The 57,671-nt window shown below is 41.6% G+C and carries 44 protein-coding genes and 1 pseudogene (2 of these 45 cut by a window edge); 29 read left to right on the top strand and 16 right to left on the bottom strand.

The annotated features are described in order from the left end of the window. On the bottom strand, window positions 1-144 hold the start of the coding sequence (locus HWQ40_RS21325) for a calcium-binding protein (RefSeq protein WP_292781460.1). It extends 405 nt beyond the left edge of the window; 144 of the gene's 549 nt are visible here — the first part of the coding sequence; its start codon is at window positions 142-144; its stop codon lies off the left edge, out of view. A 101-nt stretch (window positions 145-245) separates the two neighbouring features. Here HWQ40_RS21325 and HWQ40_RS21320 point away from each other — a divergent pair, with 101 nt between their 5' ends. The 3 genes from HWQ40_RS21320 to HWQ40_RS21310 all read left to right on the top strand — a co-directional run bounded on the left by HWQ40_RS21320 (window position 246) and on the right by HWQ40_RS21310 (window position 2,450). Continuing rightward, window positions 246-473: a hypothetical protein gene (locus HWQ40_RS21320; RefSeq protein ID WP_292781457.1), complete on the top strand. Its 228-nt coding sequence runs from the start codon at window positions 246-248 to the stop codon at window positions 471-473. Window positions 474-587: 114 nt separating this feature from the next. Further along, window positions 588-1,685, top strand: a complete 1,098-nt coding sequence (locus HWQ40_RS21315; RefSeq protein ID WP_292781657.1) for a HAMP domain-containing sensor histidine kinase — start codon at window positions 588-590, stop codon at window positions 1,683-1,685. A 90-nt stretch (window positions 1,686-1,775) separates the two neighbouring features. Next, a complete protein-coding gene (locus HWQ40_RS21310; protein ID WP_292781454.1) occupies window positions 1,776-2,450 on the top strand; it encodes a response regulator transcription factor in 675 nt (224 codons plus the stop codon). Between the two features lie 22 nt (window positions 2,451-2,472). Here HWQ40_RS21310 and HWQ40_RS21305 read toward each other — a convergent pair whose 3' ends face one another. The 5 genes from HWQ40_RS21305 to lepB all read right to left on the bottom strand — a co-directional run bounded on the left by HWQ40_RS21305 (window position 2,473) and on the right by lepB (window position 11,742). After that, window positions 2,473-3,825 (bottom strand): response regulator, encoded by a 1,353-nt coding sequence (locus HWQ40_RS21305; protein ID WP_292781451.1) that lies wholly within the window; start codon window positions 3,823-3,825, stop codon window positions 2,473-2,475. Between the two features lie 272 nt (window positions 3,826-4,097). Next, a complete protein-coding gene (locus HWQ40_RS21300) occupies window positions 4,098-5,933 on the bottom strand; it encodes an EAL domain-containing protein (protein ID WP_292781448.1) in 1,836 nt (611 codons plus the stop codon). Beyond that, entirely contained in the window at window positions 5,930-9,514 is a 3,585-nt protein-coding gene (locus tag HWQ40_RS21295) for an ATP-binding protein (protein WP_292781445.1), read from the bottom strand. Before HWQ40_RS21295 ends, HWQ40_RS21300 begins: the two co-directional genes overlap by 4 nt. Window positions 9,515-10,038: 524 nt before the next feature. Next, window positions 10,039-10,833: an MOSC N-terminal beta barrel domain-containing protein gene (locus HWQ40_RS21290; protein WP_292781442.1), complete on the bottom strand. Its 795-nt coding sequence runs from the start codon at window positions 10,831-10,833 to the stop codon at window positions 10,039-10,041. Window positions 10,834-11,100: 267 nt separating this feature from the next. After that, window positions 11,101-11,742, bottom strand: a complete 642-nt coding sequence (gene lepB / locus HWQ40_RS21285) for a signal peptidase I (protein ID WP_292781439.1) — start codon at window positions 11,740-11,742, stop codon at window positions 11,101-11,103. Between the two features lie 396 nt (window positions 11,743-12,138). Here lepB and HWQ40_RS21280 point away from each other — a divergent pair, with 396 nt between their 5' ends. From HWQ40_RS21280 to HWQ40_RS21270, 3 genes are all read left to right on the top strand, one after another. Further along, complete coding sequence (locus HWQ40_RS21280) at window positions 12,139-13,458, top strand: dihydroorotase (RefSeq protein ID WP_292781437.1); 1,320 nt, start codon at window positions 12,139-12,141, stop codon at window positions 13,456-13,458. A 365-nt stretch (window positions 13,459-13,823) separates the two neighbouring features. Next, complete coding sequence (locus HWQ40_RS21275; protein WP_292781434.1) at window positions 13,824-14,999, top strand: patatin-like phospholipase family protein; 1,176 nt, start codon at window positions 13,824-13,826, stop codon at window positions 14,997-14,999. 461 nt (window positions 15,000-15,460) lie between these two features. After that, window positions 15,461-16,021 (top strand): nitrate transporter, encoded by a 561-nt coding sequence (locus tag HWQ40_RS21270; RefSeq protein WP_292781431.1) that lies wholly within the window; start codon window positions 15,461-15,463, stop codon window positions 16,019-16,021. Between the two features lie 3 nt (window positions 16,022-16,024). Here the strand turns inward: HWQ40_RS21270 and HWQ40_RS21265 are convergent, their stop codons facing one another. Then, window positions 16,025-17,437 (bottom strand): collagen-like protein, encoded by a 1,413-nt coding sequence (locus tag HWQ40_RS21265; RefSeq protein ID WP_292781428.1) that lies wholly within the window; start codon window positions 17,435-17,437, stop codon window positions 16,025-16,027. A gap of 97 nt (window positions 17,438-17,534) precedes the next feature. Then, window positions 17,535-18,422, bottom strand: a complete 888-nt coding sequence (locus HWQ40_RS21260) for a pirin family protein (RefSeq protein ID WP_292781425.1) — start codon at window positions 18,420-18,422, stop codon at window positions 17,535-17,537. 199 nt (window positions 18,423-18,621) lie between these two features. Here HWQ40_RS21260 and HWQ40_RS21255 point away from each other — a divergent pair, with 199 nt between their 5' ends. Continuing rightward, window positions 18,622-19,083 carry a rhodanese-like domain-containing protein gene (locus HWQ40_RS21255; protein ID WP_292781423.1) on the top strand — a complete coding sequence of 154 codons (462 nt, stop codon included), beginning with the start codon at window positions 18,622-18,624 and terminating at the stop codon, window positions 19,081-19,083. A 69-nt stretch (window positions 19,084-19,152) separates the two neighbouring features. Next, window positions 19,153-19,908, top strand: a complete 756-nt coding sequence (locus HWQ40_RS21250; protein WP_292781419.1) for a TIGR04283 family arsenosugar biosynthesis glycosyltransferase — start codon at window positions 19,153-19,155, stop codon at window positions 19,906-19,908. Here the strand turns inward: HWQ40_RS21250 and HWQ40_RS21245 are convergent. Beyond that, window positions 19,893-20,594: a DUF547 domain-containing protein gene (locus tag HWQ40_RS21245; protein ID WP_292781416.1), complete on the bottom strand. Its 702-nt coding sequence runs from the start codon at window positions 20,592-20,594 to the stop codon at window positions 19,893-19,895. The two genes, HWQ40_RS21250 and HWQ40_RS21245, sit on opposite strands and share 16 nt — an antisense overlap. 228 nt (window positions 20,595-20,822) lie before the next feature. Between HWQ40_RS21245 and HWQ40_RS21240 the strand changes: the two genes are divergently transcribed. The 8 genes and pseudogenes from HWQ40_RS21240 to HWQ40_RS21205 all read left to right on the top strand — a co-directional run bounded on the left by HWQ40_RS21240 (window position 20,823) and on the right by HWQ40_RS21205 (window position 31,779). Further along, complete coding sequence (locus HWQ40_RS21240) at window positions 20,823-21,212, top strand: hypothetical protein (protein WP_292781413.1); 390 nt, start codon at window positions 20,823-20,825, stop codon at window positions 21,210-21,212. Between the two features lie 319 nt (window positions 21,213-21,531). Beyond that, a pseudogene (locus HWQ40_RS21235) lies at window positions 21,532-21,849 on the top strand (site-specific DNA-methyltransferase); the annotation flags it as partial. Window positions 21,850-21,988: 139 nt separating this feature from the next. Then, on the top strand, window positions 21,989-23,731 hold the full coding sequence (gene cobJ / locus HWQ40_RS21230; protein WP_292781410.1) for a precorrin-3B C(17)-methyltransferase: 1,743 nt from the start codon (window positions 21,989-21,991) through the stop codon (window positions 23,729-23,731). Between the two features lie 459 nt (window positions 23,732-24,190). Then, window positions 24,191-25,513 (top strand): ABC transporter ATP-binding protein, encoded by a 1,323-nt coding sequence (locus HWQ40_RS21225; RefSeq protein ID WP_292781407.1) that lies wholly within the window; start codon window positions 24,191-24,193, stop codon window positions 25,511-25,513. 102 nt (window positions 25,514-25,615) lie between these two features. Continuing rightward, entirely contained in the window at window positions 25,616-25,894 is a 279-nt protein-coding gene (locus HWQ40_RS21220) for a DUF2442 domain-containing protein (RefSeq protein WP_292781405.1), read from the top strand. Between the two features lie 125 nt (window positions 25,895-26,019). Further along, entirely contained in the window at window positions 26,020-26,391 is a 372-nt protein-coding gene (locus HWQ40_RS21215) for a hypothetical protein (protein ID WP_292781403.1), read from the top strand. Between the two features lie 409 nt (window positions 26,392-26,800). Continuing rightward, entirely contained in the window at window positions 26,801-29,815 is a 3,015-nt protein-coding gene (locus tag HWQ40_RS21210) for an AAA-like domain-containing protein (RefSeq protein ID WP_366934018.1), read from the top strand. Window positions 29,816-29,904: 89 nt separating this feature from the next. Next, window positions 29,905-31,779 carry an AAA-like domain-containing protein gene (locus HWQ40_RS21205; protein ID WP_292781399.1) on the top strand — a complete coding sequence of 625 codons (1,875 nt, stop codon included), beginning with the start codon at window positions 29,905-29,907 and terminating at the stop codon, window positions 31,777-31,779. Between the two features lie 153 nt (window positions 31,780-31,932). Here HWQ40_RS21205 and HWQ40_RS21200 read toward each other — a convergent pair whose 3' ends face one another. Next, window positions 31,933-32,685 carry an alpha/beta fold hydrolase gene (locus tag HWQ40_RS21200; protein WP_292781397.1) on the bottom strand — a complete coding sequence of 251 codons (753 nt, stop codon included), beginning with the start codon at window positions 32,683-32,685 and terminating at the stop codon, window positions 31,933-31,935. Window positions 32,686-32,752: 67 nt separating this feature from the next. Then, window positions 32,753-33,265 carry a flavodoxin FldA gene (gene fldA / locus HWQ40_RS21195; RefSeq protein ID WP_292781394.1) on the bottom strand — a complete coding sequence of 171 codons (513 nt, stop codon included), beginning with the start codon at window positions 33,263-33,265 and terminating at the stop codon, window positions 32,753-32,755. A gap of 561 nt (window positions 33,266-33,826) precedes the next feature. Between fldA and HWQ40_RS21190 the strand changes: the two genes are divergently transcribed. Together HWQ40_RS21190 and HWQ40_RS21185 are read left to right on the top strand one after the other, a co-directional pair. Further along, window positions 33,827-34,510: a class I SAM-dependent methyltransferase family protein gene (locus tag HWQ40_RS21190; protein ID WP_292781391.1), complete on the top strand. Its 684-nt coding sequence runs from the start codon at window positions 33,827-33,829 to the stop codon at window positions 34,508-34,510. Window positions 34,511-34,747: 237 nt separating this feature from the next. Continuing rightward, a complete protein-coding gene (locus tag HWQ40_RS21185) occupies window positions 34,748-35,050 on the top strand; it encodes a hypothetical protein (protein WP_292781389.1) in 303 nt (100 codons plus the stop codon). 72 nt (window positions 35,051-35,122) lie between these two features. Here the strand turns inward: HWQ40_RS21185 and HWQ40_RS21180 are convergent, their stop codons facing one another. The 3 genes from HWQ40_RS21180 to HWQ40_RS21170 all read right to left on the bottom strand — a co-directional run bounded on the left by HWQ40_RS21180 (window position 35,123) and on the right by HWQ40_RS21170 (window position 41,082). Continuing rightward, a complete protein-coding gene (locus HWQ40_RS21180; RefSeq protein ID WP_292781386.1) occupies window positions 35,123-37,651 on the bottom strand; it encodes a mannose-1-phosphate guanyltransferase in 2,529 nt (842 codons plus the stop codon). Window positions 37,652-37,875: 224 nt separating this feature from the next. Continuing rightward, complete coding sequence (locus tag HWQ40_RS21175) at window positions 37,876-39,744, bottom strand: glycosyltransferase (protein WP_292781383.1); 1,869 nt, start codon at window positions 39,742-39,744, stop codon at window positions 37,876-37,878. A gap of 102 nt (window positions 39,745-39,846) precedes the next feature. Beyond that, window positions 39,847-41,082 carry a glycosyltransferase gene (locus HWQ40_RS21170; protein WP_292781380.1) on the bottom strand — a complete coding sequence of 412 codons (1,236 nt, stop codon included), beginning with the start codon at window positions 41,080-41,082 and terminating at the stop codon, window positions 39,847-39,849. A gap of 925 nt (window positions 41,083-42,007) precedes the next feature. Between HWQ40_RS21170 and HWQ40_RS21165 the strand changes: the two genes are divergently transcribed. The 10 genes from HWQ40_RS21165 (at window position 42,008) to HWQ40_RS21120 (ending at window position 52,917) form a co-directional block, all read left to right on the top strand. Further along, window positions 42,008-42,931 carry an energy-coupling factor ABC transporter permease gene (locus HWQ40_RS21165; RefSeq protein WP_292781377.1) on the top strand — a complete coding sequence of 308 codons (924 nt, stop codon included), beginning with the start codon at window positions 42,008-42,010 and terminating at the stop codon, window positions 42,929-42,931. Then, on the top strand, window positions 42,924-43,577 hold the full coding sequence (locus HWQ40_RS21160; RefSeq protein WP_292781374.1) for an energy-coupling factor transporter transmembrane protein EcfT: 654 nt from the start codon (window positions 42,924-42,926) through the stop codon (window positions 43,575-43,577). The genes HWQ40_RS21165 and HWQ40_RS21160 overlap by 8 nt, the downstream gene beginning before the upstream one ends. Window positions 43,578-43,642: 65 nt before the next feature. Continuing rightward, window positions 43,643-44,407: an ABC transporter ATP-binding protein gene (locus HWQ40_RS21155; RefSeq protein WP_292781371.1), complete on the top strand. Its 765-nt coding sequence runs from the start codon at window positions 43,643-43,645 to the stop codon at window positions 44,405-44,407. A gap of 139 nt (window positions 44,408-44,546) precedes the next feature. Beyond that, the gene (locus HWQ40_RS21150; protein ID WP_292781368.1) at window positions 44,547-45,023 is read left to right on the top strand and encodes a hypothetical protein; all 477 of its coding nucleotides are present in this window, start codon (window positions 44,547-44,549) and stop codon (window positions 45,021-45,023) included. 271 nt (window positions 45,024-45,294) lie between these two features. Further along, on the top strand, window positions 45,295-47,157 hold the full coding sequence (locus HWQ40_RS21145; RefSeq protein ID WP_292781365.1) for an iron uptake porin: 1,863 nt from the start codon (window positions 45,295-45,297) through the stop codon (window positions 47,155-47,157). Window positions 47,158-47,296: 139 nt separating this feature from the next. Then, on the top strand, window positions 47,297-48,445 hold the full coding sequence (locus HWQ40_RS21140; protein WP_292781363.1) for a hypothetical protein: 1,149 nt from the start codon (window positions 47,297-47,299) through the stop codon (window positions 48,443-48,445). Window positions 48,446-48,929: 484 nt separating this feature from the next. Further along, window positions 48,930-49,586: a DUF1361 domain-containing protein gene (locus tag HWQ40_RS21135; RefSeq protein WP_292781361.1), complete on the top strand. Its 657-nt coding sequence runs from the start codon at window positions 48,930-48,932 to the stop codon at window positions 49,584-49,586. A gap of 229 nt (window positions 49,587-49,815) precedes the next feature. Then, window positions 49,816-50,988 carry a hypothetical protein gene (locus HWQ40_RS21130; RefSeq protein ID WP_292781359.1) on the top strand — a complete coding sequence of 391 codons (1,173 nt, stop codon included), beginning with the start codon at window positions 49,816-49,818 and terminating at the stop codon, window positions 50,986-50,988. Between the two features lie 142 nt (window positions 50,989-51,130). After that, window positions 51,131-52,231 carry an AAA family ATPase gene (locus HWQ40_RS21125; RefSeq protein WP_292781356.1) on the top strand — a complete coding sequence of 367 codons (1,101 nt, stop codon included), beginning with the start codon at window positions 51,131-51,133 and terminating at the stop codon, window positions 52,229-52,231. Next, entirely contained in the window at window positions 52,231-52,917 is a 687-nt protein-coding gene (locus HWQ40_RS21120; RefSeq protein ID WP_292781353.1) for a DUF4276 family protein, read from the top strand. Before HWQ40_RS21125 ends, HWQ40_RS21120 begins: the two co-directional genes overlap by 1 nt. Here HWQ40_RS21120 and HWQ40_RS21115 read toward each other — a convergent pair whose 3' ends face one another. Beyond that, the gene (locus HWQ40_RS21115) at window positions 52,918-55,269 is read right to left on the bottom strand and encodes a putative PEP-binding protein (RefSeq protein WP_292781350.1); all 2,352 of its coding nucleotides are present in this window, start codon (window positions 55,267-55,269) and stop codon (window positions 52,918-52,920) included. Between the two features lie 857 nt (window positions 55,270-56,126). Between HWQ40_RS21115 and HWQ40_RS21110 the strand changes: the two genes are divergently transcribed. Further along, a complete protein-coding gene (locus HWQ40_RS21110; protein WP_292781348.1) occupies window positions 56,127-56,600 on the top strand; it encodes an MgtC/SapB family protein in 474 nt (157 codons plus the stop codon). A 170-nt stretch (window positions 56,601-56,770) separates the two neighbouring features. Here the strand turns inward: HWQ40_RS21110 and recF are convergent, their stop codons facing one another. Then, a protein-coding gene (gene recF / locus HWQ40_RS21105) for a DNA replication/repair protein RecF (RefSeq protein WP_292781346.1) crosses the window boundary here: on the bottom strand, window positions 56,771-57,671 show its 3' portion. It continues 224 nt past the right edge of the window; the window shows 901 of its 1,125 coding nt (coding positions 225-1,125); its start codon lies off the right edge, out of view; the stop codon is at window positions 56,771-56,773.

Genomic DNA, 57,671 nt, shown 5'->3' with positions numbered 1-57,671 from the left:
ACCATTGAGGGTATTATTACCCTTTGATTTCTTGTCATCTCTAAAAGAGGTGCCCATGCCCTCCACGTAGCCAGAAGCAGAGAGATAATCATTGCCATTGCCCCCAGAGAGCAGATTATTACCTGATGAAGAGTCAACATTCAAGTTATCGTTACCAGCACCACCATTGAGGGTATTTTTGCCAGATGAGCTAAAGGAGCGAAGAAAATCATTGCCATTGCCCCCAGAGAGCAGATTATTACCTGATGATTAATCCCTATTTATTGAGCGGTAGGCGCGATCGCGCTGACAGCAGTATGCCCCAAAGATATTTCATGACTAGCCCTTTCAAGGTGGTGAAATTTGGAACGAAGGTTGGTTATTTCAACTTTCAAAAAGCCCAAAATCTGAGCGGAGGATTCAAGATAGTTGCGCTGAAACAACGTATATTCATTCGTCACCTTGAAAGGGCTAGTACAGGACGGTGCAAGTAAACCACCCATTCCCAATCAATAAAACGCTTATACTGTATTAATTTTGAATTTTGAATTCCGCTTTGCGGTACTAATCCTATAGTTATACAGATTTTTAGTAAATCATAAATGACGATGTTAAGTCGATTATTGACTATGAAAGAAGCAATAAATGAACGTGGAACGACTTATGGGCTGATAGCGATCGCCTTTGCAATCGTGATAATACTAGAATATTTGACACCCCCTGAGTACGTTTTTGGCTACCTCTACACAGGGACGATTTTATTAGCAGATTCTCGATTGAATCGGGGAGCAGTTTTGGGGATCACTCTTGCAGCAACAGGATTAACATTATTGAATTTGTTTGTTCCCGGAGGAGAAATGATTAATTCTCCAACGTTGGCAAATAGATTGATTGCAGTATTGGCGTTGCTGGTGACAGGTTGGTTAAGCGATCGCAACCACCGCAACGAAGAAGCGATCGCTTTTACGCAAGCACAATTACGCTCCCAAGAACAACTAGCTACCATGCGTGAAGATTTTGTTTCTACCCTAACGCATGATTTGAAAACACCCCTATTAGGAGCAATTGAAACGCTGAAATATTTTCAAAATGAGCAATTTGGTGAAATCACGCCCATGCAAGCAAAAGTCCTACAAACAATGGCTCGTAGTCATCAGAGTACATTGCAATTAGTCCAAACACTTTTAGATGTGTACCGCAATGATGCCGAAGGGCTGAAACTACAGATATCACCAGTTAACTTGGTGACAGTAGCGGAGGAGATCGTCGCTACACTGACTGAACTAGCGAAAACACGTCAGGTTTATATTTCTCTGCATTATGGCGAATCAGATTTTCGGAGCTTTCTCTGGGTAAACGGAGATTCTTTACAACTTGGGCGAGTTTTCAGCAATCTCCTGAGTAATGGCATTAACCATACGCCTCGTGGCGGTAAAGTGGAAGTAGTATTTGAAGGTTATTCTAGCGATCAAGTGGTAAAAATACTCGATACTGGTTCCGGCATTACCGAAAAAGAGTTACCTCACTTATTTGAGAGATTTTATCAAGGAAATAGCGATCGCCACGTCTCTGGATCTGGGCTAGGACTTTATTTAACCAGGCAAATTATTACTGCTCATGGGGGTACAATTTGGGCAGAGAATCGCTCACCACGCGGTGCACTGTTTGGTTTCCGACTCCCAGCTTGCCCACCACCGGGGAGATGAGGAGTGGGGGAGTAGGGGAGCAGGGGAGCAGGGGAGCAGGGGAGAATAATAATTTCTGACCAATGACAAATGACAAATGACAAATGACAAATGACAAAAATCTTACTAGTTGAAGATGATGAATTATTTCGGCTTGGTCTGCGGATGCGGTTGCAACAAGAAACCAGTTTGGAGATTGTCGCAGAAGCAGAAGATGGGGAACAAGCTGTAGAATTAGCAAATCACTATCCTCTGGATTTGGTGTTGCTGGATATAGGTTTACCGGGAATTGGTGGGATTGAGGCTTGTCGCCAAATCAAGCAGAAGCACCCAAATTTACCAATTCTTGTTTTAACGTCTCGTTCTGAAAAACCCCTGATTTCGCGGTTAATTGCCGCCGGGGCGCAAGGTTACTGCCTTAAAGGTATTCCGGCTGAGTCTTTGATATTGGCAGTGCGATCGGTTGCTGCGGGCGCTTCTTGGTGGGATCAAACGGCAACAACTGAAATTAGAGCCGCTTTTGAGGGAAATTCTATGGCGGTGCAGTCCGCAAAATCTGAAGAATCTTTAGAAAATCCTTTAACGAAGCGAGAGCAAGAAATTTTGGCATTGGTAGCAGCTGGCAAAAGCAATCAAGAAATTGCTGAAATTCTCTACATTGCCCCTGGTACAGTGCGGGTTCATGTCCATGCTATTTTACAGAAACTAGAAGTACGCGATCGCACTCAAGCCGCAGTCTTAGCTATCCAAAAAGGATTGGTAGCACCAGAATTGTTGATTAATTAGATTTATCGGGTCAGAAATTCTTTCAAGATTTTGAAAATTGCAATGAGATATCAGGTTGCTGCTCTATGGGAATTTCGATCACAAACTCTGCTCCTTTGCCCACAGATGAGTTACAACTAATATTTCCTCGGTGTTTTTGGACGATAATCTGATAGCTAATAGATAATCCTAGCCCACTACCTTTGCCCACAGGTTTTGTGGTAAAAAATGGGTCAAATAAACGCGATCGCAACGACTCTTCAATACCAAGACCATTATCAGCGATCGCAATTTTGACTATGTTCAAGTCTGTCACTTCTGTATGAATCCGAATTTGGGGAGTAGGTATTAGAGAGTAAGGAGTAGAAGATTGATTGCTCCCTCCCCACTCCCGACTCCCTACTCCCTCTTCTATTGCATCAATAGCATTATTCAACAAATGCATAAATACTTGATTTAGTTCACTTGCATAACAAGTGACTAGGGGCAAGTTACCATAATCTTTCACTACAACAATTGCCGGACGATCGGCTGCTTCCCTGAGCCGATGTTGTAACATCACTAAAGTATTTTCGATGTCTTCATGGATATTTACCCGTTTCATCTCTGCTTCATCATGCCGAGAAAAATGTTGTAGCGCCAGTACAATTTCCCGAATGCGATCGGAGCCTCTATACATTGCACCTATCAGATTTTGTAGATCCTTAATGATAAAATTCAGGTCTAAATCTTTGGCTATTTGCTGAATTTTTGGTGTGGGTTTGGGATATTCCTGTTGATATACCTCAATTATATTTACTAGGTCTTCCACATATTGACCAGCATATTGGAGATTTCCATAAATAAAACTGATCGGGTTATTAATCTCATGAGCCAGACCAGCCACTAACTGTCCCAGTGCCACCATCTTTTCGTTTTGAATTTGTTGAACTTGAGAGGCTTTCAAATTGTCAAGAGCCTCTTGGAGTAAAAAGTTTTTTTCTTGCAGTTTAACTTGGAGCAAGCGTAAATTAATCTGATTTTCAATTCGCAACACCACTTCTGCACCATGAAAAGGTTTTGCAATATAATCTACACCACCAACATCAAATGCTTTTACCTTATCGACAACATCATCCAGAGCGCTAATAAAAATTACTGGGACTTCAGAAGTTTTATCGTCAGCTTTTAGTTGTTGACAAACTTGATAGCCATCCATACCTGGCATATTAATATCCAGCAAAATCACATCCGGCAAAACCATTTGACATGCAGTCAGTGCCATTTTACCGTTTAAGGCTTTGCGAACTTCAAAACCTTGTGCAGTCAACATCGCCGATAAAAGCCGTAAATTATCTGGGGTATCATCGACCACCAAAATATTTCTTTTCTGATGGTTAGTTTGATTAAAATGCATTATTGATCAAAAGTTATGCGTATAATTATTGAGGATAGTAAATCCTTTTTTGAAATCACCCTAAAATTTGTTGACCGATTTCACCGAAATACTTATATTTATAGTTTAACTCTCACGTGGCTGGAGAGTTTTGCAGATTATCGAAGCTATTGGCCAGTTATTACCTTTGGCAACCTGATGAACTGCTGTAAGGATTATAGTAGATAGCACTCACAAATTATCTAGCCGAGGATCAATCAACAATGAAATTTTTCCCAGGTACTACTTGATAGCTACCATTGAGGTGCTGAGGTGAGCAACTCAAGAGCCAGTTGTTGTTTTATGGGTTTAGAAAATAAATATCCTTGAGCAAAATTACAGTTTAAACTTCTCAATTGGGCTAACTGTTCTTGTGTTTCGACACCTTCAGCGATCGCACTCATCCCCATTGAGTTGGCAATGCCAATCATTGCTGGTACTAACCCCATATTCTCTTTGTTCTCCTGCATCCGTTTGACGAAGGATTTATCAATTTTGAGTGCATTTAAAGGAAAGCTATGCAGGTAACTTAAAGAGGAATATCCTGTACCAAAGTCATCCATAATCAACTTGATTTTTCGTTGCTTTAGTTGTTGAAGAATTATTTTGATCGCATCGGTATTTTCCATAATTACACTTTCGGTAATTTCTAATTCTAAATATGCCGGATTTATTTTATTTTCATAAATTATTCGGTCAATTTGTTCTACCAAATTCGGCTGTAAAAATAATCTTGCACTCAAATTGACACTCATAGTTAGAGGTTCTGGTGTCACTGGATAATGTTGCCAGATGCTTAATTGATGACAAGCTGACTGTAATACCCAAGTATTGATGGCATTAATTAAACCCGTTTCTTCGGCCACAGGAATAAATTCTATGGGAGAAACCAAACCACGAATCGGATGTTGCCAGCGCACCAAGGCTTCAAATCCAGAAATTCTGCCTGTAACCAGGGAAATAATTGGCTGATAGTAAACGAGGAATTCTCGCCTTTCAACAGCCCTCCGCAGGTCATTTTCTAACTCTAAAAGCTGAATAGCTTCCTGATGCATCGCTGGATTAAAAACGTGATATTTGGCTCTTCCTTGAGCCTTAGCCCGATACATTGCTGTATCAGCATCTCGCAGCAAATACTCTGGGCGATCGTAATCTTTATTGCCCCAACTAATACCAATACTGGCATTCATAAATACTTCATATCTTGACAGTTGAAAAGCAAGTGATAACTGTTGCAAAATCCTTTCTGCAACTTGGATTGCTATATTGATATCTGTGATATTTTCTAAGAGAATTCCAAATTCGTCCCCGCCCAATCGTGCTAAAGTATCAACAGGTATCAGACATGCTTGTAAGCGGTGAGCAATGGCTATCAGCAATTCATCTCCTACCGGATGGCCAAGAGAATCATTGACAACTTTAAAGCGATCGCAGTCCAGAAAAAGCACCGCAAACTGATAATTAGATTCTTGCTTCGCGCGATTGAGAGCATTTTCTAATCGCCTAATAAACAAAACTCGGTTTGATAATCCAGTCAGGGAATCATGCAGTGCTATATCTAGCAGTTGACTTTGCAATTTCTGGCGGGAATCGATTTCTTGCTGAAGTTTTTGTAGAGCTTTTTCTAGCTCCCCAGTCCGCTGTTTTACCCGATGTTCCAGTTCAACATTTAGTTTCAATATTTCTAATCGCGCCGATCTCAATGCCAGTTGATTTTGCACGCGCACTAAAACTTCTTGAAACTCAAAAGGTTTGGTAATGTAGTCTACACCACCCACTTTAAAGGCTTTAACTTTGTCAAAAACGTCATCTAAAGCACTAATGAAAATTACTGGAATATCGGCTGTTAGTTCCCAAGCTTTAAAGGTCTGGCAAATTTCATAGCCATCTACTTCTGGCATCATGATATCGAGTAGAATTAAATCAGGTAATAATGTTTGAGTTGCTGTCAATGCCATTTGCCAGTTCAAAGCTTTACGAACGTTATACCCTTCCCTTGTCAATATGGAGGATAAAACCCGGAGGTTATCCGCCATATCATCAATGATCAAAATATCTTTTTTATTAGGGTCTAAATGCTCGTAATTCATTCTAAGTTTGTTGTAGTCAATTCCATGATTTTCTCAAACTGGTAGTTATTTGCTAAATCCCTGAGAACTTGGAAAACTTGAGCATTATCTGATGGGATTTGCTTGAGTAACTCTAAAATCAGTTCATCGCTACAGCTGGCTGCGGCATAGTGAATCTGTTGGAGCCACTCAGGTGACATTTGTGATAAATGGCCCAGGAGTTCGGCAACACTGACAAAAATCTGTGTAGCTTGATCGACAACTACTGTGTTTGTGGTTTCTACTTGATTGGTATATTTTAAACCCAGATGTTTGCTCAGTTTTTCCAATAATACTTCCTGTTTGAATGGCTTGCGAATAAAATCATCACAGCCAATGGACAAAATTTTCTGGCGTTCTTCTTCAAAGGCGCTAGCAGTTAGGGCAATAATTATTGTATTTGTATTGGAGCTATCCGGCATTGTTCTAGAGAAGTTGTAAGGGGGAGCCAAGGTTGTTGGCAGCCGCGATCGCAAAGTGGACGCACCAGAAGCATCATTTTCTATAACACCAGTTGTTTCTGCTGTGGAAGACTCTTTGCGTACAACTTTCAGAACCTCACCCTCACCTGAATCGGTTAACTCTTCTGCAAGGTACTGGCTCCCCGATGACACCAGTTGTTTCAATTTTGGGAACCTCCGCGACGTATTGGCTCTCCCATGCCCGATTTCTCTAGCTTTAATAATTCTTGTGGCTTCGTAACCGTCCATGACTGGCATTCGCATATCCATAAAAATCAGGTGTGGTTGCCAAGATTCCCAATTAGCGATCGCTTCACTACCATCTTTAGCTTCGTTAACTTCAAAACCTAGAGATGTGAGAATTTTAACTAGCAACATCCGGCTTTCTTTGGAGTCGTCAACTACTAGGATGCGGTATACTTTTTCACTAGGTGCTAAAGCTCTAATTTGTGATTTAATTTGGTTTATCGGGATTTCTCTGGGGCAAGTTAGAGCAATCTGAACATCAAAGGCAAATGTACTACCGACACCTGGCATCGTGCTGACAGTAATATCTCCTCCCATCAGTTGCACGTATTTACGGCTAATTGCTAAACCAAGTCCCGTCCCTTGTTGGAATTTTCTGCCAATTTCGGTTTGTTCAAAAGCCTCAAACAGCAAGTCAAGTTCTTGTGGGGCAATACCACAGCCAGTATCTTGTACCTCGAAAAAAAGAAGAGAGGGATAATTCACATCTTGCACCCCCTGCTCCCCTGCTCCCCTACTCACCCGTAGCGTCACCTTCCCTCGATCGGTAAATTTGATAGCATTTCCTAAGAGGTTGAGCAATACTTGACACAGTTTATTTTCGTCCGTTTCTATGTATTTAGGAATATCTGGCGCACATTCAAACAGTAATTCTAAATTTTTAGATGCAGCACGCAAGTGCAACATCTCTTCTAAGTTCTTCAACAAATGAATTAAGTCAAAGCTGCTGTAATTTAATGTGATTTTGCCAGCTTCGATTTTAGACATTTCGAGAATGTCGTTAATTAATTTGAGTAGATGTTCGCCAGCACGATTAATTATTGCCAAGTTTTCTTGATGTTCGCTAGATAGCGAATAATCTCGACTCATAACTTGGGTAAAACCAAGAATCGCATTGAGTGGGGTACGCAGTTCGTGGCTCATGTTAGCAAGAAATTCGCTTTTGGCGAGGTTGGCGGCAGCACTTCGCGCGGCTTCTCGAACGGCTGCTTGTTGTTCCTGTGCAGCGATTTTTTGCGATTGAATCAGTTCTTCTTGGGTGGTTTGCAGTTGCTCGATAACTTGCTGGAACTCTTCAGTACGTTTTTTTACTTGAGCCTCTAAGGTGCGATTGTAGTCTGCTAATAACTTTTCTGTTTGTTTGCGTTGGGTAATATCAAAAAATGTGGCGATCGCAAAAGCCACATTCCCTGATTCATCATAAATTGGCTTTCCTAAAACCTCAATGCGAGTAATCTTCCCACAACAGCGAATTTCCATATCATCAACCCTGATGCTTTCCCCAAGCAATGCTCTCAAAATCGGCAAGCGATCACTGGGGTAAAGTTGATCTGTCCCGGCAAGGTAAGCTTGATATACCTCTGATAATTCTTCGGTGCTAACTTCTGGGATCGCTCCTTGACCGAGAATTTGCTGCCCAATCTGATTTGTATAATAAGGTTCACCCTCAGCATCGATAATAAATACACCGACTGGCATGGCTTCTAAAAATTGAGTTAGCTGACTCTGATTATGAGATAGCACCTCATTTAAAACTTGCATCTGGGCATTCTTTGCTTCTAAAGCACTAAAGGATGCTTGGAGTTGCTTTGCCATAGTTTCAAATGATTTGGCTAGTTCTCCCAGTTCATCGGAACGCTGAATGTCTGGTGTTTCCTCCCATTCACCTTCAGCAATTTTCTTCGCCGATCTGTTTAATTGTAAAATCGGCTTAATTACCCAACGAGCAGTCAAAATCCCAATTCTTGTAGCCACTAAAAAAGCAGCTATGCACAGCAAAATAGTGATGCGGGTGTTGGCATTAATTTGCTCCATAAATTCGCCTTCGGGAATCACCGCCACGATTAGCCAATCTAAACCCAGTTCGTCCTTCCAGCTTTTTACCTGTACAAAATAACGCATTCCATCGGCGGTAAAACTTAGCTGTTGCTTATTTTCAACAAACTTAAGACTGCCAAAGCGTTCGATCAAAGACTGTGTTGTGAGTTTAATTAAAGAATTTTGACTATCTAATGCTGATAGACGTTTTCCTTTACCATTAATGATCGTATATGGTGGCTCGCTAGTAGAAGAAGCCACTATATACCCAGAACGCTCTAAAATAAAAGTTTTACCCGACTCTTTGATTTTTAACTTAGCTAAAAACTTGCCGATTTGTGATAAGAGCAAATCAACACTAATCACCCCAACGAATTTGCGATTTTTATCGTAAACAGGATAGCTGGAAGATATGGATAAAATTTCTGGTTTATCTTCCCATTGATAAATTTGACTCCAAACTCGTTTGCCTATCTTGACTGGATCTGCATACCAAGCTTCTACACGAGGATCGTAATTTTTGACTTCCTGTAAATGGTGGCGATTTCCTTGGTTGTCTGTAGGATAAACATAAAGTTTGCCTATACCATACTTGTCGCTAACTTCATTAATTAAGAGCTGGCCATTATCTAGACGCTCAACACCGATAAATTCACCTTTGGGATTGGCAAAGCTGTTATAGCCAACATTGAAAACCTGCATTTGTTTCCAAAAGTAATTGCCGGTGGTTTGAAAATCCGAAAGGTTGAGCAAACCTAGCTCAATCGCATCTATGTTGATTTGATTAATTTGCTTCGGTGTTGTTAAATAGCTATCGAGATGCTGTTCAATGCGATCGCAGATTTCATTTTCTAATTGAGTAGCAAGCTCCCTTACCGCTTTTTGGCCGTTTTGATACGAAAGATAGCCCACAAGTCCCACCGCACCACAAATTTGCAAGATAAAGGGCACAATCAGAACATATCTCAGGGGCATCTTGGCATAAACTTTGCCAACTAAGCGATTAAATGATTTGACGGGCTGAAGTTTCGATAACATTGTAGTTTTATTCTTCCCCAGCATCTACTAGGTGCATTTTGCCGTGCTAGCTACATTGTATATAAGTATAATTACGGCATACACTCCTCTTGATGAAAATTTTATATTTTTAGTATAAAATAGTACGAAATATTTATAATTCTTTGACTGCCTGACTTCCTCCAACGCCTAATTTTCAAACTTTGCACAGGAGTAGTCCACTATAGAAATCGCCTACGTGGGTAAGCCATCGCACCTGAATTTGCTCAGTCTTATCTGGCAATATTTCCACAAATTTTCTCAGATGAACTGAAATTTAACCAATAAGCTCCAGTATGCCATTCTAAAATTCAGGTTGCCATTAGCACCCAATCCTAAATTTAATTTTTAATTGCTAATGTCTTGATTTTCTGGTCTGGAAACCCCTGGACTTGTACAAAAACTTATATTTAACTACAACAATTTTAAAATTGTCATGCAAATACACAGCATAAACAAAAAAAATCCAAAAAAATTTACTTTGTATTTTTTATTTTGACGAAATGTTAACTTTGTTGTATAAGTATGTCAACTTCATCGCCGATTTGTAAAATTTTTCCGGCTGATGATGGGGGTAGTTGAGTATTGATACTCAATCTATAAAAATGATTAAAAGGCGATAAAGTAACCCAATTTGGCAGAGTTGCTTGTCGCTGGGTTGTAAAGATTTTTTGAAAGTTTGGGTAAGCTTCCCCTAAGTAAGAATTGCGTGTTGGGACTATACAACGCTGACATGGGTTAACCCCAAAAAATTGTACATCTCCCACTCGAAAAGCGACTAAATCACCTTGTTCGCTAAATAGCCGATCTTCCCAAAATGCTGGTACACCACCAATCTCGATGTTGGCACGCATCCGACGGCGTATTTCATCTACACTTAAATCAGGAAACCAAGAAGCTACCTCTGCCAATGTGGCCGTACTAATTACTGTTGGGCCAAGTGAGTGTGTATCGTCAGGAAAACCCATCAAAGAGTTTTGTCCCAATGTGACAGCAAACTCAAAATAATCACTCAAAGTTGCTTCTAATGCTTGCCGTTCCTCATCCAGATGAAAAATTTGTTGTAAGTTGTCATCAGGGATTTGCAACGAGATAGTTCTATTTAAGAGTGCAAATTGTGCCCTTAGTAAATGGATTTTAGCATGACGCTTGCCATTGACAAATCTACCTTGTTCGTCAAAAATGGCAAACTCGCGGTCATACTGTAGTGCGCCACTGGCAAGAACTCTAGCGTTCTCAACTTCAACACCATCCAGTGATTTAACTGGATACAGTAAAATCTTAGCTAGGTAGGGCGTCACGTCGCTTCGCTCCGAATTCAAAATTCAAAATTCAAAATTCAAACATTTTAGATACCCATAAATAAATTTAGGGGCTTGTATCATGAGTCGTTTTCGGTCATAACAATATTTGGATTTGAGATTTGGCGAAAAGTCGCAGCATCTCGCAAAGAGCGAACTGAACTTTTCAAGACGGATTTTGGATTTTAGATTGGTGATTTAGTAGTCCCCAATCTAAAATCTAAAATTCTTTTGTTAATGAGCTATTTGAGCAATATTGTTTGTTAATTATGGATATACTGGCGATTTATCGATTCCGCCAACATGATTTAAAGGCCAGAAGCGAACTACAGCACGTCCAATAATATTCTGGCGGGGGACAACACCCCAGCAGCGGCTGTCATAACTACTGTTACGATTATCACCCAGTACTAAATATGAATCGGCTGGTATAGTCTGGGGTTTGGCCAAAAAAGGTGGCTGTGGCCCTGATTGGCAAACATCAATAACTGTGGTCTGTCCAGAACTGAGATAATTGGCTTCTGGTAGAGGTTTGTCGTTGATATAGACTTTGCCATCCTTAAGTTGTATTTTTTCTCCAGGTAAGGCAATTATACGTTTAATAAAAGCATCTTGATATTGTTCTTTTTGTAGCTCTTTAGTCGGTGAAAATACTACTATATCTCCCCGCTGCGGGTCAGCAAATTTATACTTCAACTTATCGACAATAATTTTGTCTGCCTCCCACTGGTTTGGCGTACCATGCAGAGTCGGTTCCATTGAACCAGAAGGAATCCAGCGTGCTTCAGCAACAAAGGTACGAATTCCCAAAGCTAGAACAATGCTCAATACAATTGTTCTACCTAGCTCTGCGATCCAAGAATTATCGGGTTGTTGACTAGAGTTGTTATCAGACACTTGATTATGCATGAAATTACTTAACTTAACGAAAGACGTAGGTAATTAACTCGCCTAGTGAGACTTTATCTGTTAATCTTAACGGGAAAATTTTAATTTCCTAGTTATGTTTGCATCTTGACTACCAATTTTAGATTGTGGATTGTGAAGGAGACAGGGGGCAGGGGGCAGGAGGTTTGAATTTAGATAAGGCTTCTAGATGAGACGCTCTCGCGTTCAACCCTATCTAATTTCCAGTCCACCAAATGGGAGATTTTGTGGGGACTTAAACCCTTGCTGCCTCTGTTGTTAAAAATAAACTTTTTTTTAAGGCGCGGCAAAAATTGGTTACTCCGATCGCGAATAAGTTTAACCTAAAAGCATGGTTCTCTGTAATACATAGCTCCCTGTCTAAACTTGGTTATCCCTATGTCATCTGCAAAAATGTTACTGATTCGCCGCGCTCGCATAATCTTACCCGATGGTGAACTGATGGTTGGGGATGTGTTGACGCGCGATCGCCAAATAGTCGAAGTTGCGCCAGAAATCTCCCAAACAGCACTAGCCACTGAAGTTGACGCAGAAGGCTTAACTTTGTTGCCAGGAGTTATCGATCCGCAGGTGCATTTCCGGGAACCTGGACTAGAACACAAGGAAGATTTATTCACTGCCAGTTGTGCCTGTGCTAAAGGGGGAGTCACTTCTTTTTTAGAAATGCCCAATACACGCCCCCTAACTACGACACAACAGGCTTTAGACGACAAGCTAGAACGGGCCTCACACAAATCTTTAGTTAATTATGGCTTTTTTATTGGGGCAACAGCAGAGAATTTACCAGATTTGCTTTTAGCAAAGCCAACGCCGGGAATTAAAATTTTCATGGGGTCGATGCATGGTCAGTTGTTGGTTGATGGCGAAACAGCATTGGAGGCGATATTTGCTAAAGGCGATCGCTTAATTGCCGTTCATGCCGAAGACCAAGCTAGAATCAACCAACGCCGTCAAGAATTTGCCAATATTCACGATCCAGCCGTTCACTCGCAAATTCAAGATAATCAAGCGGCGTTGCTGGCAACCCAACTAGCATTAAAACTTTCTCAAAAATATCAACGTCGGTTGCATATTCTCCATTTGTCAACAGCGCTGGAAGCAGATTTGCTGCGTCAGGAGAAACCGAGTTGGGTGACAGCGGAGGTTACGCCACAACATTTGTTGTTAAATACTAGTGCTTATGAGCAGATTGGTACCTTAGCACAGATGAATCCACCTTTGCGATCGCCCCACGATAACGAAGTTCTCTGGCAAGCTTTGCGCGATGGCGTGATTGATTTCATCGCTACAGATCACGCGCCGCACACCTTAGAAGAAAAAGCTCAAGAATACCCCAATAGTCCTTCGGGAATGCCTGGGGTGGAAACTTCCCTCGCTTTGATGTTAACTGCGGCAATGCAAGGAAAGTGTACTGTGGCTCAAGTTGTAAACTGGATGTCTAAAGCTGTAGCTGTGGCTTATGGTATTCCCAATAAGGGAGCGATCGCACCTGGTTATGATGCCGATTTGGTGCTTGTAGATTTAAACACATACCGCCCAGTCCAGCGCGAGGAACTTTTAACCAAATGCCATTGGAGTCCCTTTGAAGGCTGGAACCTCACTGGCTGGGCTAAAACCACTATTGTCGGCGGTGAAATAGTTTATGACAAAGGCCAGGTAAATACGCAAGTGCGGGGTCAAGCTTTAACTTTCTTATAGCAAATATTTATTTAACTTTACTAAAACCCTGAATTTACAGCAACTACATGAGATATATTCCTCCCCAACTTTCACGCCAGATCGCACGGGTGGGGTATTTCTGTACATCACAACGTAGAAATTTGCTGTATTTCTAAGTGTTTCAAGTTAAATCTTCAATAACTACTCAATTCCCGCTATCAGATTATCTGAAGAAGCAAGCTATACGTAATGTCTCGTAGAGAAGGCGCTTCGTTCAAAAAAAACTTAGGTATTCTTGCAGTCGGATAAATCGGATAAGTCGGATAAGAGTAAACAAGTTAATGGAACGGTATTGTGATTCATCTCATGATGCTTGTCCACAGAAATAATCAAAGAGAATTGCTATGTCCTTCAAAATTTTGGCTTTAGACGGTGGCGGTATTCGTGGAATTGTTGCAGCACGAATACTTCAACAAGTAGAACAAGAAATTAGAAATCAGGGAAAAGGAGAGTTTTTACACGAATATTTTGACATGGTTGCTGGTACTTCTACTGGTTCAATATTAGCAGGAGGAATTGCTATAGGAAAGGAGAGTGATGAACTCATTAAAATGTATAAAAATAGAGGTAAAGATATATTCCCTCTGGAGATAAAAGAGCGCTACAAAAACTTTCCGTCCATCATCAAATCAATTATTGATGTATTTTCCCCATCTAAATATTCTCATGATGGAATTACTAGCGTACTCAAAGATGCCTATAAATCTACAAGAATCAAGGATATCGAAAAACCCATTCTTTTGATTCTTGCTTACGATACGCTATATCGCAACACAACCTTTTTTACAAATTGTCATCCTGATTTAGGAGACAGATGGTACGATGACTGTTATTTATGGGAAATATGTACCGCTTCTGCCTCAGCGCCTACTTTTTTTCCACCATATAAATTAGAACCTGTAGATAAACAAAAATTTGGTGACTGGGAATTCCCACACATTGATGGAGGAGTTTCTGCTAATAACCCTGCTCTCGCAGCTTTGAGTCTAGTTATGAGGATCGTTCAGTCTTCAGTATCTCCAACAATCAAGCAAAAATATAAACTAGATAATCTGCGATTGGAAGATATTTCTATCCTTTCTATTGGCACAGGTCAAACTGGTGAACCATATCAATATAAGCAAATTAGCAAATGGAGAGGCTTAGACTGGATCAAAAATCTTACTAACATCTTTATGGAACCTACATCTGAGATTGATAGTACGATTTGCCGACAAATCATGGGTGGATATGAGTCTAAACGTTACTTACGTCTTCAGTTTGACTTAAATGAGACATTTAAACCCAAGCCAAAAGAGACTTATAAAGATCCTCGCATTGTATTACCTCCAGAAGAACGTAAAAATAAATTTACAGGGGAAAAAGTTACTGAAGAAATAGATGATACTAATTCCGAGATTCTTCAGCAGTTAATAGATACTACCTCTGCATTCATTGATCGAGGTCTTACGTACTACACTAGAGACGATTCCGGTTCTCCGATAAAAAAGGCGATCGCATCTTTTATTAGAGATAACTAGCCATCTGTGTCATTATTTACAAGTGTCTACTGTCTACAATTGGTTGGGGTTTGAATACCCATCCAATTGATTTTTACATGCCGTCCAAGACTTTTTCTGGCGCGTTCCATCAGCTTAGATAATCAAGGAGCGATGCCTACGGCGGTAAACTACGCACGTCAGCTCTAGCAATAACTGCCTTCTTTGATAAATTATAGAAATTGTATTTAATTTACTAATTAAAATTTGCTTTTCTGATAAAGTTTAGTAAAGTCAAACTTTACCTTTTCTTTGTACTACTACTATCACATCGTAATAATACCTAAGTTTTTTAATTAGTAATTAACGAGGAGAAGATATAAAAAATCTTTTAGCAACAAAATATAATGTGTAATACAATACATTTTTCTCAGCCCTGTTTTGTGTTGTTGCCGCAGTATTTCCCGAATGTTTTCCATGAGAACTGAGGCAGAGAAAATAATATGTTTTTAGACATTTTAGCTAGCCTGCAACGGTTATTTGTTGGTTATATTCCAGCCGCTGTATTGGGTAGTTTTATCGGATATTTTATCGGGATAAATAGCATGATTTATCAGCTATTTAGGCTGATATTTCAGATACCACATAGTATCCCTCCTATAGCTTTGCTACCTATTGCCCTAATCACGTTTCAAGAGAGCGATTCGGCTGCTATTGTAGTAGTTTTTCTGGGAACTCTCTGGACGATGATTATTAATACAGCAATAGGTATGCAGCATTTCAAGAGACAGAATAATAACTTTCGAGTAGCTATTTTTCATATATTTCATGCCTTGAAAGTTAGCATTTGGGTAGCCTGGTTTATCGTTATTGCCACAGAAATGTTAACAGGCCCAAGAGGACTTGGCTTTACCCTCTGGGATGCTTATAAAGCTGGCAATACTGATTACATAATCCAGGAAATCCTATACATCGGTATCATTGGCTTTTTGCTGGATCAGTTACTAGATTTCGCAGCCTATATTCTCTCGCAAATGGTTTCAGATGGGAAAAAATCTTCTTAAACTTTATCTAGGCTTGCGGATTGCACCCTGCCAGCTAATAGTTTGCTTGGCAGAACGTATTCCTAAAGAACGAGTTGCTACGACTTCAATATCAACATTGACACCAGGGCGTAAAGCTTCGTCAGGAATTTTTAGCTTACCCAAAGCTAGAATAAAACGATTGTAGTCACGAGTCACAAGTTCTGTGGGAATATCCCCTTCAAATTCAGTTTTGTAGCCAGAAAAACCGTGCGAGCTATCTTGGGCGCGGAATTTCACGCGAAACTGAGTATTAATGGCATCAGACTTGGCTGCCAAATCGACTATTTTTAAGTTGAGGTTTTGTCCGGCATCGGTAAACTCTGCCACAGCTAACCGGGTGACATCTTTTTTGGGAATGGCATAGTTAACGGTAAATGTTGTGAAGTTAGCCTCACTTTTGGTGTTACCCTCAACCCATAATTCCTCAGAAAAAGTAATTTCTACTTGTTTGTTATCAGTTAAATTTAGTGTTACAGCTTGATTGCCAAAGCTGGTAATGGGTTGTCTTTCTTGCCAAACTATTTGAAAAGCCTCTTCTAGACGCTGTTCAAACTGTCGATAATCATCGGCGATCGCAGAACCAGGCGCAAGTAGAGAAGCTGCCCCCATGCGTTGATTCCACTTATTCTTCGAGAGGTGGAACTGTTTGTTTATCAGTTCCGAAATTGCTAGCTGCACAGTTGGAGTATCAGCGGCCAAAGCTTCCTTGCTATTGACAATACTCAAAGTTCCTAAGCGCCCTTGGCTACCATCGCTACCATCGCTGCCATCTCGCCCATCGCTACCATCGCTACATCTATAAACCTTGTCAGTACACTTATAATCAGGGCTACCAGGAGTTCCCTTGCAGGTTTTTACTTCCCATCTCCGTCTGTGACAGTTACAACCCTCCGTACCGTTGCCACCTCTACCGCCGCGTCCGCCTTCCCCACCAGTTGCCCGAATAGAAATATTCCGTAAGTCTGCCAAATTGTTGTAATACACTGTGAGAGAACCACCATTTCCCCCATCTCCTCCTTTGCCACCATTACCGCCACTGCCACCATCTGGTGCGTTTATGTCATGGCTGGCGCCGCCGTAGGCATCGCGTTGGGAACCACAGTCAGGTTGATAACCATGTTCACCGTCTTCCCCGTCTTCACCATCTTTACCCGACAAGTCAAGATTTACAGGTGAACCATTGACAAAAATATTTTGGTTGTCACCGCTGCTACCATCTCTACCCGATCGCCCATCGGTTCCTGCACGTCCATCTCTGCCATAATTTCTGGCTACTTTATAGTATTCGTCAGAGGCAACGGCTGGACATAAAACTGAACCAGAGGCAGGCAAAAAGCTAGTAAATAAGCAGAATGTCAGCAGTAGCGGCAGCTTACTCCTAAAACTATTGTGCATCTAGTTATACCTAAAACTTTAGTTGAATTATCTAGTCCTGACGCTGACTTTCAACAATTTGCTCCCTCTTGTCCAGTGATATCGAAGTGTGACACACTTATGAAAAAGGATTAGCTTCTGTTATCACTTCTGGGAGTGGAATAAACTCTGTTTCATCTGGCACGCTAGCAAAGCGAGAGTCGCGCCAATCAACTTTAGCTTGCTCTATTCGCTCTGGTCGGCTAGAGACAAAATTCCACCATTTGTAGCGTGTACCTAACGGCTCACCGCCAATAACAATACATTGAGCAGCAGCTGTAGCAGAAACCTCAATCCGATCGCCTGGCTCTAGAATAGCGAGACGATATTGCTCCACGGGTTCATCATTAATCCTCAATCCCTCTGTGACACTGTATACTGCCCTTTGTGAATAATCTGTAGGGATAGTGAAGTGGGTGTTGGCAGATAACACTGCATCTAAATAGAGGATAGGTGAGAGAACTTTCACAGGTGAGGTATAGCCAAATGCTTGTCCAGCAATAAGTTTGATGATAACGCCATTCTCTTCCCAGGTGGGAAGGATTTCAGCAGGATAGTGAATGAACGTTGGCTCGGTTTCTTCGTGTTCAACAGGTAAGGCAACCCAGGTTTGAATACCATGAATAGTAGTTTCTTGATGACGGTCAAAGTCAGGTGAGCGTTCTGAATGGACAATCCCTTTTCCTGCTGTCATCCAGTTGACTGCACCTGGTTGGATTTTCTGCACAGTACCCAAACTATCTCGATGCATCAAAGCACCATCAAATAAATAAGTTACCGTTGCCAGATTAATATGAGGATGTGGTCGGACATCAATGCCTTGATTGGGGGGCATAACGGACGGGCCAAGATGATCAAAAAAGATAAACGGCCCAACCATTTGGCGATTAGGATATGGCAAACTGCGGCGGGCAGAAAAACCACCCAGATTTTTAACTTCGGGTTCAATCAGTTGAAGAATTGCCATAAATCATCGCAAGTGATTAGTAAATGCTGTAATTATTATAAGTATATTTACTTGCAAATCAGCTAATCTTGATGAGTTATCTGTTTGTTTTGGAGAGTTGATGCCAATGCGATCGCCTGTTCTGTGATCGTTTTTTACTATTAGACATCAGACACAGCCCCCATCAGTATTGTTTGCCAACCAGAGAGTCTTTTGACAAGTGCGATCATTCACGTTTAACTTTATTAAACTTCTGATCGGATTTCAGTTTCCTACTATTGAGGAAATTAATTGTAACCAATTAGCTCAATTACTATCAGATTCTGCAAAGCCCCGTCCATTAGTGCTAGATGCACGAAGTCAGACTGAGTATGCAGTTAGTCATATCGAAACAGGAGTACGCATAGATCCTCTCACAGATGACTTAACAGCAGTTGCAACAGTTTCCCAAGATAGACCAATTGTTGTGTACTGTGCTGTTGGCTACCGAAGCGCAAAATTAGCCCAAAAACTGGATGAAGCCGGGATGAAGTGCATTTATAACTTGAGTGGTGGAATTTTTCAGTGGGCAAACGAAGGCAGGCCCATCTTCCAAAATGGTCATCCGACACAGCTTGTACATCCTTACAATGCAATCTGGGGAAAACTGCTAAAAGCTACTTACCATGCTCAGAAGTGTTGAGCTTTGGATTAAGAGCTTGTCAACATTGAGCAAGTAGAATAAAAGCAACGATAAAACTACTTAAGCTGCATGTCTCAAGTTTCGATTGTCATTCCTACTTTAAACGAAGCAGTTAGCTTAGGGTGTACATTGCGCCAATTGACTTTACTTAATCCGCCTGCTTTTGAAGTGATAGTAGTAGATGGTGGCAGCAAAGATGAGACAGTGGCAGTTGCAAAGCAATGCTTTGAGTCATTCAATCAGTTGCTATGCGTACAAGTTCTCTCATCTGAACAGCGTGGGCGTTCTATTCAGATGAATTATGGGGCATCGGCTGCAACTGGAGATATTCTTTGCTTTCTTCATGCAGATACTTGGGTGCCGGATGACCTAATCACTGTAATAGAGCAAACTCTAGTAGAGCCAACCATTGCTTGTGGGGGGTTCATTTCTCTGATGAGTGGATCTCAAACGACTCGCTGGGGTATCTCTCTACATAACTATCTAAAAACCTACTACGCACCACTGCTATTTAAGCCTCACCTGTTTTTTCGAGGATTGCGCCTGTTGTTTGGAGATCAGGTAATGTTTTGTCGTCGCACTGACTTTTGGGATTGCGATGGATTTGATGAGGCATTGCCGATTATGGAAGATGGAGATTTATGCCTGAGATTGGTTAAAAAAGGACGTATTTATCTGGTGAACCGCATTGTTCACTCTTCAGATCGCCGTGTAGCAAAATGGGGTAGCTGCAAAGCAAACGCAATCTACCTTTATATCGGTTTTTTGTGGGGGATTGGCGTTGATGCAAATTATCTCAAACAATTTTATCAAGATATTCGCTGATTCAGGCTCCAGTCATAGTGGAGATAGGAAATCGGCGTTGAAGCATTCATTGGCAAGTCTGTTTCTAGGTAAGAGCGGATATATTCTGGAATAGACGATTTGACCTTAAGAAAGTCTTGACGATACCATTTAAAGATTTTGCTACAGTAGAGCGTTTTACTATCTGAGTCATAACGGACTTTTTCAAGATTGTTAATGAAGCGACGGGTATCTTCATCTAACTGCTGAGTAACTTGTTGAGAAAAATAAGCTCCAGCACGTAGTAACGGGCAACCAACCGAAGCGCAGACAATTGCAAAATGAATTCGTGGCTCCTGTAATTTATTCCGCAGAATCTGGTTCTCTATTTGGGCTAAACTGTAATGCTTGTCAAATATATAATAAGCACGACGTTGGAAGAACCACAAAAAAGCCAGCCAGTTGGGAATGCCTAAGATTCGCGGACGAATTGACTCAAGGGGGTATCTCGACAAAATTGCCGAAATGGTGAACGCATTGTATAGGTTAATCCACAATGCCAATTGCTCAAAAGTGTTGCTATTAGATGTAAAGTCCAGATTTTTTTGACTCGACAACCAATCTGCGATCGCTTGAGGTTGCTCAGTTTTCCAAGCAATATAGTTTACACGACCCTGCGGATCGACATACTGACGCAACAACCTGTCCCAAGGTTCAAAATCAATCATTATTGCTATATTTATATGTTATCCGTTGTTTTTACTTATACCTATACCAATTGAATCCTCAAAATAGAATGAAATAGCCCTGATTTAGAGCTAAGGGAATTCTTTGGTTTTGCGATCGCGACGTAGAGTTGAATTTGTACAAGTATTTATTTAACGAATTATAACAATACTATCTTTGGCAACTTGAAATCAGCGATACACTGAGGAAAATTCCTTGAGGAAGCGTTGATGGCACGGTCAAATGGAGTTACAAGTGAAACGTCTGTAGAGGAATTGCCTACAGTTTCAGACAAAGATACGATCGCAATTGAAAATCCGCTTGAGCCAGTGGAGGATGCCCAGGATATTGATGACATATTGAACTCACTAAAAACCTTACTGAGTTCTCTAGAAAAGCTCCAAAAAGTCCGGCAAGAAGTGGGTGATATTAAACCGTTGATTGGGCGGATGCTTGATGGAGAACTAGTTGCTGGTGAAGAACTTGAGCAACTCAAGACAGGTGTGAGCAGTCTTTCTCGCCTTGTTCGTGCTTATAATGACCATCAAGTAGCGTTAGCTAAAGCACAACCTGCTAGAAACTTACTAGATCAAGTACTGAAAGAACGTAAAGCTAATTGAGTTGAGACTGGGGATTGGGGAAGAAATTCTTTCGAGATTTGGTTGGAGTCCCAATCTCCAATTTAACAAGCGATGTCTCACGACAAGCCGCTTTGCGTCTACGCACTTTTTTAAGAAAATGCGATCGCACCCTTAATTTTCTTATAAATGCCTAGACACACAGCGGCTTGTCTGTCGTGAGACATCGCTTCTCCATCGCCTTTAGCTATGTCTACAGCAGCAAGATATATCGTTAAAGTAAGTATGGTATTACACTCTACTTACTATTGATGTTTTTCTTAATCATTGGCTAATAACCTAAAATGTTCCCCAAAAATATCAAAATAAGAAACATTATCGAGGAAATCGAAAGGGAGAACTTTCATGCAATCCAGAAGGGAAAAATCCTGGTGATATTTGGCTGTTTCGGAATGTTAAACACAACCATGAAGAACAAACTATACAGCCCTGCCAATTTCCAGAAGACTTGGTAGCTAGAATTATATTAGCTACAACTAACGAAAATGATATTATTTTAGATCCATTTATGGGATCTGGTACTACGGCGGTGGTTGCGAGAGATCATAAACGCCATTTTATCGGGTCAGAGATTGAACCAAAATATCATACAGCTATTATGAAGAGAACACGCGCGTAGGCGTTGGCGTAGCCTCTCCAAGAGAAGCCTGTTGTAGACATCCCACCATTAATTTCCCAAGGTCGTAAACGGGAAGTCGCTGCATGTCTAAATCTGTGGTTTCATTTGAAGGATATCAAATTTTGCAAGATATCTACTTATGATAATGAATGTTGCACCCGCCATTGTAGTACTAGGTCAAAATAGCGTGACATTAGCACGTAAAATAATCAGCGTCTTGCCAGGAGCAACGCTATACGGTCTAGAGAGTCGCACATCAGAGGTTGATGTCAGCTTCACGAATTTTGGCGAGACGCTACGCGAGTTATTTGTGCAAGGAAGGCCGCTGATTGGCATTTGTGCCGCCGGCATTTTAATTAGGACGCTAGCTCCGGTAATCTCGGATAAACGACAGGAACCACCAGTGCTAGCTGTGGCTGAAGATGGTAGTGCTGTTGTCCCTCTCTTGGGCGGACTTGGTGGAGTAAACGATTTGGCTCGCCGCATTGCCGAAGCCCTTGATGTCAAAGCTGCAATTACGACCACAGGCGATTTACGTTTGGGCACAACGCTGTTATCTCCTCCCCCTGGATACCATTTAGCAAACCCAGACGATGCAAAGAAATTTATCTCAGATTTGCTAGCTGGCGCACAAGTCAAGCTAGAAGGAATAGCACCTTGGTTGAGTGATAGTAAACTACCTATAGATCCAAAGGGAGATTTGACTATCCAAGTTACGGAAAGTTTAGTGACTCCTAGAGCTAATTGTCTTGTCTACCACCCAGCAACGATCGCGATCGCAATTAGTGACATGATTGATGATGCAGTAGTTTTAGTACAACAGCTACTAACTGATGCCAAACTAGAAAGAGCATCAGTCGCCGGGATATTTGCACCCATCACCGCCGCAGCCAATCCCGCAATCCATACCGTAGCTAGCGCATTGAAAGTGCCCACCCGCTTTTTCACCCCAAATCAGCTAGAAAGTCTACTTTCACAAGGTTATAGCCCCGTCCAAGCCGCAGCCATCGCCGCCACAGGTACATCCCCTTTATCTCTCTCATCTCCCCATATTGCGATCGCTATTGCCCCCCAACCAATTGACCCCAACACCATCGGTCAGCCACGCGGACGGTTAGCGATTATTGGTACGGGTCCTGGTGGTTTGCTGTGGATGTCTCCCGAAGTGAAGGAGATACTCAAGTCGGCAACTGATCTGGTGGGTTATAAAACTTATTTAGATTTAGTTGGTTCTCTGGCTGATGGCAAGCAACGGCATGAATCTGACAACCGCGAAGAAGAAGCACGAGCAAGGATGGCCCTTGATTTGGCTGCATCTGGGCGATATGTAGCTGTAGTTTCATCTGGCGACCCAGGTATATATGCAATGGCAACAGCAGTTTTTGAGGTATGCGATCGCTATGCTAAACCTGAATGGGACAGTATCGACATTCATGTGGCTCCAGGCATCTCTGCAATGCAGGCAGCAGCAGCGGCCATTGGTGCGCCCCTTGGACATGACTTCTGTGCTATTTCCCTTTCTGATATCTTGAAACCTTGGTCTGCGATCGCACAACGAATTACTGCTGCTGCTGAGGCTGATTTTGTCATTGCTTTTTACAATCCTGTTTCCAAAGAGCGTACCTGGCAACTGGCAGAAGCGAGAAATATTTTGCTGCGACATCGAACACCGGATACACCAGTAGTGTTGGCCCGGAATCTCGGTCGGCCCGGACAAACGGTAAAAGCGATCGCACTTGAGCAGTTAACACCAGCAAGCGCTGATATGCGGACAATTATTCTCGTTGGTTCCACAAAAACCCGAACCATCAAACGCAGCGATGGTAATATCTGGGTTTATACGCCGCGTCGTTATACCGAATCCTCAGTGACTACTTCCTAATTACTAGAATGAATCGCCCTGTGTGGCGAGTTGAACATTTTACCACATTGGCGATTAGGGCTTTTGACAGCTACCATCTCATATCTTCCCACTAGATGCAGAGCGATCGCACTTCCGTAAAGATATTACCAAGTTTAGAGCGAATTACCAGACATGACTCAACCAAGTATCTGCCTTTGGTGCGGACAACAGATTAGTAAATTCCCAGTGGAAGGAATTTACTATGGTTCGTGCTGCATTAACTTAGCAGAGTATTAAAACTCACAAATACTTAGGTTTGTGGTTGCAGACTCTAAGTTTCAGTTACCCTGAAGGTGTATTATGATCGGCGCTAAACTGTCATTGGTCATTAGTCCAAATCCAATGCCCAATGACGGCAGTTGCTCCACTTGGGGAAACCCCAAGACCGCACTGCCTCCCCCATGCCCAATGCCCAATCCCCAATGACAATAATTAGTTGTGTCCCAAGTTATTTTAGAAAACGTTTACAAAAGTTTTTCCTCGCGTAAAGGGGAAACTGTTACCTCACAAACCCAATCTCCCCTCACGCCTGGCGAAAAAATTGACGTAGCCCAAGAGCGGGCGGAAAGTGTTAACGTCTTGCGGCGGATTAACCTGACGATCGCCGATGGCGAATTTATGGTGCTGGTAGGCCCTTCTGGTTGTGGTAAAAGCACTCTACTGCGGTTAATCGCCGGGTTAGAAGTGATGACTGGAGGCAATATTTGGGTAGGTGATCGCTTGATCAATGACTTACCACCCAAGGAACGCGACATCGCAATGGTGTTTCAAAATTACGCCCTCTATCCTCACATGACGGTGTATGACAACATCGCTTTTGGGTTACGCCGTAGGGAAAGCAGGGGAGCAGAGGAGCAGGGGAGCAGAGGAGAAATTACTTCCTCGTCTCCTTATTTTCGGACGTGGGCGGAAAATCTTTTTGTGGGGGCGACCAGAAATTTACCTAAAGGATTGCGCTACACTTCTGACAAAGAACGGGCAGTGAATGAACAGGTGCGTAGTGTTGCCCAACTGTTGCAAATCGAAACATTGCTGAAACGCTTACCCAAACAGCTATCTGGGGGACAAAGACAACGGGTTGCATTGGGACGAGCGATCGCACGCAATCCCCAAGTATTCTTAATGGATGAACCTCTTTCTAACTTAGATGCCAAACTGCGGGCGGAAACCCGCGCCCAAATTGTTAAATTGCAACGCCAACTGGGGACAACGACAATTTACGTTACCCACGATCAAACAGAAGCGATGACAATGGGCGATCGCATTGCAATTATGTCTGAGGGTAAAATTCAGCAAGTTGCTTCTCCCCTAGAACTTTACAACCGCCCTGCCAACCTTTTTGTCGCAGAGTTCATTGGTTCACCACCAATGAATTTTATTTCTGTAGAATTTCATGCCCCGCAGTTGATTACTCATTCCCAGTTTCGTTTCACCCTGCCAGAAGTTTGGGGAAAAGCTTTACAAAAATATGATGGTAAAACTCTAATTTTAGGTATTCGCCCAGAACACTTAAACTTGAGTATGCCTGCCACCAAAAATCTACCCGTGCAAGTAGATTTGGTAGAAAATCTCGGCAACGATTCCTTTCTCGCTGTTAAAATTGCCGAACCGGGATCTCAACCTGCTACTACAGCCAATTACCTACAAGTGCGAATACCACCAGACCGATTTGTACAACCTGGTGAGCAACTTTGGTTATCTCTAACTCCAGAGAAAATTCACTTTTTTGACCTAGAAACTGAGTTGGCGATATTTCCTTAAGAAATCAATTGCCTAGTTGATATTTTCAGAAGTAGCAAAGTGGCGTAGGCGTAGCCCGTCGTAGACATCGCCAATAGCGTCTTCCCATTAGAGTAGTAAAATATGTTAAAAGACATTATTGCAGTAGAACCAAGGGAAAATTATCAACTATATATCCGTTTTGAAGACGAAGTGGAAGGAATAATTGATGTTAGTAAGCTGATTAAATTTACAGGTGTTTTTGCACCTTTACAAGATCAAAAATACTTTGCTCAGGTTGAATTAAACCACGAATTAGGCACAATCCAATGGCGATCGGGAGCCGACCTCGATCCAGATGTACTCTATGCAGTGATTAGCAATCAGCCTATTCCTAAGTATAAGTCACTACGGTTCACTTAAGGATAATTGTAGCGACTGTCTTGATTGTCAAGTGCGTAGCTTGCCGCCGTAGGCATCGCCTGATGTTGTAGCGACCCGTTAAAAGTCAAGCGTAGGCGTAGCCCGTCGTAGACATCGCTTTGTTTGTGGAGATTTATAAAAGCGATCCTACCTGTGTACTTGATCGTGGTGCGACAAAGTTTGAAGTACCTCAACACGACTTTGGAGTACCTCAACACGACTTTGGAGTACCTCAACACGACTTTGGAGTACCTCAACACGACTTTGGAGTACCTCAACACGACTTTGGAGTACCTCAACACGACTTTGGAGTACCTCAACACGACTTTGGAGTACTTCAACACGATTTTGGAGTACTTCAACACGATTTTGAAGTACCTCAACACGACTTTGGAGTACCTCAACACGACTTTGGAGTACTTCAACACGACTTTCAAGTACTTCAACATGACTTCGAGGTATCTGTTGCTTATATAGCAGTCCTAAATCATTCGTGAGAATTTGAGATCGTTTTAACCCCCCTGTAGTCCTGCCTTGGTAAGCTACGGTGTACACACAAGTTGGATTACCCCCCTTAATCCCCCCTTGGAAAGGGGGGAAAAAAGAAATCTAGTTCCCTCCCCTTTCCAAGGGGAGGGTTAGGGTGGGGTAAAATCCTGGTTAATCAGCTATTTCAGACTTGTGTATACACAGTAGCTTAGTAAGGGGGGACGGCTCAGACATTGAGATCAAAAGTGCGATGCCTGCTCTGGGCTACGCGATCGCCTAATATTGTAGGTTGGGTTGTAGCTTGCTTCTCTTAATTGGTAAATCAAAATTTTCATAAACTTGTGAGAGAAACTTCAGCCTTCAAGCCGTATATTGTGTCTTAATTGACATATCACCTGAGTATTAGCCATGTAGAGTATGACTATGAACTCGCCTGTTCCCCAAGATTATCAATATCAATTTGGTGGTAGTCTTCCTGCTAATGCACCTACCTACGTCACACGCCAAGCTGATGCAGATTTGTATCAGGCTGTGAAAGCTGGAGAGTTTTGTTTTGTCCTCAACTCTCGACAAATGGGTAAATCTAGTTTGCGTGTCCGCACAATGCAAAGGTTACAGCGTGAAGGAATTGCTTGTGTATCTATTGATTTAACCGCAATTGGGACATCAGGGCTAAAGTCTGAACAATGGTATTCTGGGATTATTGATACTATTGCTGGTTCTGAGAATTTAAACTTAGGTGAGCAGTTTGATATAGATGAGTTATGGGAAGAAAATTCCCGATTTTCTGATGTGCAGATTTTTGGGAAGTTTATTGACAAATTACTAAAATTAATCTCCACACAGATTGTTATTTTTATAGATGAAATTGATAGCGTTCTCAGTTTGAAATTTCCAGTTGATGATTTTTTTGCTTTAATTCGAGCTTTTTTTAATCAAAGAGTTGATAATCCTCAATATCAACGTATTAATTTTGTACTTTTAGGAGTAGCTACTCCTTCTGAGTTAATTCAAGATAAAAAGCGTACTCCTTTTAATATTGGAAAAGGAATTGAATTAACCGGATTTGAATTTGCAGAAGCTTTACCTTTAATCAACGGATTCTCTGGACAAACGAGCAACCCGGAAGTCGTACTCAAAACGATTTTAGACTGGACGGGAGGACAGCCATTTTTAACTCAGAAAATCTGTGAGTTTGTCCGTCAATCTACAACTGTAATTCCCCCAGGTGAAGAAGCTGCTTTTGTAGAGAATTTAGTCAGAAATAGAGTGATTCAAAATTGGGAATCTCAAGATGAACCGGAACACTTTAGAACGATTCGGGATAGAATTTTAAAAAGAGATGAACAGAAAGCAGCATACTTATTAGATTTATATCAACAAGTATGGCAATTAGGCGGAATTGATATTGATAGTAGTATTGAACAGAGTGATTTACAGTTAGCGGGAATCGTTGTGAAAAAGAAGAGTACATTAAAAGTTTATAACCTCATTTATCAAACCATTTTTGACAGCTTATGGATTGAGAAAAGTTTAGCCAGTTTGCGTCCTTATGCAGAGAATTATCGTCAGTGGATTTTATCAGGAAAACACGATGATTCTAGGTTATTGAGAGAAAATGCTTTAGTAGAAGCGGAAGCTTGGGCAAATAATAAAAGTTTAGGTTTTCAAGATTTAGAATTTTTAGCAGCTAGTCGTAAACGAGAGCGAGAAAAGGAACTAGCAGAAACAGAAATACAGGCAGAATTAGAAAGACAAAGGAAAGAAAAGGAAGTAGCAGAAAGGGCTAGACAAATTGAGGCTGAAGCTAAACAGGAAGCAGAAAAGCAATTGGTAACTGCTAGGAAAAGAATACGTTTTGGAGTATTGGTTTTATTTGTTACTTTAGGAATTACAGGTTTGCTAGGAATAGGTGCATTTATAGCTGGGAATACAGCAATAAAAGAACAACGAAAAGCTGAAGATGCTCAAAAAACAGTTATAAAAGCTCAAGAAGAATCTAAAAAAGTTGCCCAAGAACTTAGTCAAACAAAAGGCGAATTAGCAAAACAGCAACAAAACTCAGAAAACCTAAAGCAAGAAGTAAATACTACTCAACGAAAAGCTGAAAAAGTTAAGGCAGATTTAGATAAAGTTCAAAAGGATAAAAATAGTTTAGAAGCAGAAAAAAATCAATTAACTTCTGATGCTGAAAAACTTCAAGGAGAACTAAAATCTAAATCTAGAGAAATTAATCAGGCTGAACAGCAAGTTAAAAATTTCCAAAACAAGTTTACAAATATCCAGGCGCAAGTTAAAGCGAAAATAAAAGAGCTTAAAACCGCTAAGAATAATACTGATGAACTCAAACAATCTATTGCTAAAATTACAGAATTATCAGGAGTGGCTTCTCGACTGCAACAAAAAGGGAAAATAAACGAAGCTAATCAGTCTTTGAATATAGCAGGGTTGGTTTTGCAAGAAAAAATTAAGGATACCACGTTAAAAGAGGTTTTATTAGATAGTGCGCTGGTTTTAGGGTATCAATACCTAGCTGGTGAAGAAAAAGAGCGATATCAAACAAAGTATTTAAAAAATGCTGACATTTTGTCTAGGAGTCTAAAGGAATTATCAAAAATAGAAACCCGAATTGATAATTATCCAACTAATTTGGCTACTTTAGTTTATATATACTATGTTAAAGGTCACTCAGATAAAGCTAAGGCTGTAGAAAATTACAAGAAAGCATTTGAGCATCTTAGCAGTCTAAAATCTAAGTTGAAATCTCATATTGAATTATTTACTTTAGACTTAAATATTCTCTACAATGGCAATGCTGATATTGTCGCTTTGCTTTATCGTCAACTTCAAGAAATAGATGGTTCAAATACAGTATATTATCAATCTTTAAAACAACATTTATTGAATGAATTAGACTATTTAATGCAGCAACAAAGATGGAGGGAAGCAGATTTAAAAAATTGGCAGTTTATTCTCTATTTAGCAGGAAAGGAAAAACGAGGCTATTTAGATTTAACTGATGTGGAAAACTTTAATTGTAAGGATTTAAAACAACTAGATACACTTTGGGTAAAGAACTCTAACGGGCGTTTTGGTTACAGTGTCCAGAAAAAAATATATTTGGATAAAGGCAATTCTCTCGATTTTGATTGGGAGAAGAAAGAATGGAAAAAGTGGAACCCGAAAGGGTATGAAGATTATAGAGAAAGTGTGGGATGGAGACCGCTTGGAAATGATGGATATTTATGGAAGAGGGGAGATGGGAAGTTGAAAGATGGAGAACTCCCAGGAGACGACGAAGAGAAAGCTGGGACGACAAGTAGACCAGTGGGGGGTTGTTATCTCCCGGCCGAACCATACCCAAAACCATACCCAACGACGTGCGGGGGGTCTCCTTTCTTTTTGCTGAGACTCGTAGATTGTAGCAGATAGTGAAGTGATAGTTGTATCCTAGTTTTAAGTCGCGCTGCGATCGTGGCATAAGAAGAATTTGTCATCCTCTAATTCTCCCCATACTATCTATGCCCTTTAAAAACTTTTTTGGTCAAACCCCAAAACCTCAACCCCCAGAGATGACTGGTTTAATCAAAATATCGGGATGTGACAACCCTAAGCGGTGCGGGGATGTGATTTTTGTTCACGGCTTAGGTGGTCACGCACGCGGAACTTGGCATCCGCAAGAACTACGCAACGATGATAATTTCTGGTTAACGTGGCTGGGACAAGAAAGACCAGATTTAGGTATTTGGTCTTTTGGCTATAAAGCTGAACCCTTTGAATGGAGAGGTTCAACAATGCCACTCTTTGACCGTGCTAGTAATTTACTGGAATATTTACAAGTTAATGATATTGGCAAATACCCAATAATTTTTATCACTCATAGCATGGGTGGATTATTAATCAAAGAAATGCTGCGTAATGCTCAGACATTTAAAAAAACAGCAGTTATTGAACAGACAAAAGGTATTGTATTCCTCTCCACTCCTCACACTGGTTCTCATCTCGCCAACTTAGTCGATAAAATTAGAATTTTGGCACGCAGCTCTATCAGTGTTGACGAACTGAAGGCACATATTCCCCAACTGCGTCAACTTAACGAGTGGTATCGGCAAAATGTTGATTTTATGGAAATTGCTACAAAAGTTTATTTTGAAACTAAGCCCACTCAAGGTTTTTTAGTTGTAGACCCAGATAGTGCTAACCCAGCCATTAAAGATGTCCAACCTACCGCTACAGACGATGACCATCTTTCTATCACCAAGCCAACATCAACAAATAATTTAGTTTACAAGGGAGTTAGTCAGTTTATTAAGCAACAATTGCTAATTAATCTAGCCATTGTTGAACAATCAACACCAAAAGTAAAAGGGAGTAACTCCTCAGTGATTTTTGAAAATCCTGATGGTCAAGTTGCTCTTAACTCTCCTTTTTATATCGAGCGTCCAGAGGTAGAAACTAAATGTTATGAATTCATCCTCCAACCAGGGGCGTTAATCCGCATCAAAGCGCCGCAAAAGATGGGTAAAACTTCCTTAATGAGCCGCATTTTTGAGCATAGTAAACAGAAAGGGTATCGCACAGTTTCTCTGAATTTATGGAGTAAAGAAAGTCTTACCGATCTCAGTAGTTTTTTACAGGGCTTTTGTGCAATTCTGAGTGAAGAATTAGGGTTAGAAGAACAAATAGATAAATATTGGAAAAAACGATTAAGCAATCAAGTAAACTGCACTAATTATTTAAAAGAATATTTATTAAAAAACATTGATACTCCTCTACTCTTAGGCTTAGATGATATTGACAAAATTTTTCCTTATCCTGAAATTGCTCAAGAATTTTTTGCTCTACTTCGAGCTTGGCATGAAAACGGTAAAAACGAAGTAATTTGGCAGAAATTGCGTTTAGTAATTGCTCATTCTCAAGAAGTATATGTTTCCCTAAATGTCAATCAATCCCCCTTTAATGTGGGTTTATCTGTGGAAATAGGAGAATTTAACGCCACACAAATAAAAGAATTAGTCGAACGACATCAATTAAATTGGTCAGATACACAAATCGGACAATTAAGGAGAATGATTGATGGTCATCCTTATTTATTAAGGACTGCTCTTTATCAAATTGCTACAGGTAATTTAACTTTAGAACAATTTCTGAAAGTTGCTCCCACTGACGAGGGATTATTTAGAGGCTTTTTACATCCCTATCTTTCACTGCTGGAAGAAGATAAATTGTTAAAAGCAGCGTTCCAAAAAGTGATTGAGAGTGATATTCCTGTGAAGTTAGACTCTGTACAAACTTTTAAATTACGCAGCCTGGGCTTAATTAAATTTAAAGGAAATGAAGTTCAATGCCTTTGTAATTTATATCGCCTTTATTTCCGAGAACGCCTATCCGAATGATTACACCCAGCTTGAAAAGATGAAGCATCGATAATGAATGGTAAAATAATTAGCGATCGCAGCGTCAACGCCAAAGGCAACCCCGATTACATCCCAAATTTCACAAGTGCGTAGCCGTAAGGCTTGTCCTCAGACATCGCACTCTCGAAGTTACTAATTTGTAGAAGTGCTAAAAGATCGTGCAGATGCTTCTAGCAGATGCGGATGGTGGCGTTCCCAAAAACTCAAGATTTCTTCGCCAACCTGTTGAGGATAGAAATAGTGAAAAAAATGATACCCTTGTGGGCATTCCCAGAGTTTATCTTCTGGCTTCAACCAATTTAACCAGTCATGCAATGCAGGTGGACTGACTACCGGATCGCTCTTGCTACCACATACCATCATTGGCATAGAAACTCCACCCTTGGGTAAATAAACCAACTTAAATAAAGAGTGTGATGATGGAGATTGTTCTAAATCTTTATCTAAGGCAGCTACTAACTTCTTAGTAGTATGAGGCGGTTGATTTCCAAAAAGACTGCGAACGCTGCTTGCCAAAACTAACTCACGGCTAATGCTAAAAAGTTGTCGTTGAAAGTAATAGTGAGCTTGCCAATTGTTTGCAGGTTGAGCTGCTACAGCCAGCAGGGTAAGCGATCGCACTTTTTGAGGAAATCGACGGGCAAAGGTTAAAGCGATCGCACCACCCATACCATGTCCTGCTAAATGCACGGGGCGATCGCGCAATTTTAAAAAGTCATACAGCAAATCCACAGCTTGATCTATCGAACTAGCTTCATCTTTGGTTTGCTGGTATTCCCACTGGGCGACATTTATATACCTAGATAAATGTTCAAGTAATGGTTTATCAAAACGCTGTAAAACAGGACTGGCACTTAACCATAAAATATCAAATGAATCAGACATAAATACCTATAACTTCTAAATTATCAATTTCAATAAAGGCGCACAGCTAGCCGTGCGCCCCAAATCTCTACAAACCAAATTCTTTCTTCAACTGAGCAACCCAAGTTTTAATTCGCTCATCTGTTAGCTCAGATTGACTACCTTCATCAAGTGCTAGCCCAACAAACTTGCCATTTTTCAAAGCTCTAGATTGCTCAAAGTCATAACCCTCAGTTGGCCAGTAACCAACAGTTTTACCGCCTCGCTGGGAAATCTTTTCTTCCAGAATTCCAATTGCATCCTGGAAGTTATCGGCATAGCCATATTGATCTCCATCACCAAAATAGGCAACCAACTTACCACTAAAATCTATTTCATCCAGATCGGAGAAAAAGCCTTCCCAATCGCTCTGAAGTTGACCAATATCCCAAGTGGGAGAGCCAATAATCAGCAAGTCATACTCATCAAAAGTGGTAGTATCCGCCTCGTAAATGGGATGTAATGTCACAATATCATCACCAAACTCATCCCGAATTTTTTCAGCATCAGATTCAGTGTTGCCAGTTTGAGTACCGTAAAACAAACCAATTTTTTTTGACATATTGACACCTGATAAATAAATAGTTGTGTGCTCTGCTGAAAAGTCGCCCTGAGAGGTTGGTTAATCCAGCGTTCCCTGCCCATCAAGGCATCGACTCCAGTGTTTGAACAGCCACGCAAGTCAAAAGCGTTATCTTTTCAGAAAGTTTGCAAATAGCTGAAATACATGACCCGCTTAATGAGTATTACTCTCAATAACTCTGAAGATATACTACCAGAGTTATTGAAAGTCTTTTTCATTTAACTAAGTTAACTTTTGTTAAGTATTTCAGAAAACAAACCGAAAACTAGACGAGGCGCAAGAATTATCGTACCTTAATTGGTCAAAAACCTTGCACTTACTCGAATAGGAGTAGTGAGATGAACGCCTGAACAAAAAGCATTTCTCAATTACTGGAGTTTAGACTAAAAGCGATACAAGACTTGATCTTGGAAGAGTTATGTGATAATGTTTTTTGGCTGAATAAGTACGGTAACAACATCAAGTTACCGTACTTTTATATTAAGAGTGAATAACGCACTCTGCAAGAGGATAGTTTAAATCAAACGGAAATTGCCCCTTATGCCAAAAGACTGGTTTGAATGGCACGATCTCTACAATAGTGAACCAACATTGCAGCAGCGACTGCAAATTGTTCGGGAATATATTTCTCATAGCTTGGATGCATCTTTACCTGGAATCATTCGTGTAGTCAGTGTTTGCGCGGGTGATGGGAGAGATTTATTGGGAACGCTATCAAAGCATTCCCGTGCAAAAGATGTGCACGCACGACTCGTTGAACTAGACCCGAAGTTAGTTGAACGTGGAAAACTAGCTATAAAATCAGCTGGTTTGGCAAAGCAAATTGAGTTTGTTAATGGCGATGCAACAAATTCCTCCAACTATGCAGGAGCAGTCCCAGCAGACATTGTGATTGTATGTGGTATATTCGGCAATCTAGCTGACGAAGCTGAACTGAATCGCTTACTTCGGAACCTAAGTTTATTAACTAAAAAAGGTTCCTTGATAATTTGGACTCGTGGAGACACTAAGGGTATTCGCCATTCTGATACTGTCCGCAAACTTTTGCCTGAAGCTGAATTTGAAGAAGTTAGTTTCAAACTCACTCCTACAGGAGATATGGCAGTAGGACTTCATCGTTATCTTGGTGAAGGTTCAGCTTTACCAGAGAATCAACAGTTATTCGTGTTTTCCGGCACTCCAAATAGAGGAACACAGGCAGTTTTTCAAACCTCTGGAGAATGAATCAGACTCTTTTCTAGAAGAATTTGCTGACAGCAGTTTTCAGCTATTTAATCAAGAAAATTGATAAATAGTGCGATCGCTTGCTAAAAATATCGATAACGCTTGTAGAGACGCGATTTATCGCATCTTGAAAGATTAAGTACCTTACGATATCCTCACAAAACATCCCTGATGATTACTGATTTCAAAAATCACTTCGGTAAAAGAAGCTAGAGGGAGTAAGTTTTTTGTGCATTTATGAAATTAATCCAAATACTAAAACTAGCTGTAATTCCGGTTTTGACTGTATTGAGCTTTGTGTCTACATCAAATACAGCACTAGCTGACTATTTAAATAGTCAGGGGTCAGGAGGTAATTATCGTTATGAATTATGGTCTACAGATGATAATAGTAATTACTATCTGAAAATTTGGCTATATGAAGCAAGTCCAACAAGTAGCCCATATAGGACAACTCCAGAATTCGATTCTACTAGGGAAGCTTTAATTTATTTTGATTGCAATTACGCTGAGAAAAATTTATCAGAATGTTCTCAATGAGGATTTAGAACCCCCCCAACATAATTCGTAATTCGTAATTAAATAATTCAATTACGAATTACGAATTACGAATTAAACTTCGGCTGGTTGATATTCTTGTTGTCTTTCCACAAACGACTGAACACGGGTGCGGTAGTTTCTCACAGTTTCATCTACCCATTCGCGATCGTTGCTATTTGCATACAAATGCACCAGTGGTTCGCTGGCATCTGGTAAAACTAACAACCAACTGTCATCGTAGGGTTGACAAATTTTCACTCCATCAATTAATTCTAGATTTTGCGCTGGGTGAGTTTCCACCAAGTAACGCATCAAAGCACCCTTGGCTGTCCACGGGCAACGGACTGTATAAGTTTTGTGAATTACACGAGGCAATTCTGACCGCGCAGCAGCAAGCGATCGCTCTTGTATAGTCAACATCTCAATTATCTTGGCAATGCAGAACATGGCATCAAATCCCGGATGCAGCTGCGGGAAAATAAAACCAGTCTCTCCACTACCTCCCAATACCACATTCGGGTTTTTCTGGCAAGCTTCCATTAAAGCTGTGGGGTTGGCTTTAGTGCGAATCACTCTACCATCATGGCGACGGGCGACTTGTTCAATAGCACTGGAAGCATGAACTGGTACAACTACTGTTCCTCTAGGGTTAGCCGTCAGAATCATGTCTACCATCAGTGCTGTTAAAATTTCCCCACGAATTGGGTAGCCTGATTCATCAACTAAAATTAGCTGTTCTCCATTCGCCGACACTTGCACCCCAAAGTTAGCTTTTAATGCCTCCACTACATGACCTAACTGAGTCAGCAATCCTTCGCGGTCAGCTACAGACATCGCTGTTTTAGTGACACTGGCATTCAGCACCACTGCATCAGCGCCAAATTTATCCAACATTTGCGGTAAAACTGCCCCCGATACGGCATAAACATAGTCAATCACCACTTTTGCTCTGCTGTTGCGGAGTGTATGAACATGCAACAGCTTCTCAAAAGCAGTACAGTAGCGATCCATGACTTGGCTGGGGTAAGACACATCGCCAATTTCATGAATTAGTGCCCGCCGCATATCCTCCTTAAAGTAAGCGCCTTCAATTTTCTTTTCCAAGGCTTTGGAGATATTAATGCCCTTGGCATCCATGAATTCAATCAGAATGTAGTCAGGGCGGTCGGGATGTACCCGGACGTGGATACCACCAGCTACCGACATTGTGGGTATAACTGTGCGGGCGATGGGGATAGCTGTGGCATCGAGGTTTTGAATGTCAACAGCTACTGACATTAAACCAGCAATGAGCGATCGCGTCACCATCCGAGAGACATTACGCTGGTCGCGGGAAACCGTTACTTTAGAACCAGGTTTCAAAGTTGAACCGTAAGCAGATCCCAATTTCACAGCAAATTCTGGGGTGATGTCAATATTAGCTAATCCTTGGACACCGCGTTGTCCAAATAAATTGCGTTGGGCGGTGTTCCCCCAAATTAAGTTAATGTTTAAAACGGCTCCTGACTCAATCTTTTTACTGGGCCAAACACGTACACCAGGGCTAATTTGGGCTTCTTCTCCTACCGTGGAAAGCGAACCCACAACAGCAGCTTCTAATACTTGGGCGCGGCGGTCTACACGAGTGCCACGGGAAATTACACAGGCAGAAAGAGCTGCTTCATCGCCAATGAATGCCCCATTCCAGACTATGGGACGTTTAAGATTAGCATCAGCGCCAATAGTGACATTATCCCCAATTACGGTTCCTGCCTCAATTTGTACTCTTGCCCCGATGCGGCAATTATCACCAATCACAACTGGGGTTTCAATCACAGCTGTCTGGTCGATGTAAGTATTTTGACCTACCCATAACTCATGAGAAACTTCTTTATAGGCAAAATCTAGTTGCACTTTCCGATCTAACGCGTCATACTGAGCCTCACGATAGGCATCTAAGTGACCAACATCACACCAATAACCTTGAGCAATGTAACCATACATTGGTTCATCTTTTGCTAGCAGTAAGGGGAATAAGTCCTTAGAGAAGTCACATTCAACGTTTGCTGGCAGATATTCCAAAACTTCTGGTTCGAGAATGTAAGTACCAGTGTTGACGGTATCAGAAAAAATTTCACTACTAGAGGGTTTTTCTAAAAATCGCCGAATCCGTGCTTCCTCATCAGTAATCACCACTCCAAATTCAATCGGATTGGGAACCCTGGTTAAAATCAAAGTAGCTTTTGACTTATTTTGTTTGTGAAATGCGATCGCTGCCGTCAGGTCAAAATCTGTTATGCTATCACCGCTAATTACTAAAAAAGTTTCATCAAGGAGTTCGGCAATGTTTTTCACACAGCCAGCTGTACCCAAAGGCTGATCTTCTTCGACGGCATAGGTCATCTGGACACCAAAATCGCTGCCATCTTGAAAGTAGTCTCGCAAGACATCAGGTAAATAATGCAATGTTGCAATAACTTCTGTAATTTGATGTCGTTTGAGGAGATTGATAATATGTTCGGCAATTGGCCGATTTAGAATCGGTACCATCGGTTTCGGCAGATCGCAAGTTAACGGGCGAAGCCGCGTTCCTGAACCCCCTGCCATCAGTACTGCACGCATAAATTCTCCTTAACTAGTTAGAGTTTTCGCTATTTGAAAACGTGTCAGATATATTTTGTTCTTCTTTCTCTAGTCTCCTATGGATATTGATATTTGAGGAACTTCCACAAGATGCATATAGATTGGGCATTGGGCATTGGGCACAAGAGGCAGAGGGGCGGAGGGGCAGAGGGGAAAACTTACTGCAACTGCTCCCCTGCTCCCCTGCTCCCCATCTCCTCAGCTTATTGGCAATGATAAAGTTCATATTCGTAGCCGTCTACGGTTGGCAAAGATTGAGTATCAGACATAACACATGTTTTCACGGTTTCTGCTACGGGTGCGTGAAAGTTTACCAGCCACAAGTCAAAAGGTCGTGGTAGTTTTTTTAAAGTATTTTCCAGAGCAATGGTGGAAGCATTCGGATCTCGATCTTGATGAGCAAGGAGAAACAGAGGATTTTGGAGTGAATTTGCAAGTTTAATCTCTCTGGCAACTCCCATCATTTCCCCAGTGTGTACATAAGTTTTGTGGGTGGTGGCAATCAGTACTGGTGTTGGGGATGTTTGTTGAATTAGTTGCACAAACAGGTCAGGGCGATAATATTTTTGATAGCCGAGATTGCAGATTACTGTAACTGCACTGAAAAATCCCATTAGCCAAATTAACATTACGGCTTTTTTCCCGTTTATTCCCCATTTACCTATGCTTGTTATCCCATTTTCCCCTGGCTCTGTTTCCATCCATTCCTGGGGAGGATGCCAACAAACTGCGAGACTTGCGCCTAGTAAAACAACGATCGCGGGAAAGTAAACAAAGTTATATCTAGCACCCCTGGTGAGGTCAATACCCAAAAAGTACGTAAAGATAAAGAATAAAGCGATCGCACTGATAACTACTCCAGCAAGTACCTGAATCATCATCCCGCTTTCTGGGTGCTGTAGTTGAATTTTAATCCCACGCAGCAAAATTGGTACTGCCCAAATAAAGAAAGTCAGCATCACCACTCCAGAAGGAATCACAACCAATAGCTGTGAAGATTCAACTGGTAATAGGGAAATCATTGCAATCAATGTTCCTAAAGCTTGAAAAATTGGGCTTAACCAATCTAGTCCAACGCGCGAACCTCGAATCCACTCGGTCAAAACACCACGATTTTCATTCTCTAACAAGGTTGGTATCCAAATTAAACCCGCCACACAAGTACCTATAGCAACCGCATAGATGCGCCGCCAGGCAGGAGAGAAGAAAAGAGAAAATTTGCTGCTAGTTTGCAATTGAAGCCAAGCAAAAAAAATCAAAACTACGGCTTCTGTGCAAAGGGTGAGGGTGAAAAAATAATGAGTAGCAATACCTAAAGCATTAATTTCTATCCAGAAAAGTGCTATCCATATAGGTAAAGGTGTGCGGTTTTGAATATGACGTGTGGCAATTACTAAGCAGGTGAGGGAACCAATTACCCATAAGATTGCCAAAGTGTAATGACGCGCTTCTTGTGCTAAAAATACGCCATAAGGTGATACTGCCATCATTGCAGCAGTCAATTGTCCCACTAATGACGAACGAAACGCTACTCTACCTAATACGTAAACACACGGAATGGAGGCGGCGCCGATTATCGCTGGTAGCAATCGCGCCGCAAACAGCGATACTAATCCTCCATCGCTGGGAAATAATTTCATCCACAGGTAAGCCAGCACAAAATACAGTGGTGGATGACTGTCTTGTGTAGCTAAGTTATGAATAACATCACCAATACTAGCTGCTGGGTTTGGTTGCAGTGGTTGTAATAGGATATTAGGTGCGATCGCTTGATCTAGGGGAACTGATAAAAAAGTATTCCCCAAGCTAAACACCAAGGTGGCAAACTCATCAGTCCAAGGAGGCTTTGCAGTCAAGTTGACTAGGCGCAAGCTGATGCCGACGATCAACCACATTAAGATCAGCAAGGGATGAACCCAGGAAGGAGGAAGGCGAGTCTGCCAATTATGCCAATGCTTGCGTTGTGATCTGGAGTTTTTATCTGCCAGAGGCAGGAAATGTGTAGCAGATGCAGGTAGCAACGAGATAATTTGTTTGTAAAAATAAAATGCACCTTGGAAAATAACTCTCATTGCCGAGCCTCACACTCATGGATTTGTAGATTTGACGTTTGAGATTTAAGTTCGTTCTAAAATCTAAAAACAAAAATCTAAATCTCAAATCCCTCGTTGTGATTATTTCACGTCTGTGACGCGCCAGCTAAGTTTCAAATTAATCCAGAAATTCCAGATGGTAGCAACTGCGATCGCTATCAACTTAGCTAAATACTGATTTATTTCCAAGACATTATAGAGAAAATTAATTATTAGAGCTTGTAATATAACTCCTGCCAAACAGACTGCACTGAACTTCAAGAATCGCTTGAAACGTTGATGCAGAGCACGTTGCCCCTGAGAAATATCACTAAAAGTCCATAAATCATTCCATAGGAAATTATTTATGATTGCCACTCCGGCCGAAAGAATCGTACTGCGAGTTAAACCTAAATGAATTACAGTACGCAGCAAGTGAAACACTGTTAAATCCACAAATACCCCACTAAAGCCAACCAACCCAAAGCGGAGGAATCGACCGACGGGGAAATTGACTTTTCTACTCAATCGTCCTGTTCCTCCTGTGGTAAGCCGCAATCGCACTAAGTGGTGGATGTAATCTATATATTGCTTCCATGTCACCTTACTCTCACCCTCTTTGCGTTCGCAAAATACATACCCAACCTCGGCAACTTGGTCTACTTTTCCCCGGCCAATTACTTCTAGGAGAATTTTATATCCGACTGGATTAAGTGTTGCACCTGCGATCGCACTCCGGCGCACCATAAAATAACCACTCATCGGGTCAGAAACTCTGCCCAGTACCCCCGGTAAGATTACCAAGCCTAACAATTGAGCGCCACGAGACAAGAAACGCCTAACAACACTCCAGCTACTAACACCGCCTCCTTCTACATGACGGCTAGCTACTGCCAAATCTGCCCCCTGCTCAATATTACGCAACAGTTGCATCAGCACCTCTGGTGGATGCTGTAAATCTCCATCAATCACCCCCAACACACTCCCCGTAGCTGCTTGCCACCCACGAATCACTGCTGAGGACAGCCCCCGTTCCTGTTGGCGTCGCATCACCCGCAACTGGGGGTATTCTGTCGTCAAAGATTGCGCTATCTCCCAGGTTCGGTCTGGGCTATCATCATCTACCACTATTAGTTCATAGTTTCCTGCAATAGATTCATCCAGTAATTGACTCAATATGCTGACTATATTCCTGATGTTGTCACGCTCTTTATAAGTAGGAATTACTAGAGAAAGATGAATAAATTCATTACCTGTACAGGGGTTGGGGGGCAACTCGGAAATCTTTAGTGGGCCAGTTGATACTGTTAACAACGAGTTGGATGAGTTTGTTTTCATATTCCAAATTGCAAAACGAGGGTATGTAAAGTCCGTGGAAAATAGAATCAAACATCTGCTGACTTTATTGACTGAACTTAGTTACTCAAAACTTGAGGAATACTTTTGTTACAGTTAGCTGCCCTGAAAGTTTAGTAATTCACGCACTTCGATCCCAGTATTTTCCTAAATCTCATCTAAATTTTACATCTTACCCCCTTTTTTTATGATATTATACGAAAGATTACGTATTTTTTAGCGAAACATCCTGTATTTTTAAGTAAACTAAGTCAGCAAATATACAGTTTATTAAGCATATCTTGATGATTTTTTAATCAGAACTATGGGGAATATTAATTTAATATGGAGTATCGGAAATTTTGGTAATGTGCTTATAGATTATTGTTGTTACAGCAAGGTAAAAATAAAGTGCAAATGCTGATTCCATAAGCTTGTTACACCCATAAAAACTTATTTGTTGATGCAATAAATATTAAATTAATTAAACACTACAAAACAAAAAAAATCAAAATAATTTTTTGAGAAATAGTTATAGCTATTTCTTAAATGTAAGAGCGGCTATAAATTCCTGTTGGATTTTTGAAAAAGCGAGCTACTCCATAAGGTAAGAGGTAGTTAAGGTTTCGTTATTACCTGTTTTTAGGAGTAATTTGATGAACAAAATGAGACTAGATATGTACAGTCCCGTTTTGCCAGATTTGTCAACGTTTAGCAATATAAAAAATAAGCTTAACAAAAATTAATATGTTATTAAATAAGTATACGATTTAGTAGGCACTGTATTGTAAATATGTCAAAAGTAACACTATGAAATCCCCCAATAGGGCATTGCAAAAAAGAGAAAAATTTTGTTTGTTATTAAAATGATGGCGTAGTTTTATTGCTTGTTTTGAGTAAATGAACCTCTAAGAATACAGGGTAGATCATGCATATTCCTGATGGATTTGTTTCTATTCCGGTAGCAGGAGCTACTGGTTTAGCGAGTGCGGCAGCGCTGTTTGTTGCCTTCGGGCGATCGCAAGAGGCTTTTGGCATTCGTCGTGCCCCGATATTGGGACTAACGACCGCCTTTATTTTTGCTGCCCAGATGATCAATTTTCCAGTAGCAGGAGGTACTAGTGGTCACTTGTTAGGGGGAACCTTAGCTGCGATCGTTTTGGGCAGTCCTTGGGCAGGAACATTGTGTCTGGCCACAGTTTTAATTATTCAAGCCGTGCTATTTGCTGATGGTGGCATTACAGCCTTGGGAGCAAATATTTTTAACATGGCAGTAGTTGGGGTTTGGGTTGGCTGGGTTTTAACCGAAACCTTGCAACGGCTGTTTGGGGGGTCTAAAGGGCGCTTACCCTTGGCTGCTGGGATCGCAGCTGGTGTGAGTGTAGTAGTAGCTGCTGTGGTTTGTGCCATTGAATTAGCTCTCTCAGGAACTGCACCGGTAGCGATAGTTTTACCAGCTATGACTGGTGTGCATATTTTGATTGGCATTGGTGAAGGAATGATTACCGGGGGTGTGCTGACTTATCTGGCCAGAGCCAGACCAGATTTGTTACCAGGCGAACAGCAGGAGTTTCGCGGCTGGTCAGTGCCCATTGTCACCATTTTCTTGATCGCGGGAGTACTGTCACTCTTTGCCTCAGCATGGCCCGATGGTTTGGAGAAAGTTGCCGAAAATACAGGCTTCCTCGACTTAGCCCAGAAAGTACGGATAATTGTGCCGACTCCCTTAGCTGACTATGGAATTGAGGGTTTGGGGCCAATTGGTACTAGTATTGCTGGACTAGTGGGAGCTGCGGTTTGCTTTGCTGTTGCCTTTGGAATTGCCAAGGTAGTGAAACCGAAGAATGCTTAAACTTTCCTTACCGCTACGCTTACAACTGTCTCTAGTGATTGTGGTGGGAGCAGCTTTATTAAAGCATCATGCCTGGTATGGACTAGGTGTATATGGCGCGATCGCACTTTTATGGGCTTGCTTCTTGCGCGTACCAATTCGCCAATTAGGAGGATTACTCGGCACAGAATTGATTTTTTTGTCATTGCTAGCATTGCCCTTGGGATGGGAACGAGCCAGTTTTTTGCTAGTTCGTTCGCTAGTTTGTTTGGTGACGATGAATAGTTTTTTGTTAACCTTACCGCCCCACAGTTTCGGCATTGCCCTTAAAACCTTACCTGTACCAGCACCTTTAAAGGAAAACTTGTTATTAGCTGGGCAATATATGGAAATTTTGCTCTCAGAAGTAACACGAATGCGGCGCAGCGCCCAACTACGTGGTCTGAATGGAACTACGGGATGGTTGCGCTATGCCAGTGCTGCCATGATTGGAGCTTTGTATCTCCGTAGTCTAGATCGGGCAGAGCGAGTCTATGCGGCAATGGTAGCTCGTGGTTACAACGGACAATTACCCATAGATTCTACCCTCAGACCAAAAGAACGTTTTGCCCTATTACTAGCTTGGGCGATCGCTGCTAGCGTAACCCTAACTTCTTACAAAATTTAACCCACTCCCGACTACAGAGACGATTAATCGCGTCTCTACTCCTTTACATATTGAGTTTGTAAATTTTGAAATCATTAACTTCTAATCCCCAATTATCAACCCATAACCCCCACGCAGCTGTAGTCGAGGTTGAGAACCTGGTGTATGCATATTCCCACCAGGAGCCAGTATTACAGGAAATATCTTTTACCTTGAACAAAGGCGATCGCGTCGCATTGATGGGAGCAACAGGTTCTGGAAAAAGTACCTTGTTGGAGAACCTAATCGGCTTAAAACAACCGCAAACAGGGAAAATTACCATTAATGGCATCCCCGTAGAACTGCAAACTTTACCCCAAGTACGTCGTCAAATTGGCTTTAGCTTCCAAGATGCCAACGACCAACTATTTATGCCGACCATCTTGGAAGATATTACCTTTGGGCCACGTAACTATGGGATGTCACCAGCAGAGGCTAGCGATCGCGCGCGACAGTTATTAGCTGATTTTGGTCTAGAAGCTTACGCCAATCGTTCCGCCCACGAACTTTCTGGTGGACAAAGACGCCTAGCCGCCCTAGCCTCGATTTTAGCCCTAGAACCAACAATTCTAATTTTGGATGAGCCAACTAACGGTCTCGATCCAGCATGGCGGCGTCATTTGGCGCAAGTATTATTAAAGTTACCTGTGCAGGTGATCTTAATTGCCTCCCATGATCTAAATTGGTTAGGCAGAGTCACTCAACGCGCTTTGGTACTGTCTGGTGGTCGTATTCAAATAGACAGCGATATTCAACCACTGTTACAAGATGGTGCTACTTTAGACCAGTTGGGTTTGCCGATAGATTGGTGAGTTGGGCATGGGGCATGGGGCATAGGGAAGCAGGGGAAGCAGGGGAAGAAAAACTATTGACCAATGCCCAATCCTTAATGCCTTCTTTATTAGTAATATTGGATACTATATTGTGGGTTTGATTGCTGTTGGGGTGTTAATGTCTGTTTTACATAAATATACTGTTCTTGCTCCTGTTAGCCTAAGCATTGCTTTGTTCGTTACTGGTTGCACCGACAATAAAGTTTCTCAGTGCCAACGACTGATTCGAGTTGTGAATGCTGGAACTTCTCTAATTGATAAAAATAAAGGAACGCAAGTCATAACTAGCATACAGCTATCTAAAGATTTAGACTTTGTGACTAAATCTATTGCAGAACTGAAGCTAAAAGATCCGAAACTGAAAGAATTTCAAAGCGGTTTTGTGAAGATTTTTCAAAATCTTAGTCAAGCGATCGCTAAGGCAGGTAGGGCGCTTGGTGCAACCAAGACAGCACAAGCCTCAGAATCTGGGAGAGAAAAAATCCAAAAGGCTAGAGCCGAAATTGATTCAGCACTGACAACAGCTACAACTCTTGGCAAACAGTCAGATACATTAGTGAATCAGATGAATAAGTATTGTAGCGAGCCAGAATAATCTATCTGGGGCATTGGGCATTGGGCATTCGGAATGGAGAAGAGACAAAGGAGACAAGGTAGAAGGGGGAGACAAAGGAGAGATTTTCAATAATTCCTCCTTGTCCCCCTTGTCTCCCCTACTCCCCTGCTCCTCTGCCCGTCTGCTTTCCCTTGACACTCTGAGCTAGGGTAACTTTTATCACTTTTTTTTCAAAAAAATTCCTGATATACACCAACTTTATCTGTCAAAAGAAGTATTGGTGCAAGTCAAATGAAATACCAGGAGTGATATGAGTCTACTGATGGCGAGTGTGCTGGCAACAGTGCCAATATCTGCACTCAATTTACCAGAACAGTCCGTAATTCTGTCAGACAATCCGTTGCAGCAGTCAACACAGGATAATTTATCTCAAGTTGTCTCACCTGCTGAAATTACACCACCTGAATTCGTGCAACCAGATATAACCACCTCGTCAGCTATAAAAAATAAGTACGAAAATATACTTAGGAAAAGTAAAGAAAAAATTCAATTCATCAGTTACCCTAAGTTACCTAAATTAAAAGATACTCAACCTGTAACAGAAGTTGTACAGAACCAGGAAAGTACAGAAGAATTTTCCCAATCTCCCCATCCCCCAGACTCAGACAACCAAATGTCTCAAGTCACCTCAGTATCGCAACTCCAAGACGTGCAACCCTCCGATTGGGCTTTTGGTGCTTTGCAGTCTTTAGTAGAACGCTATGGCTGCATTGCTGGATACGCTGATGGGACTTATCTGGGGAATCATAGCATCAGCCGTTATGAATTTGCGGCTGGCTTAAATGCTTGTTTGGAGAAGATTAACGATGCGATCGCTAACAATAAAATTAATACTGTTAATAATGAAGATTTAATCTTGCTGCAAAGGTTACAGGGCGAGTTCAAAGCAGAGTTGCAGCAATTACAGCAGCGTGTTGAGGCTGTGGAAACCCGGACTAATGAATTAAAAGGTAATCAGTTTTCCACAACAACCAGATTATTTGGTCAAGCCATTTTTAGCGTACAGGGAACCAATAGCCCTGATGTCGATTTGTTTCCTAGAGATGGAGTACCTGAACGTCAGGGAAAAACCAATCTGACTTTCACAAGTAGCGCCCAACTAACTTTAGCAACTTCATTTACAGGGCGAGATTTGCTGCTAACAGGGCTATCTGCGGGTAATTTGGGTTCTACTGCATCCTTGTTATCTACTAATATGGGGCGGTTGGGTTTTGAGTTAAATACAGACAACAATCTAGTTGTTAGTGACTTATCTTATCGATTTCTCGCCTCGGATAACTTGGGAATTGTCGTAGGTACGGCGGGAGTCAATCCAATCAACACCTTTCGCGGTATTAGCCCTTTAGAAGGTTCTAGCGATGGCGCAATTTCTCTATTTGGTCAGCGGAACCCGATTTTAAGTATTGGTAACGGCAATGGTGGTATAGGCTTTGACTGGCAGATTAGCGATCGCATCAGTTTGCAAGGCGTTTATAGTGCAGAAATACCCAGTTTTCCTGGCGACATCAACCAGGGCGGACTATTTGGTGGTAGATATACTGCTGGCGCTCAGTTAAGTTTAGCACCCACAAACAACATTGATGTCGGCATACATTATCTCTATTCCCACTCCCCAGATGGCTTACTGGGAGGTGGTATTGGCGATTCTCAACTGATTTCACCTTTTGCAGATCCTACAGCTTTCAATACCCAAGCCATTGGCGCTACTGTTGCTTGGCGAATTAACCCTAACTTGCAATTGGGCGGTTGGGGTGGCTTTACTTCCTCCAAACCATCTAACCTTTCTGGAAGTGTAGAAACTACTAACTGGATGGTGTTCGCGGCTTTTCCTAATTTGTTTCGTCCTGGTAATTTAGGGGGTGTTCTTGTCGGACAACCACCCAAAATTACTTCCAGTACTTTACCCGACGGCTTCAATTTTCCCAACTTTTCTGATGGGGGGACAGCAGGTGGACGTAGTGACACATCAATTCACGTAGAAGTTTTTTACCGCGCCCAACTGAGCGACAATATCGCCTTGACTCCAGGCTTATTCGTTATTTTCAATCCCGATCACAATGCTGCTAACGATGCATTAATCGTTGGGACATTAAGAGCAAGTTTCCGGTTTTAAATTTGTACTGATGTAGATGTAATAAAATACGCTATTTTTATACTGTTTAATTCAGTATTAGATGCTTTCATTGCCTAGTGGGAGCAAGGAAAAACCATGCGTGTTTTTTTTGATACGTGATTAAAGGAGCAAATTTTTCATGAAATTAAATTCATCAGTTCAGTTGGGTTGTGTTCTTGTTAGCAGCAGCACTTTAGCCGCAGTCATCATCGGTTTAACTGGAACAAGCGCTTTCGCTCAAATCACAATTCAAAGCACTGGCACATTATCAGGGACTATCCAACTCCCCAGAAATAATCCCAATTTCAATCAAAGCATTACTCGCGTTGATACAGACGACACGGGAAATTACTCGCGGAACTTAGGTACTAAGAACAATCCTAATTACGTTCCTATATACAAGTCAGACTATGTGCAGGTAAAAACACGTGCTGATGGTAGTTTGCATTATTTTGTTGACTTTAAAGGCATTCCGATTGTCTCCTTTAATGGCGTTCTCACTTCGCCGATTCTCTCTGGCGGTGAGTTGACACCCTATAAATACCAGGGACAATTGGCAGGAACCACATTTCAAGGAGTAGTTCAGGATGAATTTAATCTCACCAAAGCCTTGTACACTGGTACTGTCATCGATCCAAACACTGGAAACCAGTATCAGGGTACTTTTGAAGTGAGTGGATATGGAGTCCGATATAGCGATCGCAATGGTGGTGCAACCCCCACAGTCTTTGATTTCAAATCCGATCTCCCAGGTTCGCCAAAGGTGACATCTTTGGAAATGACTAACTCACCCCTGGCAAGAATACAAATCAAAGTACCTGCAACTGCAACTCTCATAACTCCTGCACCCGTAGTTGGTGGTGGTAGCACACCCACTCCTGCACCCGCAGCTGGTGGTGATAGCACACCCACCCCTACACCCGTAGTTAGTGGTGGTAGTGGTGGTAGCACATCCACTCTTGCAACGATAGTTGACGGCGGTGACACATTCACTGTTACGCCAATAGTTGATGGTGGTGGTGGTAACACATTCACTGTCACACCAATAGTTGATGGTGGCGCCTCCTCGACACCTACAACCTACACATCTGGGTCTAATTCTCCATTAATTTCTACTAGACCTAATATGGAATTGAGTAACGGTAATTCTCTAAAGGTAAATCAAGTAGTTGTCAACCCTGCAACCCTTGCTCAAGCTGCTTGTTCACAGGATTCTGCCAAGAGTTGTACAATACCCACTTCACCCAAACAAGCGATCGGCCCTCGTAGTCGAGTGCTACTGCGTTAGTTAGGGACTTTCAAATAAAAAATATCCAACAACTTCTGGGCGGGCGAGACACCCGCCCGACAAGCAAAGGCTAACTTGACAAAAATTTTGAATGCTTCTGGAACTCTAGCAGGGCAAAATGAAATCAATATAATAGTTAGCACAGGGGCATACATTGCAATTAAAAAAGTCCACCATCAGTTATTCGCGGCGTTTTTGTTGCTCAGACTACCTTTCGGTGGTATGTTTTACCCTGATGATTTTCTGGCTATACTAGTGGCTTAAGCCGATTGATTGATAAATTTCATCCTCCAGCATAAAATACACAAAAACTCTAAATTTTGGACATATATCAGTATGCATTTACTTCTAACTGACATAAAAATCTTGTCTGATGTTAGAGTAAATTAATTTTCTTGGAGGCTACAAAAACTCGATCGCTAAGGTTAACACTAACACTACAGAGTGAATCTACATCAATCAAACATCTTCCGAGTAAGCACCTATGAAAGAAGAATTGATAGCCAGAGTCGTGCAGGTCTTGCGAATTAATATGAGTTGGATGACTTGGAATTTGTTTCTGGCTTTTATACCTTTGGCTTTGAGTATCTGGCTATTTCGCATGAGGCGCGGTGGCACTTGGCTTTGGTGGCTAGGATTCTTAGTTTTCTATGCTTTCTTACCAAATGCACCGTATTTGTTGACCGATGTAATTCACTTGATAGATGATATCCGCACCATTCAATCGGTATGGATGATTACTTTGGTACTTATTCCTGTGTATTTGCTAGTAATTCTCGGTGGATTTGAAGCTTATGTAATATCGTTAATTAATTGGGGTCACTACTTACATCGCATCGGCAAGAGCCAATGGATTTGGCGCGTTGAGACGATTACACATTTTCTCTGTGCTGTTGGTGTTTATTGGGGGCGTTTTTTGCGTTTCAACAGTTGGGATTTTATTACTCAACCCGATGCCGTTCTTACCAAGGGGGTAGAAGAAATTCTGGGAAAACAGCCCCTGGTGATTATTGTTATCACCTTTGTGGTACTTGCAGGTTTGTACTGGATTATGAAACGAGTAACTTTAGGTCTTAGCCAATCAAATAGCAGAATAGGGATAAACTCAGGACGTGCAAACTCTAATACGCCAAACATTTGATCAATGTGGCGATTTTGGCTTTTAAATTTAGGGTTTTAATTAGTAATTCCCTTGATGAATATTGCCTATCAAAAGAAAGATGCAACTAAACTCTCCTTGAGGTGAAATAAACTCAGGAACAAACGGTTGAACTTCAACCGCCATCACCTGAGAATAAGGTTTTATCAGATCGTTGAATATCGATGGTCTGGCCTGATGTATCTGGTCACGTTGATAGGGGGGATATAATATGCAATTAATCTCTAGAGAGGAAATCAAGACATTAATAGAACAGCCAAAAGGAAATTGTGTTTCCATTTATATGCCAACGCACCCAGCCGGGCCAGAAGTGCGACAAGACCCAATTCGCTTTAAAAATTTGGTCAAGGAAGCGGAGACTCGTTTAATTGATGCGGGTTTGGAACAGAAGGATGCGATCGCATTGTTAGAAAAATCCCATGAACTTGATACCCAAGAGTTTTGGGAGCATAAGGGAGAGCCAGGGCTGGCAATTTTTATTTCTGATAATATTTTTCGATATTATACGCTGCCAATTGATTTTCAAGAGTTGGTCGTGGTTACAGACCGATTTCACATCAAGCCACTGCTGCCAATTTTAAATGGCAATGGTCGCTTCTATATACTGGCTTTGAGCCAACAAGATGTCAGGTTCTTTGAAGGAACACGCTACAGCATCAATCAAGTGGAAGTAGAAAATCTCCCTAAAAGTCTAGATGAAGCTTTGCAAAGAGACGAGACTGCTAAAGAAGGTCAGTTTCGGCTAGCAACATCTAAAGGGGGAACAGCTAATGCTTTTTCACAGCCAGGTACGTTTCACGGACAGGGAAGCCCTGACAAGGACAAACATCAAGAAGACATTATACAATTCTTTCACATTGTTGATGGCGCATTACACGAGAAACTGCGAGAGCAAAAAGCGCCTTTGGTGCTGGCTGGGGTAGAGTATCTCTTGCCTTTGTATAGACAGGCAAATACTTACCAGCATTTAATGGATGAAGCTATCACTGGTAATCCAGAAATTCTCAGTGCCCAAGAGTTACATAACCAAGCTTGGCCGATTGTCGAGGCTGATTTTCAAAAGTCACAGCAGGATGTTTTAGAACAATTTCACGAATTATTTAGTGGTGATACTGGTAAAGCATCTAACAAGCTCCAAGAAGTTGTCTCAGCCGCTTATTACCAACGCGTGGATTCATTACTAGTTGCAGTTGGTCAGCAACAGTGGGGTTTATTCGATCCAACCTCAGAAACGGTTTATTTGCACCCAGAAAAAGAAGCTGGTGATGAGGATTTGTTGGATTTTGTTGCTGCTCATACTTTATTAAATGGTGGCACGGTTTACGCTATTCCCTTTGAACAAATTCCATATAGCACAGCCGTTGCGGCGATTTATCGATATTGAGTATTTTCGCGGTGTTGTATAAAGTTGAATGTGCTATATACAACACCAAGATGATTATTATTCCCTCCTTGCATAATAACAAGGTAAAATGACCAAGATTCTACTTAATATACTTTGATTTATAAATTCAGGAGACCGACTTTTGAACAGGCTGCAACGATTAACCCTTAACGGATTCAAGTCTATTAAGGCGATGGATATTGAGTTGCGCCCCTTAAATATTTTGATTGGAGCAAATGGAGCAGGCAAAAGCAATCTCATCTCGTTCTTCAAGATGCTTAATGAGATGATGGCTGGACGCTTCCAACAATATATCGGTATGTCAGGGCGTGCTCAGTCCCTCTTGCATTTTGGACCCAAAATAACTCCTCAGATAGAAGCAAAATTGGAGTTTGAAGTCGAAAACGGGGTGGATACCTATCATCTGCGGTTATTCTATGCCGCTGGTGATACTCTGTTCTTTGCTGAAGAGACATTGAGCTTTCTGCAAACGGGTAGGACATCCCCAAGAATTGACCACTTGGGTGCAGGGCATCAGGAAACAAAAATTAGTGAAGCAGCAGACGAAGGTAAACAAACAGCCAAGGCTCTCAAGTACTTGCTTGATCGTTGTCGTGTATATCACTTTCACGATACATCTTCTACGGCGGGAGTGCGGCAATCCTGTTACATTGGCGATAACCGATGGCTCATGCCTGATGCCGGAAATTTAGCTGCATTACTTCTGAAATTCCGCGAAGACAATATTTCAGCTTATCAACGTATCATCGGAACAATCCGTTTGATTGCACCATTTTTCGATGACTTTGTTCTTGAGCCAGATGCATCTAATCGTGTCATTCTGAACTGGCAAGAAAAGGAGTCAGATAGGGTATTTGGACCCCATCAATTTTCAGATGGCACTTTACGCGCTATATGTCTTGTAACACTGCTCTTACAGCCAGAAGATAAACTACCAGAACTCATCGTTGTTGATGAGCCAGAACTAGGTCTTCACCCCTATGCTCTAAATGTTATGGCTGCCTTGTTTAGCAAAGCTTCGCTCCATACGCAAATTCTCATCAGCACCCAATCAAGCTCCTTCTTGGATAATTTTGATCCTGAAGATGTGATTGCGGTAAACCGAGAGGGTAAGGAGTCGCAATTTAAGCGGCTCAATCCCACAGAATTAGAAGCTTGGCTCGACGAGTACAGTCTGGGAGAAGTCTGGGAGAAAAATATCATTGGGGGAGGACCGCATTAATGATGCGCCTCTACCTATTTGCTGAAGGACAAACCGAGCAGACATTCGCCGATAACCTCCTAAAACTATATCTTGCTCAACATAGTGTTTTTATGGACAAGATTATACTGATTGCCCATGCCAGAAAAAAAGGTCATGTGCATCGCGGTGGCGGTCGAAAGTACGAGCCTATGAAAGATGACATCCTGCGCTTTCTCAAGCAGGAGAAAGGCTCTAAGGTGTTCTTTACTACTATGATTGATTTGTATGCTATTGCTCCTGATTTTCCGGGATTGGCTGAAGCTGAGAGTCTGCGGCAAAATCCTGTACAACGGGTCGAATTTCTAGAGCAACGCTTTGCAGAGGATATCAGTGATCCCCGATTTATCCCGTACATTCAGTTACATGAATACGAGGCATACCTTTTTGCTGATCCAACGTGCTTTGAATATCTTGATGCTCATTGTACAAAGGAGATTGAGGCTCTTAACGCGATCGCTAATCAATATGAGACACCTGAGTTGATCAACGACGGACAGCAGACAGCTCCCAGTAAACGCATCATCGCTAAGTTTCCTGATTATGGAAAAGCGAAGTCTGCTTTTGGACCACAGTTAGCTGAACTAATTGGACTAGAAGTAATTCGGAGCAGGTGTCCCCACTTCAACACATGGCTGTCACGCCTAGAATCATTGAATCACTCCTAACTAATGCAGTTTTTGTCGTGCTGCTGCTAAAATTAGACGTTGTTCGGCACGAGCGATCGCTTGATATGTTCGCTCGACTGCTTCCGGTTCAACAGAAATGGAAGTAATACCCCATTCCACTAACTTATCAATAATTTCTGGATAGAGGGCTGGTGCTTGACCGCAGATTGAACAAGGTATACCGGCACTTTCAGCCATCTGGATCAGTTGAGCGAGCGCACTCATAACTGCTGGATGACGTTCATTAAATACTTTTGCTAGCTGTCCTTGTTCTCGATCCACTCCTAGCAACAATTGGGTTAGGTCATTTGTACCAATAGAAATTCCCGCCACACCTGCTTTAACATATTCTGGTAATAAAAACAGTACACTTGGTACTTCTGCCATCATCCACAATTGAAACTGCGCCACTTCGGTTAAAAAAGCTTGCTCAACTTTGCGACGGCAAAAGACAAATTCTTCTACAGTTCGCACAAAGGGTAATATGAGATTGACATTGCTGTAGCCAGCTTCCTGTACACTCGCCAAAGCTTTCAGTTCCAACTCAAATACTGCGGGATTTCGTAAATAGCTAAAGGTGCCGCGTTCACCTAACATCGATTGTGGCGAAGATTCTAAACTATCACGCAATGATGGTAAGTCTTGCGATCGCCAATCTAAAGAACGATAAAAAACTGGTCTTGGTGCAAAGGCACGGGCAAACTGCATAATCTGCTCAGACCATAGCTCTAACAATTCTGCCTGACGCCCGCTTAAAATCCAACTATTGGGATGTTGCCCGTTCAATATATTTAGTATCATCAATTCGGAACGCAACAATCCCACTCCATCCACAGGCAGGTTTTGCACTTGTTCTATTAAAGTGGACTGACTCAAGTTAACCAGCAATTGGGTAGCAATCATAGGTAGATGAGACGTAACAGCAGGATGAGGCGCTTTCGGCTTGGGGTGATGGGAGGAAAGAAGTTTTTCTTCTCTCCCTCTCTCCATCTCCTTCTTTGAGTCTCCTTTGATGCGATAAACTTCTCCTCTGTCGCCATCAAGCAGCAGTCGTTCACCAGTTTGGATTAAAGTTGTGGCAGATGTTGCATTTACTACTGCTGTGATACCTAATTCTCTAGCTAGAATTGCCGCGTGACTGGTTAATCCCCCTTGTTCTGTGATAATACCACCAACTTGTTGCAATAATGGCAACCAATCAGGTGTAATCGTTGGTACTACTAAAATTACTCCCTTCGGTAGTTGCTCGGGTTTCTGTTGCGGATTGGTAATTACTAGCGCAGTGGCTGCAACACGTCCCCCTGCTGCCCCTAGTCCCCGAATGAAGTGTGAGTGGGGAATTATAGATTGCGAAGGACTAACTTGTGTGATGTAGAGCTTTCCAGATGTAGTTTGCCCGGCGATAGTCCATTTAATGGTAAAGGTTTTACCTAGTTCACTTACCAGTTGAGTTCCCAGAGCAATTATTTGTTGTAAGTATTCTTCTTGTAAAGAGTACTGTTTTTGTTGGACTTCTGGAAGTATATAGGTAATCAGACAGGTGTGATCTGGTGTTAACGCTGAGTTCGGCAAGGGTTGCGAAAAAACTTTAGGCGCTGCATCATCAACACTATAAGCCAGCATTTTATTGCCCAGTTGTTGCTCAAGCACAACCCTAGTTTCTGGTTGAATGTAGTAAACATCTGGCTGGACTTCGCCAAGAGCGATCGCAATTCCTAATCCCAAAGTAGCTTCAATTTCCCACCCAGAGGGATTGGTTGTGAGCGAGCCACTGGCGATCGCATTTTCAACAGGTTGCACCAAAACTGCGAGATTAATTTGTTGCAGATTTATTCCTAAGTGCTGCCAATATAATAGACTCCGGGCCCGAAATATTTGACTCCAGGTACGCTTTAGAGCCAGTGCGATCGCTTCCGGTTCGCACTCGCAAAATACCGACTCCAGTAAACCCGATATATTGTTGTTTATACCTGGAGTAGGAGTTGATACTGCCAAGGAAGGTCGAAGAATCAAACAGCTAGTTTGCCATTCTCTAGAGGCTTGGAAAATTGTACTTACCCACTCTTGGGTTACAGTCGCAGTCAGAATTTCTTGGCGCAAGCGACTAGCCACCTGCTGAAGTTGACGCCAATTAGTGACATCCAGGTGTAGCGAAGAATAGGGTAAGTCAGCTACTAATGATTCTGAACTATTGAGATTTTCGAGAAATTGTCGCAAAATTTCTGCCGAAACTACAAAACCAGGCATCACCGGATAGCCACGCTGGATAATTTTGCTCAAGTAAAAGGCTTTGTCACCTACTTTGGCACGGTCTTGTAGTTTAATTTGATCTAGCCAGTAGAGTTTATTCACTCAATTTGTTAGTTGTCTATTTGTAGCTACAGCCATTTCTTTTTGGTATGTTATCAGGTTAATCCACTGACTTCTGAATAAAAAGTACTCAGGACTTATACCATTTCTTTGTGAGGCTGTGCCAAACTCTTTTAACTTCTTTCTTTGTGTCCAACTCTTACGAGACGCTACGCAAATGCGTCCTTCTCCCAAGGGGAGACGCTAACGCGAATGCGGTTCGTTTTTTTTTATACTTATGGTTTAGCGCATCTTCATACAGAATTGGTATTACAGCAGTTTTCTTTTGCATAAATTACAAAGTTACGGGTTTTGAAGCAGGATAGAGGAGGTAGAAACTCCTGACAGCAGAATTCAGGAGTCAGAAGTAAAACAGGCTTTATACCTGGCTTTGAGACGCATCGTTGTGTACTTCAGGAACTTGAAATACGCTGTATAGCTGATTTGCTCGACTTATACATGGCCGTATCATATTTAATTGTTGAGTATATGTGTTAAATCTAACAATTTAAGATATAATTTTGTCGCTCAGTCATTTTAAATAGCCAAAAAACTATTTAATAAACTTAAAATTCATGTAGTTTGCCCAAATTATGATCGTTGCCACAATTTAACAATGCAAATCTCCATTCATTGGCCAGAATAATATCTTGTTGAAAAATAATCCTAATAATGGAAAATATTAATTCTCAGTTTCAAAACCATTCCTGAATTGATAGAATCCCAATATGAGATAGGCTATTGCACTATACCCATTGGATTAAACTCCATTAATAAAACATTAGAATAGTTTTGTACTATTTTTATAAAAATATTACGATTTAACCTAGTATATAGAATTTTCTATATCAGACTAAACATTGGCAAACACTTACTACCTTGCAACTGATGATTGGCTGAATATCAGCTTCCGGCTATGTACTGCATTGATTATTGGAGCAATCATCGGCTTAGAACGTCAAATTAGGCGCAAACCAGCCGGTTTAAGAACTCACATGCTGGTTAGTTTAGGTTCAGCCTTATTTACCTTGATAATTATGCTGCAAACAGCAGGACTGCAAGCTAGTCCTGATGCACTTAGCCGCGTGATTCAAGGGATTGCAGCTGGTGTAGGATTTCTTGGTGCTGGGGAAATTGTGCGCCAATCTTCTCAAGAATCACAGCAACTTGAAATTCACGGACTCACCTCAGCAGCGGCTATTTGGGTTTCGTCTGCATTGGGAATTGCTGCTGGCTGTGGTTTATGGCAGTTAGGATTAATCAGTGCGATGCTGACTTTTTTAGTTCTCAACGTTTTTAAAAGGTTTGAAAAACATAAAAAAAAATCAGAGTAGAGGCATACAGATGGATGCTATAAATCCCCGTATGAAAATATCTTTAAATCAATACAGTTCAAAATGAGCAACAAAACCCTGATATAGAGACGCGATTTATCGCGTCTTAAAAGACCAATTATCTACACCAATAACCCTTAACCCAAGCGTATTGATCTTTAAATAAATTTTTAATTTTTAATTGTTAATTCTCCCGCTTTCACCAAAAGAATTTGGGAGGACTTCAACCACTGGGAATCAAAAGAACCCAAGTGAGTGGTAGTAATCAGGGTTTGAAAGCGGTCTTGAATAGCATCCAGCAATTGATTTTGGCGGGATAAATCTAGTTCGGCAAGAACATCGTCTAGTAATAGTAATGGTGGCTCTTTGACGACTTCTTCAATTAATTGTAATTCGGCTAATTTTAAGGCTAGAACCAGCGTTCGTTGTTGACCTTGAGAACCATATTGACGAGCGGGTGTCTGGTTAATAGTTAATTCTATTTCGTCTCGATGCGGGCCAACAAGAGTCGTGCCTTGGTGCATTTCAGCAACCGCTCGCTGCTGAATTTTTGCTAAAAAAGCTTGCTGCACTTCTTCTGGATGGTTGTCCTCTAAAGGAATATTCGGCACGTACTTGATTTGCAGAACTTCTGTACTGCCGCTGATACTGCCGTGCCAGGTGGTAGCAATAGGAGCTAATCTTTGGATGGCGCGATCGCGTCGTCTAATTACTCTGGTTCCTGTAGTAGCTAACTGTGCATCCCACAGCGCTAGTTCTGATTGTAAAGACGTTGCATCCAATGTTTCTATATGGCGTTTTAAAAAGGCATTGCGCTGGCGTAATACATGGTTATACTGCTGCAAAATGTGAGCATAAATTGGTTCCAGTTGAATTAATAATGTATCTAACCAGTTGCGGCGACCTTCCGGGCCGCCACGTACTAGTTCTAAATCCAGGCTGGAAAATTGGACTGCATTGAGAACGCCGAGAAAGTCCATTTGACGGCGGATCGATTCGCCATTGAGAGCAACGCTACGGCGACCATTACGGCGGAGGGTTAAGCTCAGGTCACTAACACCTGTTTGTCGC

It is taken from the genome of Nostoc sp. NMS9, assembly GCF_017114995.1.
Lineage (GTDB): Bacteria > Cyanobacteriota > Cyanobacteriia > Cyanobacteriales > Nostocaceae > Nostoc.
Note: the sequence above shows the minus strand (reverse complement) of the source record. Positions and strands in the feature narration are given on the sequence as shown.

Bases quoted from the DNA above. Each gene is read 5' to 3' on its own strand.
- HWQ40_RS21295 (WP_292781445.1), bottom strand. From the start codon at position 9,514: ATGTTATCGAAACTTCAGCCCGTCAAATCATTTAATCGCTTAGTTGGC.
- HWQ40_RS21250 (WP_292781419.1), top strand. From the start codon at position 19,153: ATGTCTCAAGTTTCGATTGTCATTCCTACTTTAAACGAAGCAGTTAGC.
- HWQ40_RS21240 (WP_292781413.1), top strand. From the start codon at position 20,823: ATGGCACGGTCAAATGGAGTTACAAGTGAAACGTCTGTAGAGGAATTG.
- HWQ40_RS21210 (WP_366934018.1), top strand. From the start codon at position 26,801: ATGACTATGAACTCGCCTGTTCCCCAAGATTATCAATATCAATTTGGT.
- HWQ40_RS21275 (WP_292781434.1), top strand. From the start codon at position 13,824: ATGTCCTTCAAAATTTTGGCTTTAGACGGTGGCGGTATTCGTGGAATT.
- HWQ40_RS21200 (WP_292781397.1), bottom strand. From the start codon at position 32,685: ATGTCTGATTCATTTGATATTTTATGGTTAAGTGCCAGTCCTGTTTTA.
- HWQ40_RS21145 (WP_292781365.1), top strand. From the start codon at position 45,295: ATGAGTCTACTGATGGCGAGTGTGCTGGCAACAGTGCCAATATCTGCA.
- HWQ40_RS21175 (WP_292781383.1), bottom strand. From the start codon at position 39,744: ATGAGAGTTATTTTCCAAGGTGCATTTTATTTTTACAAACAAATTATC.
- fldA (WP_292781394.1), bottom strand. From the start codon at position 33,265: ATGTCAAAAAAAATTGGTTTGTTTTACGGTACTCAAACTGGCAACACT.
- HWQ40_RS21280 (WP_292781437.1), top strand. From the start codon at position 12,139: ATGTCATCTGCAAAAATGTTACTGATTCGCCGCGCTCGCATAATCTTA.
- HWQ40_RS21150 (WP_292781368.1), top strand. From the start codon at position 44,547: ATGTCTGTTTTACATAAATATACTGTTCTTGCTCCTGTTAGCCTAAGC.
- HWQ40_RS21160 (WP_292781374.1), top strand. From the start codon at position 42,924: ATGCTTAAACTTTCCTTACCGCTACGCTTACAACTGTCTCTAGTGATT.
- HWQ40_RS21300 (WP_292781448.1), bottom strand. From the start codon at position 5,933: ATGAATTACGAGCATTTAGACCCTAATAAAAAAGATATTTTGATCATT.
- HWQ40_RS21170 (WP_292781380.1), bottom strand. From the start codon at position 41,082: ATGAAAACAAACTCATCCAACTCGTTGTTAACAGTATCAACTGGCCCA.
- HWQ40_RS21310 (WP_292781454.1), top strand. From the start codon at position 1,776: ATGACAAAAATCTTACTAGTTGAAGATGATGAATTATTTCGGCTTGGT.
- HWQ40_RS21205 (WP_292781399.1), top strand. From the start codon at position 29,905: ATGCCCTTTAAAAACTTTTTTGGTCAAACCCCAAAACCTCAACCCCCA.
- cobJ (WP_292781410.1), top strand. From the start codon at position 21,989: ATGATAATGAATGTTGCACCCGCCATTGTAGTACTAGGTCAAAATAGC.
- HWQ40_RS21245 (WP_292781416.1), bottom strand. From the start codon at position 20,594: ATGATTGATTTTGAACCTTGGGACAGGTTGTTGCGTCAGTATGTCGAT.
- HWQ40_RS21220 (WP_292781405.1), top strand. From the start codon at position 25,616: ATGTTAAAAGACATTATTGCAGTAGAACCAAGGGAAAATTATCAACTA.
- HWQ40_RS21120 (WP_292781353.1), top strand. From the start codon at position 52,231: ATGATGCGCCTCTACCTATTTGCTGAAGGACAAACCGAGCAGACATTC.
- HWQ40_RS21130 (WP_292781359.1), top strand. From the start codon at position 49,816: ATGCAATTAATCTCTAGAGAGGAAATCAAGACATTAATAGAACAGCCA.
- HWQ40_RS21185 (WP_292781389.1), top strand. From the start codon at position 34,748: ATGAAATTAATCCAAATACTAAAACTAGCTGTAATTCCGGTTTTGACT.
- HWQ40_RS21190 (WP_292781391.1), top strand. From the start codon at position 33,827: ATGCCAAAAGACTGGTTTGAATGGCACGATCTCTACAATAGTGAACCA.
- HWQ40_RS21260 (WP_292781425.1), bottom strand. From the start codon at position 18,422: ATGGCAATTCTTCAACTGATTGAACCCGAAGTTAAAAATCTGGGTGGT.
- HWQ40_RS21140 (WP_292781363.1), top strand. From the start codon at position 47,297: ATGAAATTAAATTCATCAGTTCAGTTGGGTTGTGTTCTTGTTAGCAGC.
- HWQ40_RS21165 (WP_292781377.1), top strand. From the start codon at position 42,008: ATGCATATTCCTGATGGATTTGTTTCTATTCCGGTAGCAGGAGCTACT.
- HWQ40_RS21305 (WP_292781451.1), bottom strand. From the start codon at position 3,825: ATGCATTTTAATCAAACTAACCATCAGAAAAGAAATATTTTGGTGGTC.
- HWQ40_RS21270 (WP_292781431.1), top strand. From the start codon at position 15,461: ATGTTTTTAGACATTTTAGCTAGCCTGCAACGGTTATTTGTTGGTTAT.
- HWQ40_RS21315 (WP_292781657.1), top strand. From the start codon at position 588: ATGTTAAGTCGATTATTGACTATGAAAGAAGCAATAAATGAACGTGGA.
- HWQ40_RS21135 (WP_292781361.1), top strand. From the start codon at position 48,930: ATGAAAGAAGAATTGATAGCCAGAGTCGTGCAGGTCTTGCGAATTAAT.
- lepB (WP_292781439.1), bottom strand. From the start codon at position 11,742: ATGCATAATCAAGTGTCTGATAACAACTCTAGTCAACAACCCGATAAT.
- HWQ40_RS21180 (WP_292781386.1), bottom strand. From the start codon at position 37,651: ATGCGTGCAGTACTGATGGCAGGGGGTTCAGGAACGCGGCTTCGCCCG.
- HWQ40_RS21320 (WP_292781457.1), top strand. From the start codon at position 246: ATGATTAATCCCTATTTATTGAGCGGTAGGCGCGATCGCGCTGACAGC.
- HWQ40_RS21265 (WP_292781428.1), bottom strand. From the start codon at position 17,437: ATGCACAATAGTTTTAGGAGTAAGCTGCCGCTACTGCTGACATTCTGC.